Origin of the sequence: Streptomyces mirabilis (genome assembly GCF_039503195.1) — a bacterium.
GTDB classification, from domain to species: Bacteria; Actinomycetota; Actinomycetes; order Streptomycetales; family Streptomycetaceae; genus Streptomyces; species Streptomyces mirabilis_D.
The window spans coordinates 9,727,804-9,783,364 of record NZ_JBCJKP010000001.1 but is presented as its reverse complement, the minus strand read 5'-3'; the positions used below and the strand labels follow the sequence as shown (position 1 = coordinate 9,783,364).

At 69.6% G+C, this 55,561-nt stretch carries 50 protein-coding genes and 14 pseudogenes (2 of these 64 running past the window's edge); 31 read left to right on the top strand and 33 right to left on the bottom strand.

The features are described 5' to 3' along the window. Together AAFF41_RS44510 and AAFF41_RS44505 are read left to right on the top strand one after the other, a co-directional pair. Positions 1-163 carry the final stretch of a trypsin-like serine peptidase gene (locus AAFF41_RS44510; protein WP_319750804.1) on the top strand. The gene continues 692 nt to the left of window position 1, outside the view, so 163 of the gene's 855 nt are visible here — the last part of the coding sequence; its start codon lies off the left edge, out of view; its stop codon occupies positions 161-163. A gap of 67 nt (positions 164-230) precedes the next feature. Next, complete coding sequence (locus AAFF41_RS44505) at positions 231-407, top strand: hypothetical protein (protein ID WP_319750805.1); 177 nt, start codon at positions 231-233, stop codon at positions 405-407. Between the two features lie 143 nt (positions 408-550). Here AAFF41_RS44505 and AAFF41_RS44500 read toward each other — a convergent pair whose 3' ends face one another. Beyond that, entirely contained in the window at positions 551-955 is a 405-nt protein-coding gene (locus AAFF41_RS44500) for a hypothetical protein (protein WP_319750806.1), read from the bottom strand. Positions 956-1,637: 682 nt separating this feature from the next. Continuing rightward, positions 1,638-2,072: an Rrf2 family transcriptional regulator gene (locus AAFF41_RS44495; RefSeq protein ID WP_319750807.1), complete on the bottom strand. Its 435-nt coding sequence runs from the start codon at positions 2,070-2,072 to the stop codon at positions 1,638-1,640. A gap of 127 nt (positions 2,073-2,199) precedes the next feature. Here AAFF41_RS44495 and AAFF41_RS44490 point away from each other — a divergent pair, with 127 nt between their 5' ends. Then, positions 2,200-2,955, top strand: a complete 756-nt coding sequence (locus AAFF41_RS44490; protein ID WP_319750808.1) for an SDR family NAD(P)-dependent oxidoreductase — start codon at positions 2,200-2,202, stop codon at positions 2,953-2,955. A 498-nt stretch (positions 2,956-3,453) separates the two neighbouring features. Here AAFF41_RS44490 and AAFF41_RS44480 read toward each other — a convergent pair. Then, a pseudogene (locus tag AAFF41_RS44480) lies at positions 3,454-3,567 on the bottom strand (transposase); the annotation flags it as partial. A gap of 471 nt (positions 3,568-4,038) precedes the next feature. Between AAFF41_RS44480 and AAFF41_RS44475 the strand changes: the two are divergent. From AAFF41_RS44475 to AAFF41_RS44450, 6 genes and pseudogenes are all read left to right on the top strand, one after another. Continuing rightward, complete coding sequence (locus AAFF41_RS44475) at positions 4,039-4,467, top strand: hypothetical protein (RefSeq protein ID WP_319750809.1); 429 nt, start codon at positions 4,039-4,041, stop codon at positions 4,465-4,467. 32 nt (positions 4,468-4,499) lie between these two features. After that, positions 4,500-4,694 (top strand): helix-turn-helix transcriptional regulator, encoded by a 195-nt coding sequence (locus tag AAFF41_RS44470; RefSeq protein ID WP_319750810.1) that lies wholly within the window; start codon positions 4,500-4,502, stop codon positions 4,692-4,694. After that, positions 4,691-5,665 (top strand): NAD(P)-dependent alcohol dehydrogenase, encoded by a 975-nt coding sequence (locus AAFF41_RS44465; RefSeq protein WP_319750811.1) that lies wholly within the window; start codon positions 4,691-4,693, stop codon positions 5,663-5,665. Before AAFF41_RS44470 ends, AAFF41_RS44465 begins: the two co-directional genes overlap by 4 nt. 37 nt (positions 5,666-5,702) lie before the next feature. Beyond that, positions 5,703-5,985, top strand: a pseudogene (locus AAFF41_RS51950) (IS5/IS1182 family transposase); the annotation flags it as partial. Beyond that, positions 5,961-6,185 (top strand): hypothetical protein, encoded by a 225-nt coding sequence (locus AAFF41_RS44455; protein WP_343326503.1) that lies wholly within the window; start codon positions 5,961-5,963, stop codon positions 6,183-6,185. The pseudogene AAFF41_RS51950 and the gene AAFF41_RS44455, both read left to right, overlap by 25 nt. Positions 6,186-6,433: 248 nt before the next feature. Continuing rightward, positions 6,434-6,595, top strand: coding sequence for a hypothetical protein (locus tag AAFF41_RS44450; protein ID WP_319750812.1), 162 nt, complete (start codon positions 6,434-6,436; stop codon positions 6,593-6,595). Between the two features lie 107 nt (positions 6,596-6,702). Here AAFF41_RS44450 and AAFF41_RS44445 read toward each other — a convergent pair whose 3' ends face one another. After that, positions 6,703-6,906 carry a hypothetical protein gene (locus AAFF41_RS44445; protein ID WP_319750813.1) on the bottom strand — a complete coding sequence of 68 codons (204 nt, stop codon included), beginning with the start codon at positions 6,904-6,906 and terminating at the stop codon, positions 6,703-6,705. Positions 6,907-7,393: 487 nt separating this feature from the next. Further along, positions 7,394-8,353, bottom strand: coding sequence for a hypothetical protein (locus AAFF41_RS44440; protein ID WP_343325861.1), 960 nt, complete (start codon positions 8,351-8,353; stop codon positions 7,394-7,396). Positions 8,354-9,318: 965 nt separating this feature from the next. On the opposite strand from AAFF41_RS44440, the gene AAFF41_RS44435 reads away from it, so the two are divergent. Next, positions 9,319-9,924: a dihydrofolate reductase family protein gene (locus tag AAFF41_RS44435; protein ID WP_319750817.1), complete on the top strand. Its 606-nt coding sequence runs from the start codon at positions 9,319-9,321 to the stop codon at positions 9,922-9,924. A gap of 187 nt (positions 9,925-10,111) precedes the next feature. Here AAFF41_RS44435 and AAFF41_RS44430 read toward each other — a convergent pair. Both AAFF41_RS44430 and AAFF41_RS44425 read right to left on the bottom strand, forming a co-directional pair. Beyond that, positions 10,112-10,959, bottom strand: a pseudogene (locus AAFF41_RS44430) (GNAT family N-acetyltransferase). Positions 10,960-11,134: 175 nt separating this feature from the next. Beyond that, positions 11,135-11,716 carry a replication-relaxation family protein gene (locus AAFF41_RS44425; RefSeq protein ID WP_343325860.1) on the bottom strand — a complete coding sequence of 194 codons (582 nt, stop codon included), beginning with the start codon at positions 11,714-11,716 and terminating at the stop codon, positions 11,135-11,137. 501 nt (positions 11,717-12,217) lie between these two features. Between AAFF41_RS44425 and AAFF41_RS44420 the strand changes: the two genes are divergently transcribed. From AAFF41_RS44420 to AAFF41_RS44395, 6 genes and pseudogenes are all read left to right on the top strand, one after another. After that, on the top strand, positions 12,218-13,420 hold the full coding sequence (locus tag AAFF41_RS44420) for a PP2C family protein-serine/threonine phosphatase (RefSeq protein ID WP_319750907.1): 1,203 nt from the start codon (positions 12,218-12,220) through the stop codon (positions 13,418-13,420). Between the two features lie 57 nt (positions 13,421-13,477). Then, positions 13,478-13,571: pseudogene (locus AAFF41_RS51945) on the top strand (hypothetical protein); the annotation flags it as partial. Between the two features lie 203 nt (positions 13,572-13,774). Continuing rightward, positions 13,775-14,080 (top strand): annotated as a pseudogene (locus tag AAFF41_RS44410) (DUF6153 family protein); the annotation flags it as partial. Positions 14,081-14,103: 23 nt separating this feature from the next. Beyond that, the gene (locus tag AAFF41_RS44405) at positions 14,104-14,181 is read left to right on the top strand and encodes a DUF6153 family protein (protein ID WP_343326451.1); all 78 of its coding nucleotides are present in this window, start codon (positions 14,104-14,106) and stop codon (positions 14,179-14,181) included. Positions 14,182-14,266: 85 nt separating this feature from the next. Beyond that, a complete protein-coding gene (locus AAFF41_RS44400; protein ID WP_319750823.1) occupies positions 14,267-14,920 on the top strand; it encodes a DUF305 domain-containing protein in 654 nt (217 codons plus the stop codon). Positions 14,921-14,985: 65 nt separating this feature from the next. Next, entirely contained in the window at positions 14,986-15,660 is a 675-nt protein-coding gene (locus tag AAFF41_RS44395; protein WP_319750824.1) for a class I SAM-dependent methyltransferase, read from the top strand. Between the two features lie 25 nt (positions 15,661-15,685). Here AAFF41_RS44395 and AAFF41_RS44390 read toward each other — a convergent pair whose 3' ends face one another. From AAFF41_RS44390 to AAFF41_RS51940, 3 genes and pseudogenes are all read right to left on the bottom strand, one after another. After that, positions 15,686-16,582, bottom strand: a complete 897-nt coding sequence (locus tag AAFF41_RS44390; protein WP_319750825.1) for an MFS transporter — start codon at positions 16,580-16,582, stop codon at positions 15,686-15,688. 1,510 nt (positions 16,583-18,092) lie between these two features. Further along, positions 18,093-18,557: a DUF4360 domain-containing protein gene (locus AAFF41_RS44385; RefSeq protein WP_425526209.1), complete on the bottom strand. Its 465-nt coding sequence runs from the start codon at positions 18,555-18,557 to the stop codon at positions 18,093-18,095. A 58-nt stretch (positions 18,558-18,615) separates the two neighbouring features. Next, a pseudogene (locus AAFF41_RS51940) lies at positions 18,616-18,795 on the bottom strand (DUF4360 domain-containing protein); the annotation flags it as partial. Positions 18,796-19,049: 254 nt separating this feature from the next. Between AAFF41_RS51940 and AAFF41_RS44380 the strand changes: the two are divergent. The 3 genes and pseudogenes from AAFF41_RS44380 (at position 19,050) to AAFF41_RS44370 (ending at position 19,992) form a co-directional block, all read left to right on the top strand. Continuing rightward, on the top strand, positions 19,050-19,310 hold the full coding sequence (locus AAFF41_RS44380; RefSeq protein ID WP_343325859.1) for a hypothetical protein: 261 nt from the start codon (positions 19,050-19,052) through the stop codon (positions 19,308-19,310). After that, positions 19,301-19,429: pseudogene (locus AAFF41_RS44375) on the top strand (cupin domain-containing protein); the annotation flags it as partial. The gene AAFF41_RS44380 and the pseudogene AAFF41_RS44375, both read left to right, overlap by 10 nt. Before the next feature lie 362 nt (positions 19,430-19,791). Next, positions 19,792-19,992 (top strand): hypothetical protein, encoded by a 201-nt coding sequence (locus tag AAFF41_RS44370; protein WP_319750911.1) that lies wholly within the window; start codon positions 19,792-19,794, stop codon positions 19,990-19,992. Positions 19,993-20,191: 199 nt separating this feature from the next. On the opposite strand, the gene AAFF41_RS44365 is transcribed toward AAFF41_RS44370, so the two are convergent. Beyond that, positions 20,192-20,830 carry a response regulator transcription factor gene (locus tag AAFF41_RS44365; RefSeq protein ID WP_319750828.1) on the bottom strand — a complete coding sequence of 213 codons (639 nt, stop codon included), beginning with the start codon at positions 20,828-20,830 and terminating at the stop codon, positions 20,192-20,194. Further along, positions 20,827-22,047, bottom strand: coding sequence for a sensor histidine kinase (locus tag AAFF41_RS44360; protein WP_343325858.1), 1,221 nt, complete (start codon positions 22,045-22,047; stop codon positions 20,827-20,829). Before AAFF41_RS44360 ends, AAFF41_RS44365 begins: the two co-directional genes overlap by 4 nt. 172 nt (positions 22,048-22,219) lie before the next feature. On the opposite strand from AAFF41_RS44360, the gene AAFF41_RS44355 reads away from it, so the two are divergent. Next, positions 22,220-23,308 (top strand): ABC transporter permease, encoded by a 1,089-nt coding sequence (locus tag AAFF41_RS44355; RefSeq protein ID WP_319750830.1) that lies wholly within the window; start codon positions 22,220-22,222, stop codon positions 23,306-23,308. Then, the gene (locus tag AAFF41_RS44350) at positions 23,305-23,988 is read left to right on the top strand and encodes an ABC transporter ATP-binding protein (RefSeq protein WP_319750831.1); all 684 of its coding nucleotides are present in this window, start codon (positions 23,305-23,307) and stop codon (positions 23,986-23,988) included. The genes AAFF41_RS44355 and AAFF41_RS44350 overlap by 4 nt, the downstream gene beginning before the upstream one ends. A gap of 734 nt (positions 23,989-24,722) precedes the next feature. Here AAFF41_RS44350 and AAFF41_RS44345 read toward each other — a convergent pair. Both AAFF41_RS44345 and AAFF41_RS44340 read right to left on the bottom strand, forming a co-directional pair. Next, positions 24,723-25,121 (bottom strand): nuclear transport factor 2 family protein, encoded by a 399-nt coding sequence (locus AAFF41_RS44345; protein ID WP_319750832.1) that lies wholly within the window; start codon positions 25,119-25,121, stop codon positions 24,723-24,725. 157 nt (positions 25,122-25,278) lie between these two features. Then, entirely contained in the window at positions 25,279-25,776 is a 498-nt protein-coding gene (locus tag AAFF41_RS44340) for a cupin domain-containing protein (protein ID WP_319750833.1), read from the bottom strand. Between the two features lie 137 nt (positions 25,777-25,913). On the opposite strand from AAFF41_RS44340, the gene AAFF41_RS44335 reads away from it, so the two are divergent. Next, the gene (locus tag AAFF41_RS44335) at positions 25,914-26,558 is read left to right on the top strand and encodes a TetR/AcrR family transcriptional regulator (protein WP_319750834.1); all 645 of its coding nucleotides are present in this window, start codon (positions 25,914-25,916) and stop codon (positions 26,556-26,558) included. Positions 26,559-26,838: 280 nt separating this feature from the next. Here the strand turns inward: AAFF41_RS44335 and AAFF41_RS44330 are convergent, their stop codons facing one another. Together AAFF41_RS44330 and AAFF41_RS44325 are read right to left on the bottom strand one after the other, a co-directional pair. Next, complete coding sequence (locus AAFF41_RS44330; protein ID WP_319750835.1) at positions 26,839-28,578, bottom strand: MOSC and FAD-binding oxidoreductase domain-containing protein; 1,740 nt, start codon at positions 28,576-28,578, stop codon at positions 26,839-26,841. A gap of 130 nt (positions 28,579-28,708) precedes the next feature. After that, the gene (locus AAFF41_RS44325) at positions 28,709-29,575 is read right to left on the bottom strand and encodes an alpha/beta fold hydrolase (protein WP_319750836.1); all 867 of its coding nucleotides are present in this window, start codon (positions 29,573-29,575) and stop codon (positions 28,709-28,711) included. 659 nt (positions 29,576-30,234) lie between these two features. Here AAFF41_RS44325 and AAFF41_RS44320 point away from each other — a divergent pair. Further along, positions 30,235-30,412: pseudogene (locus AAFF41_RS44320) on the top strand (transposase); the annotation flags it as partial. A 58-nt stretch (positions 30,413-30,470) separates the two neighbouring features. After that, positions 30,471-31,715 carry a SpoIIE family protein phosphatase gene (locus AAFF41_RS44315; protein ID WP_343325857.1) on the top strand — a complete coding sequence of 415 codons (1,245 nt, stop codon included), beginning with the start codon at positions 30,471-30,473 and terminating at the stop codon, positions 31,713-31,715. 716 nt (positions 31,716-32,431) lie between these two features. Here the strand turns inward: AAFF41_RS44315 and AAFF41_RS44310 are convergent. After that, the gene (locus tag AAFF41_RS44310) at positions 32,432-33,400 is read right to left on the bottom strand and encodes a DNA polymerase Y family protein (RefSeq protein WP_319750908.1); all 969 of its coding nucleotides are present in this window, start codon (positions 33,398-33,400) and stop codon (positions 32,432-32,434) included. Between the two features lie 129 nt (positions 33,401-33,529). On the opposite strand from AAFF41_RS44310, the gene AAFF41_RS44305 reads away from it, so the two are divergent. Next, entirely contained in the window at positions 33,530-33,868 is a 339-nt protein-coding gene (locus AAFF41_RS44305) for a DUF6233 domain-containing protein (protein WP_319750837.1), read from the top strand. Between the two features lie 415 nt (positions 33,869-34,283). Here AAFF41_RS44305 and AAFF41_RS44300 read toward each other — a convergent pair. The 5 genes and pseudogenes from AAFF41_RS44300 to AAFF41_RS44280 form a co-directional block, all read right to left on the bottom strand. After that, positions 34,284-35,129, bottom strand: a pseudogene (locus tag AAFF41_RS44300) (aminoglycoside phosphotransferase family protein). 953 nt (positions 35,130-36,082) lie between these two features. Then, positions 36,083-36,673, bottom strand: a complete 591-nt coding sequence (locus tag AAFF41_RS44295; RefSeq protein ID WP_319750840.1) for a TetR/AcrR family transcriptional regulator — start codon at positions 36,671-36,673, stop codon at positions 36,083-36,085. Positions 36,674-36,782: 109 nt separating this feature from the next. Next, positions 36,783-37,796 (bottom strand): NADP-dependent oxidoreductase, encoded by a 1,014-nt coding sequence (locus AAFF41_RS44290; RefSeq protein ID WP_319750841.1) that lies wholly within the window; start codon positions 37,794-37,796, stop codon positions 36,783-36,785. Between the two features lie 73 nt (positions 37,797-37,869). Then, positions 37,870-38,781 carry an alpha/beta hydrolase gene (locus AAFF41_RS44285; protein ID WP_343325856.1) on the bottom strand — a complete coding sequence of 304 codons (912 nt, stop codon included), beginning with the start codon at positions 38,779-38,781 and terminating at the stop codon, positions 37,870-37,872. A 74-nt stretch (positions 38,782-38,855) separates the two neighbouring features. Continuing rightward, positions 38,856-39,671, bottom strand: a complete 816-nt coding sequence (locus AAFF41_RS44280) for an oxidoreductase (RefSeq protein ID WP_343325855.1) — start codon at positions 39,669-39,671, stop codon at positions 38,856-38,858. Between the two features lie 752 nt (positions 39,672-40,423). Between AAFF41_RS44280 and AAFF41_RS44275 the strand changes: the two genes are divergently transcribed. The 3 genes from AAFF41_RS44275 to AAFF41_RS44265 all read left to right on the top strand — a co-directional run bounded on the left by AAFF41_RS44275 (position 40,424) and on the right by AAFF41_RS44265 (position 41,982). After that, a complete protein-coding gene (locus tag AAFF41_RS44275) occupies positions 40,424-41,056 on the top strand; it encodes a DUF2461 family protein (protein ID WP_319750844.1) in 633 nt (210 codons plus the stop codon). A 363-nt stretch (positions 41,057-41,419) separates the two neighbouring features. Then, positions 41,420-41,638 (top strand): peptidase inhibitor family I36 protein, encoded by a 219-nt coding sequence (locus AAFF41_RS51935; RefSeq protein ID WP_319750845.1) that lies wholly within the window; start codon positions 41,420-41,422, stop codon positions 41,636-41,638. Positions 41,639-41,727: 89 nt separating this feature from the next. Then, entirely contained in the window at positions 41,728-41,982 is a 255-nt protein-coding gene (locus AAFF41_RS44265; protein WP_319750912.1) for a hypothetical protein, read from the top strand. A gap of 61 nt (positions 41,983-42,043) precedes the next feature. Here the strand turns inward: AAFF41_RS44265 and AAFF41_RS44260 are convergent, their stop codons facing one another. Continuing rightward, positions 42,044-43,000: an expansin EXLX1 family cellulose-binding protein gene (locus AAFF41_RS44260; RefSeq protein WP_343325853.1), complete on the bottom strand. Its 957-nt coding sequence runs from the start codon at positions 42,998-43,000 to the stop codon at positions 42,044-42,046. A 155-nt stretch (positions 43,001-43,155) separates the two neighbouring features. Here AAFF41_RS44260 and AAFF41_RS44255 point away from each other — a divergent pair, with 155 nt between their 5' ends. Then, positions 43,156-43,719, top strand: coding sequence for a GNAT family N-acetyltransferase (locus AAFF41_RS44255; protein WP_343325852.1), 564 nt, complete (start codon positions 43,156-43,158; stop codon positions 43,717-43,719). Here the strand turns inward: AAFF41_RS44255 and AAFF41_RS44250 are convergent. From AAFF41_RS44250 to AAFF41_RS44230, 5 genes and pseudogenes are all read right to left on the bottom strand, one after another. After that, positions 43,678-44,660, bottom strand: a pseudogene (locus AAFF41_RS44250) (RNA-guided endonuclease InsQ/TnpB family protein); the annotation flags it as partial. The gene AAFF41_RS44255 and the pseudogene AAFF41_RS44250 sit on opposite strands and share 42 nt — an antisense overlap. A gap of 17 nt (positions 44,661-44,677) precedes the next feature. Next, on the bottom strand, positions 44,678-46,216 hold the full coding sequence (locus AAFF41_RS44245; protein ID WP_343325851.1) for a sensor histidine kinase: 1,539 nt from the start codon (positions 46,214-46,216) through the stop codon (positions 44,678-44,680). Continuing rightward, positions 46,213-46,956 carry a response regulator transcription factor gene (locus AAFF41_RS44240; RefSeq protein WP_319750849.1) on the bottom strand — a complete coding sequence of 248 codons (744 nt, stop codon included), beginning with the start codon at positions 46,954-46,956 and terminating at the stop codon, positions 46,213-46,215. The genes AAFF41_RS44245 and AAFF41_RS44240 overlap by 4 nt, the downstream gene beginning before the upstream one ends. Positions 46,957-47,005: 49 nt before the next feature. Next, the gene (locus AAFF41_RS44235) at positions 47,006-49,249 is read right to left on the bottom strand and encodes an ArnT family glycosyltransferase (RefSeq protein WP_343325850.1); all 2,244 of its coding nucleotides are present in this window, start codon (positions 49,247-49,249) and stop codon (positions 47,006-47,008) included. A gap of 17 nt (positions 49,250-49,266) precedes the next feature. Beyond that, positions 49,267-50,556, bottom strand: coding sequence for a bifunctional glycosyltransferase family 2/GtrA family protein (locus AAFF41_RS44230; RefSeq protein WP_319750851.1), 1,290 nt, complete (start codon positions 50,554-50,556; stop codon positions 49,267-49,269). A gap of 407 nt (positions 50,557-50,963) precedes the next feature. Between AAFF41_RS44230 and AAFF41_RS44225 the strand changes: the two are divergent. Further along, positions 50,964-51,179: pseudogene (locus AAFF41_RS44225) on the top strand (IS1380 family transposase); the annotation flags it as partial. On the opposite strand, the gene AAFF41_RS44220 reads toward AAFF41_RS44225, so the two are convergent. From AAFF41_RS44220 to AAFF41_RS44210, 3 genes and pseudogenes are all read right to left on the bottom strand, one after another. Then, positions 51,125-51,457: an alpha-L-rhamnosidase C-terminal domain-containing protein gene (locus tag AAFF41_RS44220; protein ID WP_343325849.1), complete on the bottom strand. Its 333-nt coding sequence runs from the start codon at positions 51,455-51,457 to the stop codon at positions 51,125-51,127. The pseudogene AAFF41_RS44225 and the gene AAFF41_RS44220 overlap by 55 nt on opposite strands. Before the next feature lie 97 nt (positions 51,458-51,554). After that, positions 51,555-51,749: pseudogene (locus AAFF41_RS44215) on the bottom strand (hypothetical protein); the annotation flags it as partial. Positions 51,750-51,807: 58 nt separating this feature from the next. Next, positions 51,808-51,969 (bottom strand): annotated as a pseudogene (locus AAFF41_RS44210) (integrase); the annotation flags it as partial. A 131-nt stretch (positions 51,970-52,100) separates the two neighbouring features. Here AAFF41_RS44210 and AAFF41_RS44205 point away from each other — a divergent pair. Then, positions 52,101-52,283, top strand: a pseudogene (locus AAFF41_RS44205) (transposase); the annotation flags it as partial. A 322-nt stretch (positions 52,284-52,605) separates the two neighbouring features. Here the strand turns inward: AAFF41_RS44205 and AAFF41_RS44200 are convergent. Together AAFF41_RS44200 and AAFF41_RS44195 are read right to left on the bottom strand one after the other, a co-directional pair. Continuing rightward, entirely contained in the window at positions 52,606-54,273 is a 1,668-nt protein-coding gene (locus AAFF41_RS44200; RefSeq protein WP_343325848.1) for a protease-associated domain-containing protein, read from the bottom strand. Further along, positions 54,255-55,561 carry the 3' portion of a S8 family serine peptidase gene (locus tag AAFF41_RS44195; RefSeq protein ID WP_343325847.1) on the bottom strand. The gene runs 427 nt beyond the window's last position, so 1,307 of the gene's 1,734 nt are visible here — the last part of the coding sequence; its start codon lies off the right edge, out of view; the stop codon is at positions 54,255-54,257. The genes AAFF41_RS44200 and AAFF41_RS44195 overlap by 19 nt, the downstream gene beginning before the upstream one ends.

The window sequence follows — 55,561 nt, the reverse complement described above, 5'->3', positions numbered from 1 at the left end:
CTGGCTCGCCGACTACGACCCCAAGAGCCACACCGGCACCGTCATCGGCGTCCTGGGCGGCCATGAAGGCGGCGGCGACGAGAACGACGTCTCCTACGCCGCGTACTTCGACAACGACATCGCCAAGCTCTACCAACACGCCCAGCACAACGACGGAAACTGACCCCGGCCTCCCGCGCCCTCGCACGGCCGCCGAGAGCCTGACTGCGGCTGACGAGATGCGCAAGGCCATGGACACGACCCGGCGGCAGGGACTGCAGAAGGACCTGCGCACCCTCGCAGCCAACATCCGTGCCGACGCCGAAGGCCGGTACAGCGGCGCGGAGCCCGGATGGCAGGCCGGAGTCGAGTGGACTCTGCTGTGGATCGAGAACAGCGCCAGCCAGCTGACCGAGGGCAGGCCGTAGCAAGCCGGTCGTGGTCGGCAGGCCAGCCGGACGCTGACCTGCCGTGGTCGGGCGCCGGACCGGGCGGCGGATATCCAGATCAACCGACCTCTCTCGTCGATCAGAGCGAGAAAGTGCAGGCCGTGACGGTGGTATTTGCCGGACTAGTTTCGCCGGTCGGCCTTTCCGGTGCGGCGCTGGGTGGGGACGAGGGTGCCGTCGATCAAGACCACCTCCCCGCCCTGCCTGGCGACCTTCTTCAGGGCGCGGTCCAGGCGCGGCGCCTGGGCTGCGAGCAGGGTGATCAGCTCGTCGCGCCAGCGGCGGACGGTGGACTCGGACACGTTGTTTCCGTCGGCCATGTCGGCCAGGCGTTGATCGTGGCGCAGCACGGCCAGGACGATCACCGCGATCTTCCCGGTCGGCAGGATCCGCCACCTGGACCGGATCACTTTCAGGTGACGTCGCGGCAGATCGGCGAGGTGGTTGACGGTGCGCGAGGGCAGCGGCAGACGGCACTGGTAGACAAGCGGGCAGGTGTCCTCGGCGTGCTTTTTGGTTTTCGTCACACCATTCCAACGGCCCCCGGGGGCACCCCGGTTACGCCCACGCCGCGCTGCGGCAGGCTCAGGTCACAGACGGGTGGTGAACCGGCCGTCGGGCAGCTTGCGCAGCCAGCCGCGATCGACGAGTCTGACCAGCTTCCCCCGCAGCGGCTCCAGCTTGGCCCGCACGCTGACGTCGATTCCCAGCGCGTCGCCGACCTGCCGGGGCCTTGACCGGACCGGCGGCCTGCCGCACGGCGGCGAGGATGCGCTGGTAGTCCGGCGGAAGGGTGGTCTCCTCCACGCCGGAGGTGCGATGCGGGATCAGCATCACCGCGCGTGCGCCCACCTGCCCGGGCGCCGGCGCGACAGAGGCGCGCTCGTCGGCGAGCCGTTCACTCATCCGCTCAAGGACCCGCTCCGCGACGGTGAGCTCGTCCCGCCCGGCCCGCACCTCCGCCAGATGCTTGGCCGGCTGTTCTTCGTTCGTCCAGCTCCGCGCGCCCCGCGGTGATCCGTTCCAGCAGCTCGGGGTCCAGCATGCACCGGATCGTAGAAGGGTGCCTGGTCACGGGTGAGTGCGAACCGACAACCTGGCCCTGGGGCGAGAGAGGGCGCAACCGTCTTTGGCATGAGTGGTTGCCAGGCTATTCACTGGCTTGGGCATCGATGGGGATCTTGGTGATGTCCGGGCGCAACGGGGAGGCTAGCGAGGTGCCGCGAGTACGTCCCGGAGTACGTTCTCGAGCGTGACGCGAGCCAGCTCGTGTCTCAGGGTCTCCTCGATGCCCTCGTAGATGCCCTGCATCGCCGGCTGGATGCCGTGACCCACCACGCATCCCTGGTCCGGGGTGGTGCGGTGCATTGCGAACAGCGGGCCGGGTTCCACTGCCTCGTACACGTCGAGCAGGGTCATCGACTCCAGCTCGCGTGCCAGCGACCAGCCCGCGCCCACGCCCCGCCGGGACTCCACGAGCCCGGCCCTGCGCAGCTCGCCGAGCATCCGCCTGATCACCACGGGGTTGGTGTTCGCGCTGGTCGCGATCTGCTCGGAGGTGGCGACCTCATGGCCCTGGCGCTGATAGAGACCGATCCAGGCCAGCGCGTGGGCGGCGATGGTCAGCCTGCTGTTGGCACTCACGAACCTCTCCTCTCGGCCGCAACGCTTCATGTTACGACAGCGCAGTCGTAACAGTAAATGTTGCAACAGTCTGTCGTAACAATTAGTGTTGCGACTGCCGGAAGGATCAATCAACACGGAGAGAAGAATGAGCAAGCCACTCACGGGCAAGGTCGCCCTGGTCACCGGGGGGTCCCGCGGACTGGGAGCCGCGACCGTGCGACTGCTGGCCGAGCAGGGCGCCGACGTCGCCTTCACCTACGTCAGCTCCGAGAAGCAGGCGCGGGCCGTAGTCGACGAGGTGCACGGCAAGGGAGCCAAGGCCGTCGCCTTCCAGTCCGACCAGGCGGACACGAGCCGGGCGCCGGCGCTGATCGACGACGTGGTCGCACACTTCGGCGGCCTGGACATCCTCGTCAACAACGCGGCGATCTCGGTGGAGCAGGGCCGCACGGTGGACGACCCGGACGCCGACACCGCCGCACTGGACCGGATGCACGCCACCAACTACCTCGGCGTCATCGCCGTCATCCGAGCCGCCTCCCGAGTGCTGCGCACGGGCGGCCGCGTCATCACGGTGAGTTCCGGACTGGGCTCCCGGGTCGGCGTCCCCGGCCTTGCCGACTACTCGGCGACCAAGTCCGGGGTCGAGAGGTACACCATGGGCGTCGCACGCGACCTCGGGCCCCGGAACATCACGGCCAACGTCGTGGAGGCCGGACTGATGGAGGGCGGCATGGAAGGGCCGGACCCCGAGACCGTCAAGGCCCTGGTCAGCTCGCTGTCCCTGCAACGCATAGGGCACCCCGACGAAATCGCCGCGGCGATCGCCTTCCTGGCGAGCCCCGCCGCGTCGTACGTCACGGGCGCGGTGCTGGACGCCCACGGCGGCTACAACGCCTGAACCGGAACCCCTGCCGCGCGCCCCGAAGGACATTGCCCCTTCGGGGCGCGCACCGCCGACGACCCGCGCGTGCGTGGACGGCTCCCACGTGCGCGCGAAAGAGGGGGAGCCGCGACCGGTCCGTCGCCGGTCGACCGGCGGAAGACGGGCAGCAAGCACCAGCTGATCTACGACGGCAAGAGCACCACCGTGCACGTCATCACGACCGAGCACCCAATCCCTCGACCTCGTCGACGACATCCCGCCCGCCGCCGGACGACCCGGCCGGCCTTGGCGGCAGCCGGAGTGCCTCCTGGGCGACAAGGCGTACGACTCGAAGGCTGTGCGCGGTGAGCTGCGACGCCGCTGCATCCAGGCGGTGATCTCGCGCAAGGGCTCCCCGACCATCAAGGGCCTGGGCAAGCTCCGCTACGTCGTCGAGCAGACCTTCGCCGCCTGCTCCACCAGCTCAAACGCAGCGGTCCGCATGGAACGACGTATCGAACTCCACGACGCCTTCCTTATGCCGGTGTACAGCACGAACAGGATGCCCGACAGCACCTCGCGGTCGTCCAGACGCTTGCGCCCCGGGTGATCGGTGCGGCGCGGCACCACCGGCAGCAACGGCTCGATCCGCGTACATCCGTCTGACCATCTGGCAGGGCTTTGGCGACAACGATCCTGGTCGATGGATGCTCCCAGAATCGAACATGTGAACGATAACTTGCCGTCCCGACTCGAGGCCGGTCCGAAACGCTTTCGCCCTCACCGGTGCGTCACGCCCCTTGTCCGTAGTCAGGCCGCGCGGGTCACGTACTGGCAGGAGAACAGCGGGCCCAAAGGCGCCGCGCGGGTGCATCTAGGGAACAGATCACCTGACCCGATCACTCGCGGCTTCCGCGATCAGGCCCTCCAGCAGGGCCTCGAAGACGCCCACGTCACGCCACTGCCGGAAGCGGTCATCCGTCAGTTGCACTCGCGTCACGCAGGCGATCCACCGGAGGCGCTCGGTAGCCACACCATCGATGTACAGAATTCTTGACATCATGTCGCGACTGCTTGACACTCCCTGGTGTCAGGTTCTATTCACATGGGGAGCCGGTAGTGGCATTCGAAGAGAAACGGGCCTGGATCCTGGCCCTGGTCACGATCACGTCGTACGCGGCGTACCTGGCGGTCGTCCTCGGGCGGGGCGGACATGCGCCCCTCGCGCACGCGCCTTATGCAGCAGCGCTGTTGTGGTCGGTCGGCGCCGCAATCGCCGCGTCCATCGCGCTGCACGTCATCGTGTCGACCGTGTCGCCCGAGGGTGCGAACCTCAAGGACCAGCGCGACGGGGAGATCCACCGCTTCGGCTCGTACATAGGCCAGTCGTTCCTGGTCATCGGCGGCGTGGCCGGGCTCGTCCTGGCGATGGCCCGCGTCGACCAGTTCTGGATCGCCAACGCGATCTACCTGGCGTTCGTCCTGTCCGCGCTGCTCGCATCCGGGGCGAAGATCGTCGCCTACCGGTTCGGCCTCCACCCGTGGTGAGGCCGACCAGGGTCACCAACACAATCCGGGCCTTGCGGTTCGCCCACGGCGAGATGACCCAGGCCGAACTCGGCCGTCGCATCGGCGTGACCCGCCAGACCGTCATCGCCATCGAGCAGGGCCGCTACTCGCCCTCGCTGGAGATGGCCTTCCAGATCGCCCGGGTGTTCGCCGTTCCTCTCGAAAACGTCTTCCAGTACCCCAAATCCGAGGGAGAGGCTCCATGAAGGCCATCGTCCACAACAACTACGGACCGCCCGACGTCCTTCGCCTCGAGGAGGTCGCCAAGCCGGCGACGCCCGGCAGCGGCGAGGTGCTGCTGCGCGTCCACGCGTCCTCAGTCGATCCGGGCGTGTGGCACGTCACAGCCGGGCTGCCGTACCTGATCCGCGCCACGCCCTACGGCCTGCGCGGGTCGAAGCCCCGCGTGCGGGGCATGGACGCGGCGGGTGTCGTCGAGGCCGTCGGCCCGGAGGTGAGCCGCTTTCGGCCCGGCGACGAGGTGTACGGCACCTGCGACGGAGCCTTCGCCGAGTATGCGTGCGCCAAGCAGGACCGGCTCGCGCCGAAGCCGTCCGGCCTGGACTTCGCGGCGGTGGCTGCGATACCCGTGTCCGGGTGTGCCGCCCTGCAGGCCCTGCGGGACGCCGGACGCGTGCGGGCCGAGCAGCGCGTCCTGGTCATCGGCGCGTCCGGCGGGGTGGGCAGCTTCGCCGTCCAGCTCGCCAAGGCCTTCGGCACGCACGTCACCGGCGTCTGCAGCACGGCCGGTACGGACATGGTCCGCTCCCTCGGCGCGGACGAGGTCATCGACTACACCCGCGAGGACCCGACGGACGGCACCCGCCGCTACGACCTCGTCCTCGATATCGCCGGAAACCGGCCGCTGCACCGGCTCCGCCGCGCCCTCACCCCGCGCGGAACCCTCGTCATCGTCGGCGGCGAAGGCGGAGGCAAGTGGACTGGCGGCATCGGGCGCATACCGCGGGCGCTGATGCTGTCGCCGTTCGTAGGCCAACGGCTGCTGGGGCTCGTCTCCACACAGAAGCACGACGATCTTCGGCTCCTCGCGGACCTGGTCGAGGCCGGCTCCGTGAAACCCGTCGTCCACCGGACGTATCCGCTGGCCGACGTCCCCGAGGCCATCCGGTATCTGAAGGACGGTCAAGCCCGCGGCAAGATCACCATCCGCGTGTGAGGAACGCCTGCAGCGGGCCCGGCTACCCAGACCCTGACCCCTGGTCCGCGGGATCCCACCGATCCGCGCCCGCCTCGGCCCACGCCGACGCAAGCCTGCCAAGCTGCACGCCGAGGAGGATTACGACGTCGATCGCTGCGCGCAAGCGCGGCGTCACCCACCGCATCGCACGCAAGGGCATCGAATCTTCCACCCGAATGGGCCGCCACCGCTGGACGATCCAGCGCACCATGGCCTGGCTCGCCGGCTGCCGTCGGCTCCACCGCCGTTACGAGCGCAAGGCTGAATACTGGCAGTGCACGTGGACGCGACGCCCGTAAGCTTCGAGACCACGATCCCCGGCAATCTTCTGGCGGGGCTTACCTGGCGTAACCGCCGAGGCCAGACCCGCGGTCCGAAATACGTGGTGGACGGCCGTCTCGAACGCTCGGTCAGTCTCCAGGGGTTCTACCGTCTGACCCCCGAGTCCGCCGACGAGTTGGCGAAGGTCGTCGGCAACGCCCTGCGAACGGTCGCGTGACATGGCGGCACAGCGACTGTCAGGGAGGGGAAGGCGGATAACCCGGTCAACGTGGTCGGTGAGACCGCGGTGCTGCGGGCGACGTTGTGGCAGTACCTGCGCGAGCAGACCGACGCCGGACAGAGGTCACCCGAACGGCTTACACGCCCTCGCCTCGCGCATGCGGCCCTCACCCATTCAGCGCACACTGACACTGGACTTTCTGCCGTCGCGCCGTTCCCGTGATCACCGCTTCGTCGGGAGGCATCGTGGTCGTACTGGCTCTGCTCGTGCCGGTAATGCTCCTGCTCCTGATGCTGGCGCTGGACCTCTTCGAAGACCTCCTGTTCCCCTCACCGCCACCGCCCCCTCCAGAGGACAAGCCCACGAAGCACGTCGACAGCCACGATCACGGACAGCGAGACCCCTAGCGGTCAACGCTCCCGGGTTTCTGAACCTCGAATCCGCAGATCACGGTGCGGGTGGTAAACACTTTCGCACACCTGCGGGATGCGCTGAGCGGCGGATGCGGTCAGGGTCAAGCCGCCCGGGACTGCTGTTCGTGCTGTCGGCGTGCCGCATGGTGAGCGGTGTGCTGGTGGCCGCCGGGAATCAACCGCAGACGGCGGCCGCCGGCATGACGCGGCTCTGAGGGCCTGGCGGTGAGACGGTCCTCGACGCGGTCCATGCCGTACAGCAAAAGCCCCAGCAGGGGCAGCAGCAAAAAAGCAACGACGATCACGACACACGTCCTTCCCGGCTGACTGCACCGCCCCGGGTACCCACCACGAACACGGTCAGTCGGCGGGGATACGCGCAGGCCTGGTGACCGCGGCGGCAGGGAATCCAAAGCTCCCACGCGTCCTCGGCCGGACAGCCGAAGGTGGCCATCAGCGCCCCTCGGGCCAAATCGATCACCGGGCGCTCTCGATCGCATGCCTGAGCTGCTCGTTCTCGTGCTCAAGCCGCTCTATCCGCTCAGACATGTCAGGGACCGTACGGGAGCCCACCGGTTCGTCGCAGGCCGGCCAGACGGTCGTCGGCACGCCATACGGACGCCAGGAGGTACGACGCTGGGGAAGTCGCATTGAAAAGCGCCTGCCCCACTCCCCCACAAGCACACAGCGGTGTCACCCGAAGGCTGGTAACCGCCAGGTTCTCTCACCGAAGGTCCAGTGATCGTTTAGGGCTGACCGGCCGGCGCGTGAGTACGCCCTCGACGGTGCCGGTCAGAGTCCGAACGGACCGTGGCCGCGCAGGTGAGGATCACCGAACCCCGAGGTGTCGGTGCGCGGCTCGACCGCCGCGGTCCCTCGCTCGTACTCGTCCATGGAAGGCAGCTCGTCCAGGGGCGCGCCTTCGGCCACGGGTTCACCCTCGTCCGCGATGCCGGCCGATTCCGGGGCGGAGGAGGTCACTTGCTCGTGGTGCACCGTTTCCTGCCGTTCCGACAGCCCCTTCAACACCTCCAACACCTCCAACTGAGCGGGGTCGAGCACGGTCCCGGGATCCAGGTCACAGTCCCCGAAGTCGCCTCCCGTGAGACCCCCGTCCACGACCGGGCACCCTTGACCGGCGCCCGCGCAGTCCCGCAGCGCCTGGGTCAGCTCCTTCAGACGGCGCACATTGAGCCCGTGCCGGCCCTCGCCGATGACGCGAGTCGCGTCATCGGCGAGGGCCAGGAGGGTGGGGTGCAGGATGCCCAGCTTGACCGCCGCCTCCAGCGTCGTGTCGCCGCGGGCCAGGTCGGTAACGAGGGTGGCGGTCCAGCCCTCGGGCGAGGAGTGCGGAAGCATCAGCCGCCCAAGGACGTCGAAGGCGTCGGCCGTCCCGCGCTCCCCGAGGTGCGGTACATCGTCCTTGCCCAGCACACCCGCCGCGCCGAGATCAACCTCCGCCCAGCGGTGCGCCCGCACGTGCACGGCGAGAGCGAGAGAGGTACGTACGAATTCCTCCTGCGCTGCCACCCCAAACCGGCGGGCCGTCCGGCAGGTCGGGGCCCAGCATTGCCTGCGTCTGCCCGCCAGCACGCCGAGGGTCCACGTTCGCCGAGTCGGGTCCGGAGGATCCCGCCGCAGCTCCCGGGCCGCGTCACGGGCGGCCCCCAGCACCCCGCGAGCCAGCTGGTCGACATGCTCAGGCGACGTGGTGGACCACTCACGCGGTCCCGTACGGTCGTCGGCGTCCACGGTTCCCCCTCCCCGGCCGGTCCGACGGTGCGAGCCGGAAAGACCGGTAAGCCCAGAATGCACCGCCTGATGCCGTTGTCCCAGACCGCGTATCGAACGCGGCGCGACTGGACCGCTGGGGACAACTCCGCCAGTGGTTCGGCGGCCCGGGTGGCACTGAAGGAGCTCGCCCGGACGAAGGCGCAGTCGTGACGCGCGGCACCGGCTGACAGCCTGCCGTGCGCGCCCACCACGGGCGGAGCGCCGCGTACGGGGAAGGAACCAGGAGCGCCAATCACCCCGGCCGGCCCCGGCCTTGCCGATCCGCAGCGCAGTGGAAGGGGCCGTAACCACCTGCCGGACGGCGCGTTGCCCGAGTGAGCCTGGCGACGTGCCCACCGTACGGCGCCAGGCTCCCCACTGTCCTCCGGCCAAGGGCCGCCCCTACGATGATCACCGTGACCACCCGCCGCACTCTTGGCGCCGGCCCCGAGGCTCCCGCGCAGAACATCCGCGCCGCCCAGGCCGACCTTCTCGACGCACTGCCCGGCGTCCGTCTGCCAGACCTCGGCGAGTTGCGAGCCCGAGGAGTCCTCGGCCCCCACCCCGCAGCGCCACCGAGCCCGCGCCGAGCCCTCAGCGCAGGCCGCACAAACGACGCCATGCCGGAACCTCCCGACCCGCTCCGCGCGAGGTAGACGACGGCAGACCGCCTCTCCCCGCCGTGTTCGCGCTAGCTTGTGCCCTCTCATGAACTACTAACAGCCCCAGCGGTGCCTCAGGGCCCCGGACGGCCACCCGTCCGGGGCCTGCTGCGTCTTGTGGTGCCCTTACGCCCTCAGGGCGTGCTGCGCCGACACCTGCGCGAGCAGGCCAACGCCGGGCCAATGTCACCCGTACGGCTTGCACGCCCTCGCCTCCGCGGAATTTCCGCCGATGAGTTTCCGGCGGTTGTGCCGTCTACCCGTCGACGAAGGGAGCGCACCATGCGCAAGATCATCGTTTGCACGTTCCTCACGCTGGACGGCGTCATGCAGGCGCCGGGCGGTTCGGACGAGGACGCTGAGAGCGGCTTCGAGCACGGCGGCTGGCAGAAACCGGTGGCCGACGACGAGGTCGGCACGGCCATCGCCGGCTGGTACGAGCACTCCGACGCGATGCTGCTCGGCCGCAAGACGTACGAGATCTTCGCGTCGTACTGGCCGACCGCCGATCCCGACAACCCGTTCACCCATCGGATGAACAGCATGCACAAGTACGTGGCGTCTCGGACCCTGACGTCCGTCGCGTGGCAGAACTCCACGCTGTTGGAGGGTGGCACCGTCGATGCCGTACGCAAGCTGAAGGCCTCCGACGGCGGCGACATCAACGTCGTCGGCAGCGGCGACCTCGCCCAGACCCTCATGCAGCACGGCCTCGTCGACGAGTACCGGCTGACCATCCATCCCGTGATCATCGGCACCGGCAAGCGGCTGTTCGCCGACGGAGCGATCCCCACTGCGCTGGAGCCCGTCAGCGTCTCGACGACGAAGGGCGGCACCATCGTCGGCGTCTACCGGCCGAACGGTAAGCCCAGCTACGACAGCTACTAGCGGTCAACGCTCCCGGGTTCCTGAACCTCGAATCCACCGTTCATGCGGATTGTCCCGTCTCATCCGATCTTGCCGCCGAGCGGTGCCCTGACCTGCGAAGGAAGAGCGTCCAGAGTTGCAGCCGGTGCGGCAGCCCGCTGCCCCGGCAGCCAACGTGCCTGTGCCTGAAGCGGAGACTGTCCCGAGCCTACGACCGTGCGGGTTGGTTGGCGATCAGAAGGGTGATATCGGCAGTGCGGAAGCCCAGGCGGGCGTAGATACGGGCGATGGCGTCCTCCGCGTAGGCGAGGAAGACGGTGTGCATCCCGTGGTCGCGGGCGTGGGTGGCCAGGGCCGCCGTGACGGCGGCGGCAAGACCCTGGCGGCGAGCGGTGGGCAGGGTGCCGACACCGCCGATCTCGGTCGTGCCGTTCGCCGGGTGGTAGTGGCCGGCGGCGAGCGGGGTGCCGTCCGGGGCGAGGGCAGCGACGAGTGTCTTGTGCCCGGCGCGGATGGCGGGGCGGATCGTTCGACCGTGCCGTCCGCGGTCAGTTCCTCGGCCGCCGCCGACAGTTCCGCGCGACCCGCCGAGCCCACCGCAGTGCCCGCCTCGGCGAAAGCCAGGCGGGGAAGGGCGAGGGCTGCGGGCAGCACCGGGTCCTCGGCCGACAGCGCGCGGATCGTGACGCCGTCCGGCAGAGGCTGCGGGAGCACCGGGCGGTGCGGGTCGAGGGCCATCAGCGGGCGCTCTTCCACCGGGAGCCCGACGGCCTCGATACGGGCGCGCAGCATCGGCGCCGCCTCAGCGAGCCACTCGAAGGCTTCCGGCACGCCGAGTTCGCGCTGCCGGGCACGCACCCGGGCGATGTCGGCGGCGGTGACGACCGCGGAGCCCTCTGCCGTGGGCTGCGCGTGACTCGGACCGCCGTAGTACGGGGTTCCTGGCGCCTTTCGTACAAACAGCCGCAATGGACCGAACGTTTCGGCGTCGGCGAACAGCAGCGGCACAGTGGCGTAGTACTGCTCGATACGGGCGCGCAGCGATAGGTCGCTCATGCGGCGCATCCCACCACGCAGCGGCGGCGTGCCGCATCCGAAAATTGCCGTCCGGAACCGACGCAACCTCCGCCAACGCGTCCGCACAGAGACACGGCAGCAGTGACAGAGAAACGAGGTGTGCCGCACTGCCGCACCCAGGCCTATCGCCAGAGGCAATCGCGTTCAGAAAGCGTCACGCCGTGACGCCTTCATGTGAGGCTATGGGGCTCAGAGACCGGCACTGCCCATCCCCGTTGTGGTCCGGGCCGCTCCACGTCCGGGGGCCGCTGGTCTGGAGGCGGTCGAGGGTGGTGAAGAGGAGGGGGGTGGCGTCGGCGTAGTAGCCGTCCCGTTCTTCGAAGCCGGAGCCGCCGTCGGCGAGGTGGTAGCTGCCGGACCAGACGAGGCGGGTGAGCTCCATGACGGTGTTCATGCGGTTCTTCAGGGCCTGCGGGCCGGTTCGGGTGCCGGGGTTGAAGACGGCCATGACCGGCGGGGGTCCCTCCCGCCCGGTCGACGGGTACTGGGTGCGCCACACCGGCCTCTCGCTGCCGAGCGGGTTCTTGGACTTCAGCCGGGAGTGGCGCAGGTACTTCTCGAACTTGGCCGCCTGGGTGACGGCGGACTCGGCGCAGTTGTCGACCTCCACGAACAACACCGGCAACCCGGCCTCCGGCGCCTGGAGCACCGCGTCCGCGCGGACCCCGGCCCGGTTGCCCCTACTGGTGGGGAGAGTGAGCGCGATCTCCGTCGGCCAGGAACCGACCCAGCCCATCCCGTGCGGCTCCAGCACGAGCCCCGGAGCCGGCGCCTGCTCCGCGGCGGGCGCGCCATCGGGGCGGGCTGCCGGCGCGGCACGGGCCGGGTCGCCGTGGCGGGCGTGCGGGTGATGGCGATGACCGTCTCGTTGACCGCGACCGCGTGCGGGGCACCCGAGCGGGCCGCGCCACGCGCGGTCCCGCCCCTCTCCCCGGGCGGCCGGTCCAGGACTTCGGCGGGGGCGTCCAGTCCGAGCGGCGTCAAGTTCCAGAGCTCGTTGCCGTCCCGGGTGCTGCCCTCGGAGACGGCGAGACCGTGCCGGGCCAGATCCAGGGCCGCGTTCCGGAACGCCCTTGTTGTCCTTGCGGCCCGGCGCCATCAGCCGGTGCATCTGATCGGCGGTCGCGAGCTTCAGCACGCCCAGCGCGGCCAGTACATGAGCGCGCACCGCGCTCGTGGAGCAGCCGTGATGCCTGTCGTGTCGGGGAAGGAGAATCGGTAACCAGGGAGGCTGATGGTGGTGCGGGATCGGATGGGACTGGCCGAGGTGCTCGCAGCGGCGGAGGACGGCGCGCCGGTGGACTCCCTCGAGATCGTGGCGCGCAATCTGCGCGACCGGTTCGGCGCGCAATACGTGTCGTTCCTTTTCCTCGACGTCGTCGGCCGGCGCATGCTGCGGGTCAGCGAGAAGACGTCGGCGCAACAGCAGGGCTGCGCCGAACAGGTCCCCCTCGTCGGCAGCAGCGTCTACGACGAGGTCCTGCGCACCCAGAAACTGGTGCAGGCCCCGGAGGGCGAGCAGGGCCAGCGGGTGTTCGCCCCTGTCACCAACCGCGGTGACACCATCGGTGTCCTGGAGCTGTTCCTTACCCGGGTCACACAAGACGTTCTGGAGCAGGTCGAAGAGACTGCGCACGCGCTGGCGTACATCATCGTCACCGACCGCCGGTTCACCGACCTCTACCACTGGGGCAACCGCACCACCTCGGTCAGCCTGGCCGCGGAAATCCAGCGCCAGCTCCTGCCCGCGGCCCCTTCCTGCGAAGCCGCCGAGTTCGCCCTCGCCGGTGCCCTGGTCCCGGCCTCCGACATCGCCGGTGACACCTACGACTACAGCCTCGACCAGGACACCCTGCACCTGTCCATCACCGACGCCATGGGCCACGACGTGCACGCCTCGCTCGTCGCCACCCTCCTGGTCAACGCCTCCCGCGGTGCCCGCCGCTCCGGGACGGACCTTGCCGAACAGGCCCAACAGATCCACCAGGCCCTCCTCGACCACGGCCGACGAAGCTTCGCCACCGGCCAGCTGCTGCGCATCGCCCTGGACGGGGCCAGCGCCCAGCTCGTCAACGCGGGCCACCCCTGGCCGCTACGGCTACGCGACGGCACGGTCGAGGAAGTGCACCTGGCCGTGGACCTGCCCTTCGGCGTCGCCGCGCATGACGCGTACCAGGTGCAGGACTTCGACCTGCGCCCCGGTGACCGCCTCGTGCTCTACACCGACGGCATGCAAGAACGCCACGCGGAAACGGTCGACCTGCCCGGCCTCATCCGTGCTACGGCCGGCGAGCACCCGCGCGAGGTCGTACGCACGCTGGTCGCCGCGGTCAGCGACGCCTGCAACGGCCACGTGAGAGACGACGCCACCGTCCTGTGCCTGGACTGGCGCGGCCCCCATTCCGGAGGCCGCCACGCGCACGCCGGAGCCGACACCTGACCTGGCCGAGCAACCCAACCGCTCCCCCTTCCCCACGTTCTTCTACAGGATCGGGCGAGTCCTTCGTCCGTGCCCCTCGCGCGTTCCCTCTTCCGCAAGGGCGCCGACTTCACCGCGGCCATGGCCTTCGAGATCGCCTCCACCAACATAGGGATCACCTGGAACTACACGACTTGGCTCACCATCGCGTTCCCACTGCTGGCCGCGGGTCTGCTCGTACGGTTCTGGCGCACCGGCGGCCCAGCGATGGTGCAGATGATGGACGGCTCACCCGATCACGCTGAACACGAGCACGGCGGCGACCGTATGTACAACGGACACCATCACTGAACCGACCTCTCACGCCTATCTGGGATGAGCCCGATGACGAGCCCGCAGCAGCACCCTCCGCGACCGCCTGTCGGGCGGTGGCGGGCGCTGCTCGTGCTCGGACTGTTGGCAGGGCTGCTCGGCATGCACGCCCTGGCTCCCGGCGGTGGCCTCCACGAACACGAACGCGCCGAGCGACAGCACCTGGCGGCGGCGGTCAGCGCCCCTCATGACTGCTCCGGAGACGGCCACTGCGGCGGAGGCCACCTCCAGCACGCCGACTCGACCTGCCTGTCAGGTGCAGTGACCGACGGGCCGGCATTGTCTGCCCTCGTTCCCGACCCGGTAGCCGTACCGGTACGTGCCGACACCGTGTGCTCGTACGCGGCTCCGGCCCGGACGGCGCCCGCGCCCCACCGTCCCTGGCGGAACTCCAACTCCTGCGGATCTAGACATCGCGCGCCACCGCGCCCACTGCTCAGCGACGCGGTGCGCCTCGGCACATCCAGATCCCTTTCCCACAGCAGGAGTTCCCACATGCGCAACATCCGTACCCTCACCCGCCGCGCCACTCTCGCGGCTACGGCTGTCACCGCCACTCTCGTCCTCGCCGCCTGCGGCAACGACAGCGACAGCGCGAGCAGCGGGCACGAGGGCCACAGCTCCGCGTCCTCCTCCGCGAGCGCCGGCACCACCACCGCAGCGCACAACGCCCAGGACGTCTCCTTCGCGCAGGGCATGATCCCGCACCACCAGCAGGCCCTGGAAATGGCGAAGCTCGCCGCCGACCGAGCCTCCTCCGCCGAGGTGAAGGACCTCGCCGCGCGCATCGAGAAGGCCCAGGACCCGGAGATCCAGACCATGAGCGGCTGGCTCAAGTCCTGGGGCAAGGACGTAACGGCGTCCGACAGCTCGATGGAGTCGATGCCCGGCATGGACCACTCAGCGCACTCCGACATGCCCGGAATGATGGACAGCAAGGACATGGCCAAGCTGGAGAAGGCGTCCGGCGCGGACTTCGACACCATGTTCCTGACCATGATGATCGAACACCACAAGGGCGCCATAGAGATGGCCACCACCGAGAAGGACAAGGGCGAATACGGACCCGCCACGTCCATGTCCGACGGCATCAGCACCGCGCAGACCGCCGAGATCACCGAGATGAACAAGCTCCTCGGCAAGAACTGACACTCTCCGGGGAGGGTGCCGGTGCGGACACCGGCACCCTCCCCCACTGCACCGACGAGGCGAACATGGGCGATCAGAAGAACCCGAACGACAAGCGCGTGGCCGATGCCCAGCGCGCCCACTGGCAGGCGACCTACACCCAGCACCCGCAGATGTACGGCACGGAGCCATCCGAACCCGCACGTCATGCCGCCGAGGCCTTCCGTGCGGCCGGCGCAAGCACGGTGGTCGAACTCGGCGCGGGGCACGGCCGGGACGCCCTGTTCTTTGCCCGCGAGGGTTTCACCGTGCACGCCACCGACTTCAGTGCCACCGCCCTGGAACAACTCACCGCAGCCGCCCGGGAATCCGGCCTCACCGACCGGATCACGACCACCGTCCACGACGTACACGACCCGCTGCCGGTGCCCGACGCCTCCGTGGACGCCGTGTTCGCCCACATGCTGTTGTGCATGGCCCTGTCCACCAAGGAGATCCGGGCCGCCATGGACGAGATCGCCCGGGTCCTACGCTCGGGCGGCCTCCTCGTCTACACCGTCCGCCACACCGACGACGCCCACTACGGGAAAGGCATCGACCACGGCGACGGCATCTACGAACACGGCGGCTTCGCCGTCCACTTCTTCGACGAGGCCCTCTTGAAGAGCCTCGCCCAGGGCTGGAAGATGCACCGCGTCGACGCCTTCGAGGAGGGCGAACTTCCGCGTCGGCTGTGGCGGATCACCCAGGCCAAGCGTTAGCCGCGACGCTGGTTCGGCAGTCACCTCAGTGCGCGTGCGGACCGCCGGTCGTCTGCGGCTTTCTGTGCGGTACGAGGACGAGGGTGATCAGCGCACTCGCCGTGGCGGTGATCGCGCTGACGGTGAAGGCGCTGGTGAAACCGTCGGCCACCCCGTGTTCGATGCCGGACGCGGCGACGGGGGACAGCACGGCGACGCCCATCGAACCGCCCACTTCGTGGGAGGTGTTGACGACCCCGGAAGCAAGTCCCGCCTCCTCCGGGGCCACCAGGGCGAGCGCGGCGGTGATGGCGGTGACGAAGGCGACCCCGATGCCGAACGAGGCGATGACCAGGCCGGGCATCAGCCGCGCGTACACGCTGCCGTCCACGGTGAGCCAGACCAGCGGCATCGTTCCGGCCGCCGTAGCCACCAGGCCGGCCACCGCGGCCGTAAGGCTGCCGGTCCGGCCGACGAGCTGCGATCCCAGGCGGGCGCCGATACCCGTGGCCACCGCGACCGGCAGGAAGACGAGACCGGTGGCGAGCGGACTGTAGCCGCGCTGCTGCTGTAGGTAGACCGAGCCGAGGAAGGAGAACCCGATGAGCAGCGCGGTGGCCACGAGCATCAGGAACGCTCCGGCCGGCACCGGGCGCCGGGTGAACATGCGCAGGTCCATCAACGCGGCCCGGCTCACGCGCTCGACGGCGGCGAACACCGCGTACAGGACGAGGGCGCCGACCACCGGCAGGACGGCCGTCGTGCTGACCCGTCCCGCGTCACCCGCCCGTACCAGGCCGTAGATGAGTGAGGCGGTGCCCGCGGCGACCAGCACGGCGCCGGGCAGGTCGAGCCGGGCAGGCTGCGGAAGTTGGCGCGGGAGCAGTACGGGCAGGGCCGCCAGCGCGACGAGGCCGACGGGGACGTTGACGCAAACCCCCACTGCCGGCCGGGCCCGTCGGTCAGGGCGCCGCCGAGCAGGACGCCTGCGGCCGATCCCGTGCCGCCGAACGAGAGGCGCCTGTGGCAAGGCCGGTGACGAGCGAGGCGGCCGTGAACAACGCCCGTCCGGCGAGCACGGTGCTGCGGGCCGTACGCCGCGCGGATCGCGAGGGTCGGGCACCTCGGCCAGCCGGGCTCACCACCTCGATCAACGATGCCGGATGGGAGGTGTTCCTGACGATCCTGCATGCCAGCGGGGGTCCACGGCGATCACTTCCCGTCCGGCGCTTTATTCCACTGCGTCGCCCGCGGCCACCACGCCCACGCCGACACCGTGGCAGCCACCAACGTTCTACGGGCCGGGCTGGCCCGTCGCCACGCCAACCCGGCATAGCGAGAAGCCCCCAGCTCCAGCCGGAGGAGGAGTCACGAGGCCTTGATGATGTGGCGGCACCGCTTCACCCTTGGCGGCACTCAACGCTGGTCCACCTCGGCGAGGCCGACGCGCGCCTGATCGCCCTCGTTGGATAGCACACGGCCTGCCTCATGAGACCGGCCGAAGCCTGGGGAGCGACGGATGGCGCTGCCGGTTCCTCGCCGGCGCGGGCAGGTTGCGGAGCTGGCACGGTACCCACTTGAGCACCTCGTTCGCGGATAGCGCCGAGGCTTCGCGCGCGGGACTGTCTGCGGTCAACGGCCTCGGGTGGCTCCGCGCCGCTTTTGTGCGGGCGGGGGCGGGGAGAAGGTGTCTTCCTCCTCGTCCAGCGGCGGCAGGTCGACGGTGTAGCGCGGCTGGAGAAAGAGATCGTTGTGCTGCGGCGCAGGTCGCGAGTCTGCCGTGTCCTGTGCGGGCTGGGCAGGATCGAGATGAGGGGAGGCAGAAGTCATGTACAACCATCCAGGTTCGAGGGCCGCGCGGATCCAAGACGGAGCTGTCGACCGGTGATGATCAGTATTCGTCTGCTCCGCGTGCGCCTGCCCATTAGATCCTACTGGCGTCGACGCGTGGTCAGCGCGGGGAGCAATGCAGTGGGATCGGGTTGTCCGCGCCGATCTGGACGCCCAGTCGCCGGAGTGAGCGCGTCGCATGCCGCTGGGCTGCGCTGGTCTGCCATCTTCCTGGTTGTCCTACTGCCCGCGACGGGGTCGTCCGCGTGGTCGTCCTTTGGCTCCTGTCGGCATGCCGAAGGCGGTCGAGAAGAAGCGCCGCATCGAGGTCACCGACGCTCGCACGGAGACCTCGACCACCTACGTGAACCCGGACGGTACTGGCAGCAACCGGAGTCCGACGTGCCGACAATCGTTTCCCTTATCGGCAGCGAGGACGAACTCGGGGTCGACACCGATGTGTCGCCGGAGCTGGACGACCCGGTTCCGCGGCCAGCGCGAGCACCTGCGGGTGCACGCCATCCGCTGGAGGACCGGGTTCTGCCGCCTGCGGCCGACCGCATCATCGACCGCCTCGGGCCGTCGCTTGACTGCGCCTGTTTCTTCGTCGGTGACTTCGGGAGTCACTCAGCCTGGACGCACCCGCCGATCGCAGCGCCAGGAGATCGCCGACACCGCTTCCAGGCCATCTGGTACACGGTTTTGATCCTGCCGTCCGTTGAGTCCATCTCCATGAAGCTGGTGGCACTCGGGCTCGAGGTGCCGCGCTCGACCCGCAGTTCAGTGTTGATGTTGAGGTCGCGCTCCTCCCCGCAGGGGGCGAAGACCCGGGCGGCGACGTCCACGGTGCCGGTCCTCTGCCAGTTGCCGTTGAACCCGCCCTTGAAGTGGTGGGTCGAGTTGGTGGTGTGGGCGTTGCCCTGGAAGGGGTGGCTGGCCCCCTGGGTCCCGGACGCACCCGGCGCCAGTGACGCGAAGCCGCGGTAGCCGGCGGACACGATCGCGTAGGTGTAGCCACCGGGGACGTGCACTCGCAGGTCGAGCTGACAGTCCTTCTTCCGGTCGGTCGGCGCCGGCCCGGGCCCCATCCCGGGCGAGGTAGTTGCTGTAGGTGACGGTGAAGGCGGTGTTGTCAGGGGACACGGTCACGGCGGCCGTCCCCGCCGGGCAGCCGGAACCATTGACCGCCGCCGTGTCGATGACGACCCGGTCCCGCGGCGTGGGCGGGTTGCCGCCGAAGGCCGACGAGCCGAACAATGATGCGGCAGCACCAGCCGCGGCCAGCGCGCGGGCGCTGAGACTCTGGTCCTCCGCCAGCCGCTCCATGTCCGCGGCACTTCCCAGAGCCTCCTCGGCCTCCGGGTGGTTCCTGCCAATCTTCATCGTGAAGGTGGCGCTCGGCCTGGTCGCGTTCGCGTTCAAGCCCGTGCTCGGCCCGCTGTTCTTCGCCGGCAACGCCGTCTACTTCTGGCGGGAGATCCGCGGTGGCGACGACGAGGAGGGTCCGGAGCTGGAGCCGCTGAAGTTTCCAGCCCAGGGCCGCCTCCCCGGCCACCTGGGCGGTAGTCGCGCAGACCCACGTGACCCTGGTGGTGATCTTCTTCGCCTCGCAGCTGTTCGTGAAGCAGCTGGACGCGATCGGCCCGATGCTGGGCCTGTCGGCCGCGGTCACCGCGCTGCTGCTGTCCCCGATCGCCACCGAGCTGCCGGAGATCATGAACGCGGTGATCTGGGTCCGTCAGGGCAGCGACCCGCCGCTGCCCGCCCGTCGGCCGGATGGTGCCGAGCCTGCCGTACATCGACGGCATCCCCCCTCGACGGCGGTCTGCGGGTGCGGCTGACCACCGCTCGCGTCGTGCTGGAGGTCGGCGAGGACGTGGCGACGCTGTCCGCCGCCGGGGGCACGTTCGCGCCCGCGGCGGAGGCGGTGCTGCGCCCGCTGGTCGACGGCCGCACCGTGGACCTGGCCACGCTCGCCGATACAGCCGGCCTCGCCCTGGAGGACGTCGTCGGGCTGGTCCAGGGGGCTCGTTGCCGGGCAGGCCGCCGTCTTGGGGAGCCTGCTGTGACAGCGGCTCTCGCCCTCGGTACCTACCGGTGCCAGGTGATCCCGGAGGCGGCTGCCCGTGCAGCCGCCTCCGGCGCGCAGTGGGTCGACGCTGCCCCCACCTACGTGCGCCGGCAGACCCGCCGCAACCGCGCCCAGCTCGGGCGCGAGCGGCTGGACCTGCTCCTGCTGCACAACCTCGAGCGGACCCCGGCGACCGCCCCGCCCTGCACCAGGCGATCAGGGACGCGTTCGAGGTCCTGCACGACCTTCCGTTGCCGGACTCCTGGTGGACCGACCTCACCAGGACGCTGGAGAAGGTGGTGGCCGTCAGCCCCGACCGCGTGGGCAGCCCGGCCGGCCTCGCCGCCGAAGCGACCGTGTGCGCCCAGCTGCTCCAGACCGTGGCCCGCGGCGACAACCTCACCCTCGCCGACCCGCTGCGGGACTGGTCCGAGGAACTGCGCCGCCGCTGATCTACGGAGGCGTCTGGACGTCCACGCAGTTGCGCAGGTACTGGTGAACACCGGCCCGGAGCTTGGCCAGGTAGGCGTCCACGCCGCTCTTGACGTAGCCGTAGATCGCGTTGCTGTCCGGTCATGGGCAGGGACAGTCCTGCTCGCTCGGCATGACGGGCTGGTGGCCGGATAGAGGGCCGGTCGAGGAAGTGCCCGGTCAGCGGCGGATGAGGCCGAGGTCGGTTGCGGCGGCGACGGCGGCGGTGCGTGAGTCGACGCTGAGTTTGGCGTAGCTGCGGGCGAGGTGGGATTTGACGGTGCCTTCGGTCAGGTGGAGGCGGTGGCCGATGGCCTGGTTGGACAAGCCGTCGGCGACCAGGGCGAGGACTTCGGTCTCGCGTCGGGTCAGGGAGGTGCCAGGCGTGCGCAGCCGGTTCATGAGCCTCTCGGCGACCGTGGGGGCGAGGGTGGTGCGGCCGGTGGCGGCGGTGCGGACGGCGGCGGCCAGGTCTTCGGGTGGGGCGTCCTTGAGGAGGTAGCCGGTGGCGCCGGCCTCGATGGCGGGCAGGGTGTCGGCGTCGGAGTCGTAGGTGGTGACGATCAGCACGCGGGGGGCGCCCGGTCGGGCGGTGATCTGGGCGGTGGCCTCGGCGCCACCCATGCCCCTGCCGAACTGCAGGTCCATGAGCACGACGTCTATGTCGCCCTCGGCGGTGCGGGTGATGGCGTCCTCGGCGGTAGCGGCCTCGGCCACGACTACGAGGCCGGGCTCGGTTTCCAGCACGGCGCGCAGTCCGGCCCGGACCACGGGGTGGTCGTCGGCCAGGAGGAGGCGGATGGGGGTGTCGTCGGTCATGGGCGGCCCTCGGGTGCGGTCTCAGCGGGCGGGGTGAGGGGGAGCTGTGCGGCCAGGGCGGTGCCGTGGCCGGGGGCGGATTCGATGGCCAGGGTGCCGCCGAGGGCGTGTATGCGGGCGCGCATGGCGGCCAGGCCGAAGCCGCCGTTTTCGGGGTCGGGCGCGGGCAGCCAGCCGGGGTCGAAGCCGGTGCCGTCGTCGACGGCATGGAGGGCGATGTGGTCGCCGAGGTAGCTGAGGGTGATCTCGGCCGTGCTGGCGTGGGCGTGGCGGACGGTGTTGGCGAGGGCGGACTGGGCGATACGCAGGAGGGCGACTTCGTGCGCGGTGGCCAGCGGAACAGGGCCGCCGGCGAGGTGGAAATGGGCGGTGATCCGATGGCGGGCGCTGGTGGTGGTGCACAGGCGTTCCAGGGCGCCGGCCAGGGTGGTGCCTTCCAGGGCGGGCGGGCTGAGGGCGGCGACGAAGCGGCGGGCCTCGACCAGGTTGTCCACCGCGGCTTGGCGGGCCGCCTCCACGTGGCGGGCGGCGGCATCGGGCCGGTCGGGCAGGGCGCGTTCGGCGGCACGCAGCAGCAGCTGGATACTGGAGAGCCCCTGCGCGAGGGTGTCGTGGATCTCGCGGGCCAGCCGCTCGCGTTCGGCCAGTACCCCGGCGGTGTGCTGGACCTGAGCCAAGTCGGCGCGGGTGGCGGTGAGCTCCTCGATCAGTCGCCTGCGCTGTTCGCTCTCCCGGTACAGGGCCTGGTATCCCCGCACCACCGCGACGGCGACGGCGGCGCCGAGCGCGGGGCCGATGGCCATGGCGGGGGTGAAGGAGTGCTGATGAGCGGCGAAGCCGGTGATGGCCGCCGCCGCGGTGGCGGCCACGGCGGCAAGCCCGGCGCGGCGTGGCAGCAGGTGGAGCTGGAGGAAGTACAGCGGGAACGCCACCCACACCCCGTCGGAGGACAGGGCCAGCAGGGCCAGCCACACGGTGCCCACAGCGGCCAGCCACAGGGCGGCGGCCCGCCGCGAACGGCGGACGCTGGGCAGGAGCGGCCCGACCGTGTACGCCGCAGCGCACGCTGCAGCCACGGCGACGATCAACCCGGCGCGAGGTTGGCTGTCGGCTGTGGCCCGACCGGCGGCCAGGGCGAGCAGGCCGATGATCAGCAGGTGCAGGCACCAGGCCAGGGTCCGGGTGGTGGAGGTCAGGGTGGGGACAGAGGTGTTCACAGTGCCACCCAGGGTACGAAGCCAGGCTCCCGCGACACCTCCATCGAAAGTTAGAACCCGCGTGCCGTCGTTCGGGCCGTGAAGTGCCCTCCTGTGTCAGACGTGTGCACGGGGGGCCGGCGGCGATGGTGGAGTCACACCGCTTCCACCACCGAAGGGACAGATCAAGGCCGTGTTCGTCGCCTGGAGAGATCTGAAGTTCGCCCAGGGGCGCTTCGCCCTGATGGGGACCGTCATCGTGCTGATCACCTTGCTGGTCGGGCTGCTGTCCGGGCTGACCGCCGGATTGGGCCGGCAGAACATCTCCGCGATCACGGGATTGCCCGCCGACAAGATCGCCTTCCAGGCGCCAGGCGGCGGGCAGGATCTGTCGTACGCCAACTCCACCGTCACCGAGCAGCAGTGGCAGCAGTGGTCCAGGGCCCCTGGCGTCGAGAGTGCCGAACCGCTGGGGATCACCACCACCAAGGTCACCACCGGAGGCAAGAGCACCGGGGTCACCGCCTTCGGAGTCGAGCCCGGCTCCAGCCTCGCCCCGGCAAGCAGCAAGATCGACAACGTGTCGGTGGTGCTGTCCACCGCGGCGTCCGACGACCTCGGAGTCAAGGCCGGCGACTCCCTTGCCTTGGCGGGGCAGGAGCTGAAGGTGGCCGCCGTACGGGGAGATGCCTTCTTCAGCCACACCCCGGTCATCTGGACCAGCCTGGACACCTGGCAGAAGACCGCGCCGCCCACCGGCAGCGGCGACAGCCCGACCGCCACCGTCATCGCCCTGAGCACCACCTCCGGGGCCGATACGGCGGCCACTGACAAGCAGGTCGGCACCAAGACCGTCACCACCAACAACTCGCTGTCCGCGATCGGCTCCTACACCTCCGAGAACGGCTCCCTGCAGATGATGCGCGGTTTCCTGTTCGCCATCTCCGCCCTCGTCATCGGCACCTTCTTCACCGTGTGGACCATCCAGCGCAACGGCGACGTCGCCGTCCTCAAGGCACTTGGCGCCTCCACCCCCAACCTTCTCAAGGACGCCCTCGGCCAAGCCGTCGCCCTGCTGGCCGGCGGCACCCTGATCGGCACCGGCATCGCCGCAGCCCTGGGAGCCCTCGTCGTCGGCTCCACCGTGCCGTTCCTCCTCACTCCCGCCACCGTCCTTCTTCCAGCCGTTGTGATGATCCTCCTCGGCGCGCTCGGGGCCGCCCTGTCCATCCGCCGCATCACCTCCGTCGACCCGCTGACCGCCCTGGGGAGCGCCCGATGAGCCTCAACCTGACCGACATCACCCTCACCTACCCCGACGGCGACACCCGCCTGACCGCCCTCGACAACGTGAGCCTGGAAGTTCCCAAGGGCAGCCTGACCGCTGTGGTCGGCCCCTCCGGCTCCGGCAAGTCCAGCCTCCTGGCTGTCGCCGCCACCCTCATCACGCCCGACGCCGGCACCGTCACCGTCGACGGCACCTCCACCACCGGCCTGAGCCGCGGCGAACTCACCGACCTGCGCCGCCACAAGATCGGCATCGTCTTCCAGCAGCCCAACCTGCTGCCCTCCCTCACAGCCGCGGAACAACTCCAGGTCATGGCTCAGATCGACGGCCGCAAGCCCCGCACCGCCCGAAACCGGGCCATGGAACTCCTCGACGCGGTCGGCCTGGCCGACCAGGCCGGCCGTCGGCCCCACCAGCTTTCCGGCGGCCAGCGCCAGCGAATCAACATTGCCCGCGCCCTGATGAACGACCCCACCGTCCTCCTGGTCGACGAACCCACCAGCGCCCTCGACCACGAACGCGGCACTGCCGTCATTGCCCTGATCACCCGCCTCACCCACCAGCAGGCCACCGCAACCGTCCTGGTCACCCACGACCGCACCCACCTCACCGCCGTAGGTCAGATCGCCGAAGTCCACGACGGAAGGCTCACCCTTCCGACAGTGGCGCACTGACCTTGGAGAAGGACACCAGCACGCATCTTCGGCACGGCGGACATCAGGATGGTCCGTACGCTGCCCATCCCGTTGTCCCAGTCGATCTCCTGGACACCGCCAGACTGCCCTGGTCTGTTCCGGCCTGGTGGGGCTTCTAGCGGAGGCACCGGCCGCCTCACGCCGGTAGGGCGCGGCGTGCGGTCGGGCGGTGGTCGCCGGCGGGGCCGTCGCGGTCAACCCGGCCGATTCCAAAGAGCGTCATCAGGGCGAGCCGGTGTTCGACTTCGCGCCGATGTTGTCCATGGTGTCTTCCTCGCGCAGGCGGGGGTGAGCCGCCGCCGCGCCGTTGAAGGGTCACGCGGCGGCCGAACTCCAACCGGATTGTCGGCAAGGCATCTTCCCTACGTACTGCGCACCCGCTTGGACATCACCGCACATCCGGGGCAGGCGACCTCAGCCACCCGAGTTCTCGCCGTCCGGCGAATCACTCCGCACTCGAAGAACACACGCTGCGGCAGTAACGCGCTTTAGGTGCGGAATCAGATCACCGACGAGCTCATCACACCGCACCACGGCCCCGGATGACGCCACGTCACCGAGACCGAACCCCGTTGATCCTCCTCGCTGAGTAGGCCCGGAGCGCGGTGCCGGGATTGCTCCCGCCGAGGTGACGGTGAGTGTCCGCGGCTGCTCTCCGACGTGGCCCGCCGCATGGCGACATCGGCTGAATGCCCCCTGCGCTGCAGGGTCGGTCATTCGGCGTAGGCCTCGGACACCTTGAGTGTGTCCTCGTAGAGGTACATCTTGACGATCTTGTCGCCGGCCACCTGGAGGTGCATGGCGATGGGCATATCGAACGTCCGGCCGGTGCTCTTCGCGACCCGGGTGAACCGTCCCAGCATGACGGCATGGTCACCTTGGACGAGTAGCGCCTCGACATCGTCGATGTTCTTCTCGGGCACGATGTTCGCCCCCAGCGTCCTGAGGTAGTCGGCCACCTCGCTGCCCTTGGTGCGCGGCCCCGTCCAGGGCAGCGACGCCGACCCGGGCACGTACCAGTCGATGTCGTCTGCGAAGACCTCTGCGACCTTGTCCGGGTCCCCGCCTGCCAGCAGGCAGAAAAACTTCTCGACAACGTCTCGGGTAGTCATGATCAAGACACCTTTCACAGTGGCACCCTGAAAGCCATTCCAGAGTGCGCCGACACCCCGCGTGGCGCTCGCCCGCTCACGGGTGGGGGAAGTAGGGGAGCCCGCGATGGCGTCTGTGCCGATCCTGTGGGTCCGTGGACGCAGCTGGCAGCGGTACCTACTGTCCGAGGCGGTCCAGGTCGGCGGGGATCATGCCGGGTGGGCCGAGGGTGACGTCCCCGAGTTCCTCGGTCACTGCCATGAAAAGCTCCACGTCCAGCTCGGTCTCGGGCGTGGCAAGGTGAACGGGAGTACCCGCTCGGGCGATCAGCTCGGCGAATCCGGCCGGGGATGTGATGTTGAGGGCGCGGGCTCCGTCGGTGCCGGACTTGATGGCGTGGGGCAGGTGCTTGGGAATGGTGTAGAAGTCACCGGAACGCAGAGTAAGGGTTTCCGGCCCTGCCCACACGGTCAGCGAACCCGACACCACCCAGAGCCGCTCCTCGTACTGCGTGTGCATGTGGAGCGGCGTTGCCGAGCCCGGGGCGAGGACGGAGTCGGTGACGTCATGCCGCCCTTCGGTTTCCGGTCCGGATGTGAGGATGGTGACGCGAAGCTCCTGGCCCAGGACGTACTGGCGGGCAGAACCGCCCGTCGCGGGGGTGAAGAGACTCATGGTGCGCGGCTCCTGTGAGGGAAGGTGGACCCGGAGTCCGTATCGGTATGCGGGCCCAAAGGATCAGGTGTCAAGAGGCCCTATATTGAAGATAGGTGCCATATATTGAAAGTAGCACATTGATTGAAGGTGAAACTATGAGCGTCGGGGCTCACGGTCCACGGCGCCCCTACCGAGCCGGCAGACGTGCCAAGGCGGCCGCGGAGACGCGGGCGGCCATCCTTGACGCCGCCCTGCGTCTGTTCGTGGAGAACGGGTACGGAAGCGTCACCGTCGGCGACATCGCGCGGGAGTCCGACACAGCCGTTCCCACGGTGTATGCGAGCACCGGAGGCAAGTCCTCGATCCTGGCCAGCCTCATCAGCGAGGGCATCGCGGACCCGATCGTCGATGAGACGCTCGCAGCCGTCGGCATGTCTTCCGATCCTCGGGAAGCGGTCGCTGTCGCCACGCACGGGGTGCGGATCGACAATGAGCGGCATTTCGACCTCGTCCGGGTGCTTGTCACGGCGGCCACACTGGACGAGACCGCGAAGGAAACTCTCACCCGCGCCAATCGCAGCTACCGCGAGGCTCTGGGTGTTGTGGCCAGGCGGCTGGAGGATCTGGACGCCCTGGGACAGGGCATGCTCGTCGACCGCGCAGCCGACATCCTGTGGTTCTTCCTCGGCCACCACTCCTGGCGTGTGTACGTGACGGACTCCGGCTGGTCCTGGAACGACACGGAGAAGTGGCTGGCAGAGCAAGTGTCGGCCGCCCTACTCAGTGACCGGGTCGACTGATCAGGGCGGCAGGGCATTGCCAGGCGCCCTCCCTGGTGCCACGGACCGGAAATCCCGGCCGGCCCCGCGAGGGTGCTGCGTCCGCGTCGGTGGTGAAGCGTCAAGCGCCGCACCGGTGGCAGCCGCCGTTCCCGGGCGCTTGTCGGGCGCTTCCCGGGCGCTTGCCGGGCCCGCTGTGGAGTGGCCCCACCTCACCAAGCGCATAACGGACGAGATCACACCCGCCTGGCGAGAACCTACTGAGACGTAAAGGGTAATCCGCCTCGAATCAGCCGCTCTCTCACAGGTCCACGACAACGCCTCCAGCGGGCTTGGAGCAGCAGATGAGGATGTTGCCCTCGGCCGGAGGCTCGACGGGGTCGGGTGAGTAGTCGACGGCGCCGGACATCAGGGCGAGTTCACAGGTGTGGCAGACACCGGTGCGGCAGGACCACTGGACGGGGACGTCGCAGGCTTCGGCGAGTTCCAGCAAGGACTCCTGCGCGTCGTTCCAGGGGACGGTGAGTCCGCTGCGGGCGAAGGAGACCTCGGGTCCGGTGCCGGGTGGTCCCGCGGGTGGGTGGGGCGCGGGCGCGGTCGACGCGCCCTTGATCCCGGGGGTGATGGCGGGTCCCGCGCCGAAGATCTCGGTGTGGATGCGGGAGGGGTCGAGCCCGTAGTCCACGAGGGCGGCGGTGAGGCTGTCCATGAAGGCGACCGGCCCGCACAGGTACGCGTCGGCGTCGGTCGGCAGGCCCAGCCGGCGGACGGGCTCGGCGGACAGGCGGCTCGCTTCCAGGTAGTCGACGCCCTGGCGGTCGGTGTCGGTGGGTCTGCTGTAGTAGACGGTCGACTTTGCGTTGGGGAGTGCCGCGATCAGGTCGCGGCTTTCCTTGGCGAAGGGGTGTTCGGTGCCGTCGCGGGCGCCGTGCAGCCACCACACCTGGCGGGTGGAACGGTCACGCGCGAGGGCGTGCAGCATGGCCAGGACGGGGGTCGCGCCGACCCCGGCCGACAGCAGCACCACCGGGTTGTCCCCGCCGGTCAGGCAGAAGGTGCCGCGGGGCGCGGCGGCCTCCAGGTGGTCGCCGACATGGATGTGGGCGCGCAGCTCGTTGCTGGCGGCGCCGTGCGGTTCGACCTTCACGCTGATGCGGTACCTGCCGGTGCCTGGCTCGCCGGACAGGGAGTAGCTGCGGATCAGGGGTGGAACGTCTCCCTCGGGCTGGACTTTGACGGTGATGAACTGGCCCGGCAGCGCGGCCGGGAGCGCGGAGCCGTCCATGGTGGCCAGGTGCAGGGAGAACACGGTGCGGCTCTCGGGCTGGATGCGCGTGACGGTCAGCGGGCGGAAGCCCGGCCAGGCAGGCGGCGGTGCAGTGGCCGCCGCATTCAGCCCTGCGCTGCCCGACCCGCCGCCGTCGCCGTCGGACTGGTCCAGAAGGATCTTCATGGAGCCTTGCCAGCCGGGGCTGAGCGCGGGGATCCGAAGCGCCCGTTCGACCTGTTCGCGGGTGTGGCCGGGCAGGTAGAGCACCCGGTCGATCTCCTCGACGGTCATCGCCTCCGGCCCGGTGGAGACCTTGACGATCTCCTGTCCGGCCTCGACCTCGCCCTCCTCGACGACGCGGAGGTAGAAGCCGGGGCGGTGGTGAGCCACCAGCAGTGCCGCCATCTGCGGTTCACCCATGCGCAGCCCCACCCGGTAGCAGGTCACCCGGGGCTGGGTCACCTCGAACAGCGCGTCCCCGATGCGGTAGCGGTCCCCGATGCAGACCTCGTCGTCGGGCAGTCCCTCCACGGTGAAGTTCTCGCCGAAGTTCCCGGGGGTCAGGTCATCGCGCCCCAGCTCGTTCGCCCAGAAGCGGTAGGAGTCGAGCTGGTAGACCAGCACCGCCCGCTGCTCACCGCCGTGCCCGCCCAGATCTCCCTGGCCGTCCCCGTCGATGTTCAGCCGCCGCACCATCCGCGGACCGGCCACGGTCTGCTTGTAGACGCCGGTGTACACGGTCTTCCCGTGCCAGGGAACGCCCTTAGGCATCCCGACATTCACTGCTGTCAATGTGGCCACCACGCCGCCTCTCTTGGGGGCGCTTCCCATGCCGCTCCGGCCGGGAAGCACGTCGCATCAGCCGCCGCATCCGCTGAGGGGGCGTGGGTCTCGCTGAGCTTCATGTGAGGACGCGTCCGAGGAATCCGTGGATGTATCCGCTGATGGCGTCCAGATGCGTCTCCAGGGCGAAGTGCCCGGCGGGCAGCAGGTGGACTTCCGCCTCCGGCAGGTCACGGGAGAACGCCTTCGCGCCGTCCGGCCCGAAGATCTCATCCCGCTCGCCCCAGACCGCGAGCAGGGGCACTTGGCTGGTACGGAAGTACTCGTGCAGTTTCGGGTATCCGTCGATGTTCGTCGGGTAGTCGCGGAACAGCGCCAGCTGGATCTCGTCGTTGCCGGGCCGTTCCAGCAAGAGCTGATCGAGGGTCCAGGTGTCGGGGCTGACCAGGTTGGTGTCGGTGGCGCCGTTCTCGTACTGCCAACGGGTCGTACTGGGACTGAACTTGGCCCGCGCGCCCGGTTCCGTGTCGCGGCCGGGGTTGGTGGCGTACGCGAACAGGTCGTCCCAGAAAGGCTTGGCGAAGCCTTCCATGTAGGCGTTGCCGCTCTGCGAGATGATCGCGGTGACGTCGAAGGACGGGTCGAGCGCGAGGCGCCAGCCGATCGGTGCCCCGTAGTCGTGCACGTAGACGGCGAAACGTTCGATGCCCAGATGCTCCAGGAGTCCGGCGGTGATGCCCGCGAGGTTGTCGAAGGTGTAGTCGAATGCGTCCACCTTGGGCATGGCGGAGTGGCCATATCCGATGTGGTCGGTGGCGATCACGTGATAGTCATCGGCCAGTGCGGGCACGAGATGACGGAACATGTGCGAGCTGCTCGGGAATCCATGCAGCAACAGCACGACCGGAGCGTCGCTGGGGCCGGCCTCGCGGTAGAAGACTTCTTGGCCCTTGATGGTTGCTGTCTTGTGTCGCGTGGGAAGCACATCGACCTCCGGGCGCCCGTGGGCGCGGAACTGCGTCAAATCCACCCGCATACAACCCGGTTGAACGCGACCAAGAGTCAGGGCGGTCGCCGCAGAGGCTCGGGAACATTTTTCCCTGGGCGGCCTGATACCTCGCGACAGATGGCGCCGACTGCCACCTTTTCCCACGCTAGACCCGGCCCGCGGTGAGGACAACGCGACAAAACCGCTCATATATGCGGTTCACGAAATGACGGGCGCCGACACACAACAGAACGGAAGAATGACGGAGAGTCGCAGCGATGTCGCAGGTCGCTGGAAAACGCCTGCTCCAAATGCCGGATCAGCCTGTCAGCGTGAACACGGGTGGCGCCGCCCGACATCATTGACACCAGTGAGGAACACCTCAGAGAGCCTGCCAATCGCGGTCGCCGCACCCCGCCCGCTCAAGTACCGCCGCTTACCGGCGACGCCCGCATGAGCGAGCCCCAGGAGCCGGCGCCTGCCCGGTGGGGTGCGGTGTTGTCGGGGTGGGCTGCTGGCGGGGAACGGGCCGTGGGGTGGCCCGCTCGGGTGCCCCGCATGCGAGGGCGGTGAACGAGACGGTCATCGCGATCACGCGCACCCGCCACAGCGACCCGCGCGCCGTGCCGCTCATCTCCCCCGTCGGTCTGCCCAGCCGCATCGACCAGGTCCTGTATGGCGTGATCATGGAGGCCTATGTGCGCGGCGTGTCCACCTGCGCGGTCCACGACCTGGTCAAGGCCCCGGCACGACAGCGGGATCTCCAAGAGCGAGGTCTCCCGGATCTGCGGCGAGTTCGACGAGCCCCTGTGCACCTTCCGGAGCCGGGCGCTGGATCGCGCGTAGATTGGGAGAGCAGACAGTCGCGCTCGCATGCCAGGGAGAGCGCGTGATGACAGCGGACATTGATTTCACAGCGTTCTTCGACGCCACACCAAGCCCGTACCTAATGCTGGACACGGACCTGGTGATCCGCTACGTCAACACGGCATACCTGCAGACCACCGGCCTGACCAGAGACCAGCTGATCGGGAAGTACTTCTTCGACGCCCTGCCGGAAAACCCTTCCCCTTCCGACGACACACAACAGAACCTGAAGGCGTCACTGCACCGGGTACTGGACACCGGGAAACCGGACACCTTGGTACTGCAGCGGTACGACATCCCTGTCGTCCACCAGCCCGGCTGGTTCGAGGAGCGATGGTGGTCCGAGATCCACACCCCGATTCCCGGGCCTGACGGTGAGGTGAAGTGGATCGTCCAACGGGCCGAAGACGTCACCGCCTTCGTCCACTCGCGCCGGGCACGCCAGCTCACCGAGGAGTTCACCGAGCGGGAGAAGGGCATGGGCATGGCAGCCGAGCTGTACGCGCGAGCCCACGAGCTGCACCGGCTGAACCAGGAACTGCGCCAGGCCCACGCCCGCGAACGGCAGGTCGCCGTCGCCCTGCAGGAAGCCATGCTCTCCGCCCCCGACCTCGACCACCACACCGGCAACATCGCCGTGCGCTACCTGCCGGCAACCACATCACTGAACGTGTGCGGCGACTGGTACGACGTCGTCGACCTGCCACCCGACCGCTACGCCGCAGCAGTCGGAGACGTCGTCGGCCACGGCCTGCACGCCGCCGCCGTCATGGGCATGCTCCGCAGCGCCCTGAGCGCAGCCATCCGCGCCCTTCCCAGCCCTGCCCAGGCCCTGGAAGTCCTCGGCCTGTACGCCCGCTCCCTGGACGGCGCGACGGCCGCCACCGCAGTCAAGGTACTCATCGACACCCGCAGCAGACTGATCATCTACAGCAGCGCCGGACACCCACCCCCCGTCCTGCTCCACTCCGACGGGACCTGCGAACTGCTGAACCAAGCGACCGATCCGCCGCTCGGCGCCCGCCCGCACCACGTTCCCCGCCCCCAGGCCGGCCTGTCCTACACCCGAGGAGACACCCTCGTGATGTACACAGACGGCCTCATCGAGCGCCGCGACGAGGACATCGACGCCAGCCTGGCACGGCTGACCACAGCCCTGGCCAAGGACAGCACCGTCGCCCCTGATCAGCTGGCCGACGCACTGTTGGCCCGCCTCGACGTCGCTGGGGGCGCCGCCGACGACATCGCCCTCGTCGTCATCCGCCTATAACCGGGGTGCGGTGGCGTGATCTGCCCTTCGTCGGCCGTCCAACGGCCCGGATCCCGCCGACAAGGACCGGGGTGACCCGGAGCAGCGTCCAGGCGGTACAGTGCCACGTCGGCCCGGCCCCCGCGAACCCGGCGCCCCGCTGCCTGGTCTGGTGACTCTCCCTGGCGAGGACGGTCGCTGGAGGCCGCTTTTGCTCCTGGTCATCTGGGCGAGCCGACTCAGGTCGTGCCGTTCGAGCTGGTCGACGAGGTACCTCCTGCTGGTGGCGTGCTGCCTTGGATCAAGCCACGACCTTGCGGCAAGCCGAAGGCCCGCCCGGTACCCCTCAGGCACCCGGCCGGCCCGGCTCCGGGAACCCGCAGTGCGCGCTGCGCTCCGCGGGCTGGTCCGGCGATGACCGCCCAGCTGGACCGCGATCCGCACTGGGGGCGTCTTCCTCGCTCTCGTGGCTGTGGCCAGCCCTCACTGCGGTGGATCCGGGACCAGCTGGTGGGTGCCGGCCGTGGCGCCGGACTCGCCGCCACGGAGGGATGTACGGACGTCCCCCACGGGGCGGGCGAGGACGTCCGAACAGCAGGTCAACGCCCCGCCAGACCGCTCACGCCCAGGACCGAGATCTTTTGTGCACCGTCCGGCTGGTGGTGGGGGTTACGCGGCTAACGGGCCGGGGGTGTAGCGGCAGCACGGCTCTCGCCTCCACGGCGGGGTCGGACGGGTCAGGAGACGCGCAGGAGTGTGGTGGCGGGGCGGATCGCACCGGGCCCGAACTTGGCGCGGATGCGGTCGCTGACCTCCTCGGCGACCAGCCGGGCCTCGCGCACGCCGTCGAAGCTGATCTGCTCGGCCACCTGGTCGGTGGCGATCAGGTCTTCGCCTTTCAGCGTGATTCCGGTGAGGCGGCCGCGCTGGAGTCCTGCCGCGTCGATCAGCCGGTAGGCCGGCGTGCGCAGGTCGTCGTCGTGGGCGGAGGCCTCCGGGAGCCGGCGGGTCTTCTCCCACGTGGCGCCTGTGGCGAAGCGCAGGGTCAGGGTCAGGCCGCGCGCCGCCTGGCCCCGACCACGGAGCTGGTGGGCGAGGGTGACGACCAGGTCGAGCAGGGCCGCTCGGACGGCGGCGCCGTCCAGGGTGTGCCGGGGGAAGGCGCGGCTCACGCTCGCGGAGGCAGGCAGGGCGCGCGGGGCCACGGGGCGGGGGTCGATGCCGCGGGCCCGGTCGGCCGCCTGGCGTCCGGCCCGGCCGCCCAGGAGACGCTGCACCGTCGCCGGCGGAACGGCGGCGAGCAGGCCGACGCAGTGCACGCCGTAGTCGCGCAGGGTCTGGGCCTGGCGGGGGCCGATGCCGTGGAGAGCTTCGACCGGCAGCGATCCGAGCCAGTCGGCCACCTGGCCGGGGCCGACGGCGAGGACGCCGCCCGGCTCAGTGATCTGACCGGAGGCGGTGGCCGCGATCGTGATGGACGGACCGATCCCGACCCGCACGTCGACACCCAGCCGGGAAATGGTCCGCACCCGCAGCACCTCCCCCAGCCGACGCCCGTCCACGCCGTGGTAGCGCAGCGAGCCCTTCAGTTCCACCAGGGCCGCCGTCGGGGGCAGCGCCTGGACGACCGGGGACAGCTCCGCCAGCTGCTCGAGGACCTGCCGGTAGACGTCCTCCGGCAGCCGGTCCGGGCAGCGCACATGCATCACACTCGCCACCCGCCGCGCCTCTGTCCCTGCCTCCACAGCACCCACCTCCTCCACCCACATTATCGAACTAAAATTCGAACACGCGAGACGGCGAACCCTATCGCTCGCGGATCCAGAATCGGAAACATGTTCGATGACCTGCCGCCTGACCTGGCACGACTGCTCACCCTGCGGGTGTGGCACGCCATGTGGCTGCAGCGCATCGACACCAAGATCGCCGCCCTCCAGGAGACGGAAGCCGAACAGGAACAGGGCCGGAAGAACCGGCCCCAGGAGCCGGACTGGATCGTCGAACTCGGCATCGGCAACGGACGCCCGCCCACCGAGGTGCACGTGGGCGGCTGCTACGCCGCGGGCAAACGACGGCGCCCCGTCCCGCGCGACGAAGCACGCCGGCTCCTCACCTCGGGCGTGCGCGCCTGCACCCACTGCAAACCCGACGCCCAGCTCCGCATCCTCGACTGACCCGCCGCAGCCGACGCCGCGCCCCATCCCGCGCGGGAGTGCGGCCTAGGCTCCCCGCTGCTGTCGGGCCGCCTTCTTCGCCGCCGCGGACTTCTTCGCGGTCTCCTTCGCGGACTTCTCGGCAGGCGCCTTCCCCCGTCTTCCGGGCCGTCTTCTTCTTGGCCGCCGGCATCTCGTGGACCTCGGCATCCCCCGCGTCCTCGCCGCGCGCGGCCCGCGCCTTGCGGACACTCTCCTGCAGGGCGGCCCATCAGGTCGACGACCTGGCCGCCCGGCTCCTTGTCCTCGGTGCTCGGCTTGGGCGGCTGCCGACCCTCGACCTCGCCTCGATCACCGCTAAATCGAGAACAAGTTCAAAGGAGCGCGCATCAAGCCCCTTCAGAACACGATCAGGTGCCGTCCGGCCTAAAGGTCCTCAGTTGGGCTTGCCGCCGGGAAGACCCCTATCTCCGTTCTGCCCCATGAGCATCAGGAAGAGACTCTTCATCGCGGCCAGCCCGCGGGCGCGCCGGATCGCCGCCTCGTCTGCATGCGCGTGCATGTCGAAGAACCGTGAGGCCGTGCCCGCGGGTAGCAGTACCCATGCGGCGGCGAGGTCCCACGCCGGATCGCCGGCGAACATGTCACCGAAGTCGACGATACCCGAGAGCGTTCCGTCCCAGACGACGACGTTCGCGGGATGGAGGTCGCCGTGCACCCACACCGGCGGGCCCTCCCACGCGTGGCCGCAACGGCATCGTCCCAGACGGCCCGGACGTCGGCAGCGATGTCGTCGGGGCCAACGGCCTGGAAGAAGTCCTCGAAGCCGTCCGTGCAGTTCCGGGGATGGGCACCGCGGTCCGTAGCGATCGACGCCTCGGCGGGCGCCTCCACATGGAGCACCCGGAGGAAGCCCGCCAGCCTGTCGGCCGCGTGGGCGCCGCGGCAGATCGAGCCGTGGTCCAGCGGCTCGCCGGGAACCCACGTCATCACGGTCCAGTGCTTGGGGAAGCGCTCGGACGGTTCGCCGAACCGCACCGGAGTCGGCACCGGGGGGGGAGGCGCGGAGCCGGCACGGGTAGCCACCGCCGCTCCTTGAGCTGGAGCTCCGGGGTGGGCTCCATGCGCTGCATGCGCACGGCCAACTCGTCCCCGAGACGCCACATTTGGTTGCCCCACCGCCCGCTGCTTCGCGGATGGCCAGCCCTGCAAGGTCTGGATGTCGCTCCTGCAGCAGGTCGCGAACCAGGTCTGCGGTGATCTCGAACTCGGTGTCGGTCATGCGAAGTCACCGTACTGAGGCGGCAGGCGGGGCGGCTCTCGCTCTCCGGAACATCTCTCGCTGTGATGCCTCTGGCATCGCCGATTCGGTTTCAGAGAGCTACAGATCAGAGGCTTCGAGACGGACCGGCCCCAAAGTTCAGAGAAGCCTGCATCCGCTGCTCCATGCTCCGCCCCGACCCCGCCCAGCGCCCCGCCTGACCGAAATCCGCGACAACCTCCTGGCCCGGATCCTCGAAGCCGAACGCGAGGGCTGGCTAGGCGAGAGGGAGGGACTCGAAGTCAGCCTCGCCGGAGCCCAGGACAAGCTCGCCCAGCTCGACGCGGAGGAAACTCGTCTACGCACCATCGACCTTGGCATGCCCACGTTCTCCAACCTGGCAGGACGCACATCCACGGCCAATCTCACTCGACGATCCGCAACGCACCAGCGTCTGCGAGGCTGCGGCGGGCACCGCCGCATGATCACGGCCGAGAGCGTGGGGGTCCGCTGCCACCGACGAAGTCTGCGGCAGAAGGCGAGCTGGCAACCGGGTTTCGTCGGGATGCATCCGTGCGGGGGTTGCGGGCGAGGACGCGCAACCCCCGCTGCAACAACGCGAGTCCGGCCATTACCGGCTTCGACGTGGCCGTGACGACCTCCGTGATCCGCCCGCCGTCCGTCGTCTCCTCCCCGCTGACCGAACACCACCTCGACGGCCTCCAGCCGGGCCGCCTGGGCGATGGGCTGGCCGCCGGAGGACGAGCGGAGAGCTTCGGCAACCAAGCGGCGAAGAAGCCGTTCATCCCGAACGGTGTGGGACAGACGCAGGGGGTGTGTGCAGGCCGGCGCATTCTTGCGGTGGCGGCGCAGGGCGCGGCGGAGGGCAAGAAGGCCCCGCCGAAGCGGCAGACGCTCGGCCGGGGCGTGGTGTGGAGCGGCTCGTCGAGGCTGCCGGGTGGTGTGGCGACGCGTCAGCGGGACTCCTGTACGCCGAGCAGAGTGAGGGCGTTGCGGATGCCCTCGTCGAGGAGTTCGTCGGAGAGTCGCCGGTCGGCCAGGGCGCGGGAGAGCTGCAGCGTTCCGACCATCATGGCGTAGACGCTGAGGGTCTTCGTGTGCACCGAGCGCGGATCGGCGGGCGCCAGGCGAGCGGCGATCCCGTCGATGACGGCGAGCACGCCGTCGGTGTACGCCTGCTTGGTCTCGTCCGCGCAGCGCCCGATCTCATTGAGGAGTGCCGCGGAGGGGCAGCCGTCGTCGGGACTGTCGCGGTGCTGGGGCGACAGATACCACCGTACGATCTGCTCGACTCCGGCGATGCCGGGGGCCGCCTGCTCGATGACGTTCGCGTACTGGGCGCGCAACTGGTCCGCGACCGCGGTGGCCACGAGGTCGTCCTTGGATGCGAAGTGGGCGTAGAAGGCGCCGTTGGTCAGTCCGGCGTCCGCCATCAGCGTCGAGATGCCCGAGCCGTCGATACCGTCCCGCTTGAACCGGCGGCCGGCGGTCTCGATGATCCGCTGCCTCGTCGCCTGCTTGTGCTCTTTCCCGTACCGCGCCACGCGCTTGCTCCTTTGTGCGCCGGAAGGGTCACCCGCGCTTCGCCATCGTATTGGATTGCGAACGTACTCCAATGGTGTGCCGACGGTGTATTGGAGTACCGACACACCTTCAGTCGTTGTCGGGCGCCATCGAGATCACGACCTTTCCGGCCGCGGTGCGGCCCTGCTCGACGTGCGCCATCGCTTCGAGCGTCTGGTCGAAGGCGAACGTTCGGTCGATGACCGGGCGGAGCTGTCCGTTGTCGTAGAGGGCGGCGAGCTCGCGCAGCTGGGTGCCGTTCGCCTCCATGAAGAAGAACTGGTAGCGCACGCCCAGGGCCTTGGCCTGCTTGCGGATCTTGCGACTGAGCACGTTCATGACCAGGCCCAGAAAGGATGGGGCGCCGAGCTGCTTGGCGAACGCGGCGTCCGGGGGGCCGACGACACTGATGGCCAGGCCACCGGGCTTCAGCACGGTCAGCGACTTCTCGAGGTTGACTCCACCCAGCGAGTCCAGCACCAGGTCGTAGCCGGACAGCACCTGCGAGAAGTCCTCCTTGGTGTAGTCGACGACGATGTCGGCGCCGAGGCTCCTGACCAGCTTCTCGGAAGCAGTGTTCGCGGTCGTCGCCACTGTGGCGCCGAGGTGCTTGGCGAGCTGGATGGCCGTCGATCCGAGGCCGCCGGCACCGGCATGGATGAGCACCTTCTGGCCCGGCTTCACGTGGGCGCGGTCGACGAGGGTCTGCCAGGCGGCCAGGGCCACCAGCGGCACCGCGGCCGCCTCGCGGAGGGTGAGTGACTCCGGCTTGGGTGAGACGTCGTCCTGGTCGATCGCAATGAACTCGGCGAAGCCTCCGATCCGCAGGTCGCGGGGACGTGCGTAGACCTCGTCGCCGACGGCCACCTCGCGCACGGCGGACCCGACCTTCGTCACGATGCCGGCGACGTCGTGGCCGAGCACGAAGGGCAGCTTGTACTTCAGGAGTCGTTTGAACTCCCCGTTGCGGACCATTTTGTCCAGCGGGTTGATGCTGGTGGCGCTCACTCGGACCAGGACGTCGCCGTCGCCGACGGTGGGCTCGGGAACGTCTGCGGCGCGTAGGCCGTCCTTGCCGTACTTCTCGACGATGAATGCCTTCATGTCAGCCATCCCTTTGCGTGATCTTCTCGATTGCCTTTCGGCGGACGATGCGCATGTCAGGTCAGCTTCCACATCAGCTGCCGAGGTGCCGTCGAAGCCACTGACCCATCTGCTCGACCGCCCGGTCCACCTCGGGCACGCGCCCCGCGCCCAAGATGAACGAGTGCTGCCCCTCGGGCAGCGGACGGACCTCGGAGAGGATCTTGAAGTCGGCGAGTCGGCGGCCGAAGTCGGCGCCGTCGCCGGCAAGCGCCTCGTACTCTCCGTAGTGGAGGGCCGTGGGCGGCAGGCCGGTCAGGTCGGCGTTCAGGATGCTGATGGCGGGGTCGGTGAGGTCCACGCCGGGGTCCTGCAGCCAAGCCGCGCGGAACTGCTCGAGGATGTCCCGGCTGAGCATCTTGTCGAGTTCCTCGTTCTCGTCCACCTTCGGGTTACTGATGGTGAGGTCGGTCCACGGCGAGATGCTGATGATCGCCCCGGGGGCTGCCTCGCCCTTGGCGAGCAGGCGCAGCGGCAGCGCGACCGCGAGGGTGCCTCCGATGGAGTGGCCGGTGCTGCCGATGTTCCGCGGCTCGTAGCCCTGTGCGAGCAGCCACCGGTAGGCGGTCTCGGCGTCGTCGATCTGCGCCGGGTGGGGGTGCTCGGGCGCCAGGCGGAAGCCCACGACGAGCGAGCGGGCTCCGGCCGCCTTGGCGATGTGGCCGGCGGCCTTGCGGTCCGATGTGATCGAGGCGGCGACCGATCCGCCGAAATGGAAGTGGAGCAGCGCCTTGTTGGGGTCGGCGCCCTCAGGGACGGCCCACAGGGCGGGGACGCCGTCCGCGTCCACGTCGGCGTAGGTGACGCCTTCCGGCTCGGTCGATGCCGAAGCGTGTGTGTCGACGATGTCGCGGACGACGGCCAGGTCGAGGCCCGGTGTCGACGCCTTCGCGCGCACGCTTTCGAGGAACTGCGCGAACTGCTGTGCTTCCGTGCTGATTCCCATGGTGATGCTCCTTGTCAGGGCAGAGCCGAACGCGCCTCTCGCGCGCACTGCAGGTCGATGGGCCGGGTGCGACGTCAGCCGGGCATCCGGTTGAATCTGCGGATCTGCTTGTCGAAGATCCCGGCGGGGACGAGGCGTCGCGCGGTGGTGATGCGTGAGGCGAGCGGTCCGGCGGTGTAGCGCAGCTTCGGCTTCGGGGCGGTGGCTGCCGTGACGATCTCCTTGGCGACGACGGCAGGGTCGTCGCCGGTCTTCATTGCCGCAGCGACCACTTCGTCGAAGACACGCCGCCGCTCCGCATACAGCGGCAGCGGGGTGTCGGGCTGCGCGGCATTGGCGTCGAAGGCGGTCCGGGTGTAGCCGGGCTCGACGAGCAGGACGCGGACGCCGTGCTCGCGCACCTCGTGGTCCAGGGACTCGGAGTAGCCCTCGATGGCGTGCTTCGCGGCGACGTAGAGGGCCATGTAGGGCTGCGGGATGACGCCGAGGACGGACGAGAGGTTGACGATGCGTCCATGGCCCTGGGCGCGCATGCGCGGCAGGACGGCCTTCGTCATGCGGACGAGACCGAAGAAGTTGAGGTTGAAGAGGCTCTGGGCCTGGGCGACGGAGTTCTCCTCGACGGCGCCGGCCGAGCCGAGACCGGCGTTGTTGACGAGGACGTCGATCCGTCCGAACCGTTCGATCACTTCCTGGACGGCGGCGGTGACGGATTCGTCACTGGTCACGTCGAGATCGAGGAAGGTCACACCGGCGGGCGGAGTGAGTCCCGAGGTGTTCCGTCCGGTTCCGATCACCTCGAACCCGGCCGTGACGAAGGCGCGAGTGGTTGTGCTACCGATCCCCGACGACGCCCCCGTTACGAGTGCTACCGGCCGATGTGTCGCCATCACAGACTCCCTCATCATTGAATTACGATCGTTTAGCTTACGATCGTAAGACTATAGAGGGGCGGCGCGGATGACAAGGAGCGGCTTCGGTGATCGCCGGGAACCTGCGGATCGGTGCGGGAGGAGAGACCAGGGGGGCGACGAATGCGGCAGGTCACTGATGCGGCCCGGTACTCCCTGTCCGGGCACGCGGAGAAGGTGCGTGCGGCACCGGGCCGGCATGCCGCACCGACGACGGGCGGCACGAGAGGCGAGACGGGTCACCGGCGTGCCGCGCACAGCTTCACGTGCTGACGCCGTCACTCCGTGTGCGACGAAGGGTCGACGCCGGCGGACGAGTGGTTCGGCGACTTGCGGGCGGTCCGTGGCGTCGAAGAACGCCTGCAACTCGTCCCGGGCCGTGGCACGTTTTCCGTGAAGCCGGGAACCGGCGCGAATCGCATCTGAGGCGAACTGGTCGAGGTGGGCCAGTAACAGCCCGGCGACGGGTTTTGGTTCACAGAAGTGACCAGACCGCAGCTGATGGCTCCTGACCAGATGGTTCGGGGCATGGCAGACCTCCGCGACGTGCCCCGAGAAGGCCGGTGTGGGATCTCAAGTTCGGCGGCACCATCCCACCGCCCGCTTCATATCGACTGCACTCTCGACTGGCCGACGAACCCCGTCGCAGCGCCTCCCACCTTGTCTGGGGTCACGGCTCCCTACCCGTCTCACTCTCCGCGTGCGAACCATGGGTGAGCTAACCTGCCCGCATGCGCGGACAGTTCACCGGCTGGCCGGAGCAGGCCATGGATGTGTTGTGGCAGCTCCAGGGCGAACCGACCCACGCGACCCGCGAGCGCTATCGCGCGGACCGCGAACGCCTGGTCCGGCAGCCGATGATCGCCCTGCTCAACGAGGTCGCGGACACCGACCCTCGATACGAGGACTTCTCCGTCTGGCACTACCGCACCGACTCCTGGTGGTGGCAGCACCAGAGCGCGGTGATCCGGCTCGGCCGCAAGATCGAGATCGGTCTCCGGTTCGCCCTGGACGGCCTGCGGGTCCAGGGCGCCTGGTGGTACCCCGATCCCGGCCAGGTGGACATGTTCCGCAAAGCCGTGGCCTCCGAGGGGAGCGGCCGCGAACTGGCCGCCATCGTCGAGGACGTGCGGAAGAAGGGCTACGACATCTCTGGGGACCTGATGAAACGCCCCCCACGCGGCTATCCGACGAACCACACCCGTACGAACCTGCTGCGCCACCGTTCGCTGATAGCCGCCCGTCCCCTCGGCTGCGAGGCATGGCTGCACACCCCCGAGGCGGTCGACCGGGTCCTCTCGGCCGCCGCCGACCTGGACGCCCTGCTGATGTGGCTGGTCCGCCACGTGAAGCGCGCCGCCTGACATCACGAGGGCGCCGCGCGGCACGGGAGGAACCGCACCCGTGTCGCCAAACCTGGCGGGGATGCACCGAGAGCCGAGACAACCGCAGATGAAGCAGCGTGAGGCACCGCGAGAAGCCGCAGGTCACAGCCTTGGTGTATGCAGCGAAGCGCGAGGTCCCACCACCAGCCTGTGAGCCCCCAGCACGGCCCGCTTCCCGACGGTACCGACGGGCGCCGCGGCCACGGCCGACGCGCTGCAGGCCCGCTCCGGACGCCACGTCACCGCCGCATGGGGCGACCTCACCCTCGCCTGCCACCACCTGCCGGCCGGGACCGTTACCCCGAGATCAACTTTGAGGGCCAGCCGTGGGTGCGGCGTGCCGTGGACGGAAGCGTGAAGGACCTGCCGTCCGCGATCCGTGACCGCGGTAGCTCCATCCGCAACAACTCCGACCGCACCGCCCGCGTCTACGAGAAGCGGAACTACAGCGGGCGGTGGGTATGCATCACCCGCAGCGGCGGCTCCATCCACGACCTGCGCGGTTACAACCTCAACGACCAGACCCGCTCCCTGAAGACCAACCGCAACGACTGCGGGTAAGCACGGGTGAATCCTGCCCGCCGACGTGCACTGACCACGGCCCATGTAGTGCGGTGCGGGACACAGTTGATGCTCGTCGCCCGTACCTGGTGCGCGTTGCCCAGTTCGTCACGCTCATCGAGCCGGAGCTCGTGGTGGAGATCCGCGTCGCCATCGCTCACGACCGCCCCGGCGATGCGTCACCCCGTGCGCTGGCACCGCACCCGGACCGACCTCCAGCCATCGACGACGACCAGCACCAGTGGGGTTGGATCGGTGAGGCCATCACCGGGGACCCCCGGGCCCACGGCCACGTGTGCCTGGCCACCGACGGTCGCGGTATCCAGTTCGGGCAACCGGCCTGACACACCGACATCGGGTCCCTCCGAGCGTTGCGTTCGGAGAGGCCCGGTGTCGGCGGCGGAGTCAGTGCCGGGCGAACTGGACTCCCGTCGACTGCACGACGTCCGGCCGCAAGGCGATGCCGTTGATGGTCAGTTGTTCTCCGTAGATGTCGGTGAGCCTGATCGCCTTGCCGCATCCACTGCCGTCGGGAGAGAGGAAGTAGTTGTAGTCGGTGCGGGTCAGTTGGCGCCAGCCGCCGCCGGTGCTGACCTCCAGCCGGGCGAGCGGGTTGCGGTGCCCGATGGCCTGGACGCCGCACCAGTAGGGGCTGGATCCGGTCTTGTAGCGGATAGAGACCGTGCCCGACGAGCTGGGGCTCACCAGACTCCAGGTGATGGCGATCCGGCCGGTCGAGACAGGTGCCAGTTTGGCGAAGGCCTGTTCGCTGAGGTCGAGTTGACCCGGCGCGCAGGGCAGAGGGCATTCGTTGGTGATCCGGACGGTGACGGAGGCACCGTCCGCCGCGCGCACGAGTATGTATGCCCCGCAGGCCTTGGACGTCTCGTAGTCGGTGGTGTTCATCGCCGCGATCATCATGTCGCCGCTCGGGCCATACGAGCAGGCGCCGTCCCCGACCCCGGCCTTGTAGACGGTGGCTACTCCCGGGTAGGTGACTTTGCCTCGGATCCGTCCGGCCAAGGAGGACGTGGTGAACGTCTTCCCCGGTGACGTCGATGACGGCGTCCCCGACGGGGACGCGGAGGCCTTCGGTTTCTTGGCCCCGGCCGACGGGGACGCGGAGACTTTGGACGGGGAAGGTGTGGGGGACTTCTTCTTCTCGGGCAATGCCGGTGGGTCAGTCTTTTGGGAGTTGGCGACGGTCGTGGCTGGAGCCCGCCCGGCATCCTTCTTGCGGTCCGGCTGCATCGCCATGGCCAGGCAGACGAGGAGACCTGTGACGACCAGCCCCGTGGTAGTACCCACCATCAGCCGGCGTCTGCGCCTGCGCTGCCGCGCGGCCTGGCGTGTTTCTTCCATGTCCATCCGTTCGAAGAGCGTGTCGCTTGCACTACTCAGTGGCCACGGATGGCGAAAAGGTTGCCGCCGAATTTTCGGTCGGGCCAGGTCCCGGGTCGACGCAGCATGGACTTCGGCCCGGACGAGTGGATCCGAAGTCGGGGATGATCAGTGGCATGCGGACGGTCCTGCGCGGAGCCCTGGTGACGCCTCGCCCGTCGACGGTGGGCGATATCCCGGCTCTGGCCGCGATCCGGACCGCGCCTGAGGTGTACACGCGCCGGCGGGGCGGCGACGACCTGACGGCCGCCGTGACCGGGGACCTCGAAGATCCCGGGGCCCGGACCTTCGCGGTCGAGCACGGCGGCAGGGTGGTCGGCGCTATCCAGTGGGGCGCCGAGGACGAGCCCGACTACCGGCATGCCAACATCGACATCTATCTCGACCCGGCGGTGCACGGGCGCGGCCTTGGCACTGACGCGGTCCGCGCCCTGGCACGCCACCCGATCGATGATCACGGATACCGCCGACTGGTGATCGACCCGGCCGCGGACAATGCCGCCGCCATCCGGTGCTACCGCAAGGTCGGCTTCCGCCCGGTGGGCATCATGCGACGGTACGAGCGTGGCCCGGACGGCAGCTGGCACGACGGGCTGCTGCTGGTGACTCCTCTCCCTCGTAAACGAGGGGGCTTGTCGCTATGCCGGGTTGGCGTCGCGAGGGACCAGCCCGGCCCGTAGAACGTTTTGGGCGCCCACCGTGTCCGCGTGCGCGGTGTGGCCGCACGAGACGCAGTGGAACTTTTCCTGGGTGGGCCGGTTCTCCGCTGCGCCGTGCCCGCATGCGGGGCAGGTCCGAGAGGCGTTGCGGGGGTCCACGGCGATCACTTCCCGTCCGGCATCCGAGATCGAGTGGTTCAGCCCGGCCTTCGCGGCGGAACCATTGGGCAGGAAGCTGCCCGGCTGGTCAGGATCGGCCTTCGGCGCGGGGGCCTTGACCATATTGCGGATCTTGAGGTCTTCGTGCGCGATGACGTCGTGCTGCCGCACGAGGTCGACAGCGACCCTGTGGGCGTGGTCGAGCCGCTGGCGGCGGACTTTGCGGTGCAGCTTGGCAACATTGTCCACGGCCCGCTGGTGGTTGGCGGCGCGCTTGGCGCGGCGCACACGCGGGAAACGGGGCAGGGCCTGCTGCGCTGCTTCGAGCTTCGCAGCAGCCTTGCGGCCGTGGCGGGGATTGGCGACGTGCTCACCGTTGGAGGTGGTGAGGAATGAGGCTATCCCCATGTCGATGCCGACCGCGCTGCCCGTCTTGGGCAGCGGCTCGGGCTGCTCCTGCTCGGCGGTGAGGACGACGTACCAGCGCTTGCCCTCGCGCTTGACGGACACGGTCTTGACCTTGCCGACCACGGGCCGGTGCTGGTTGACCCTGACATGCCCGACACCCTGGAAACGGACGCGCCCCACCGGACTTGACACGGCGGAAGAACGCGGCGAACGCCTTGTTCAGCCGGCGCGGGGTGGCCTGCTGGGAGGAGAAAGACCAGCGTCCCTGACGCTCCGGGTCAAAGCCGCGTATCTCCTTGAGCTGTGCGGACTGCTGCCCATACGTGACGCTCGTCTTCGACACGTGCCGGTAGGCGTCCCGGCGTTCCTGTCAATGCGCCGTTGTAAAGGCCGCACACCCGTACGCGCGGGATCAGCGGGGTTCCTGGCCGAAGTCGGTTGCGGGCAGAACCAGGCGGAAGGTGCAGCCGCGGCCGGGGGTCGTGTCGAGTTCGAGGCGGCCGCCGTGGCCCTCGGCGATGGTCGCGGCGATGGCCAGGCCGAGGCCGCTGCCGCCGTGGATGCGGGAGCGGGCGGGGTCGGCTCGGTAGAAGCGCTCGAAGACGAGCTCGGCGTCGACGGGTTCGAGGCCCGGCCCTTCGTCCGACACCTCGATCACGCTGATCGGCAGGCCCTCCGACAGAGGCGGTGAAGCGGTGGTGCGTCCGGGTCGGTCCGTGCCTCCGGTTCCGGGACCCGCCTCGGTCGTGCCGACGCGGACGTGGACGCGGGTGCCCGGCGGGGTGTGGGTGCGGGCGTTGGAGAGCAGGTTCTCCACGATCTGACGCAATCGGTGCGGATCACCGACGGTCTCCGCGACGTCGAGCTCCTCGGCCCCGGTGGGATCGGACGGGGCGTGCAGCGGGCCGAGGTCGACGGGGTGGGACTCGCTGTGGACGGCGGCGGCGCTGACGGCGTCCGCCGCGAGGGACAGCAGGTCGACCCGCTCCCTGCGGTAGGAAGGTTCTTTGTCCAGGGTCGCGAGCAACTGGAGGTCGTCCACGAGCAGACTCATGCGTTCCGCGTTCTGTGCGATGAACCGGTTGGCCTCGTGTCGTTCGAGGGCCGAGCGCGGTTCGGGGCGCAGGGCGAGTTGGGCATAGCCCTGGATGGCGGTGAGCGGAGTGCGCAATTCGTGCCCGGCGTCGGCGACGAACCGGCGAAGGCGGGCCTCCGAGGCCTCCCGGGCCAGCAGCGCCTTCTGCAGGCGGTCGAGCATGGAGTTCAGGACCCGGCCGAGTCGTCCGACCTCGGTACGCGCATCGGTGTCTGCCAAACGCAGATCGAGCCGGCCTGCGGTGATGTCCTGAGCCGTCCGTTCCATTCTGGTCAGAGGCAGCAGCCCCAGGCGAACCACCCACCGGCCCAGGGCGATCAGGGCGACGATCGTGACGGCGAGCAGCACGGCGTTCAGCCATAGGAGCTTCGATGTGGCACCGTCGACGGTGTCGAGCGGAAGGGTGACCACCGCGCTCATGCCGTCCGGACCGGGGTTCAGCAGTACCCGCCAGCGGCCGTCACCACTGATGGCGGGCACGGTTTCGGGGTGCCCGTCCTGCAGCCCGAGGTCCTCCGCGTGATCGGCCAACCGAGGTCCTGGCTTGGTCTCGGAGCCCAGGGAGTTGTTCAGACGGCGCCCGGAGGAGTCGTAGAAGTAGATGTGGAAGTCCGAGGGAAGCACGTCCGGGCGTTCTCCCGAGTGCGGGAGCCTGCCTTGGAGCGCGTCGTCATAGGCGGGAGCCGGTGGATGGAACTCGACGAGCTGCTCGTCGACCCGGTCCAGCAGCCAGGAGCGAAGCACCACGTATCCGATCGCCTGGGAGGTCAGGACTGCCGCGGTGGCGAGCAGAGTGGCGCCGAGGATGAGGCGCCGTCGCACCGACTTGGGCGGCCGGGGCAGGAACCGGGTCACTGGCCCGACGTCCCTGCGTGGTCGCGAGGAAGCCGCAGGCAGTAGCCGACGCCGCGCACGGTGTGGATCAGTGGCGGCTCGAAGCAATCGATCTTCCTGCGCAGGTACCTGACGTACGTTTCGATGATCCGGGAGTCGCCAGCGAAGTCGTAGCTCCAGACGTGGTCGAGGATCTGAACCTTGCTCACCACCTGGCCCGCGTTCGACAGGAGATAGGCCAGGAGCTTGAACTCGGTGGGAGACAGGGCGATGTACTGCCCTGCGCGGTGCACCTCGTGGGCGCCCTCGTCGAGTTCGAGGTCGGCGTAGCGCAGAACGCTCTGCACCGCCTGCCATTCGGCGGCCGGCGCCGTGCGACGCAGAATGGCCTCGATGCGCAGCAACACCTCCTCGATGCTGAAGGGTTTGGCAACGTAGTCGTCCCCGCCGGCACTGAGACCGGTGATGCGATCGTCGGTGCCGGTGCGGGCGGTCAGGAACAGAATCGGACAGTCGTTGCCTGCCGCCCGCAGCCTGCGGGTCACCTCGAAGCCATCCAGGTCGGGCAGCATCACGTCCAGCAGCACCAGATGCGGTTTTAGGCGTTCGACCTCCAGGAGGGCCGCCTGTCCGGTGTCGGTGCTGCTCACCTCGTATCCGGTCAGGCGAAGCGTTGCCTCCAGCAGGGTGCGAATGCTGGGCTCGTCCTCGACCACGAGGAGCCGATGTCGCGGCCGCGCGGCTGCGGGCTGCTCGGTCATGCGTCTGCTGGTCCGTTCTGCCGTGTCGCGACCGTCGCTTGGGCGTCGGCTACTTCGCGGCGCAGTCGTAGAGCACGTTGCCTCCCCCGGATCCCATCGCACCGCCGCCGTCTTGCTGTGACGACGTGCCGGAGGTGCCGCCGTATGCCGACGCCGGAACCTTGGTGCAATGGTCGGCGATCCAGTCGGAGCGCTGCTTGGTGTATCCGCCGGACAGGCCCGGCACGCCGCCGCCGTTCGTGTCGGAACCCAGGATGTAGCGTAGTTCGCCGTCCTTGGTCCACTTCTCCAACTGCGCCACCGACGGCGCGTTGTCGCTGTTGGTGAAGCCGCCCATACCGATCACGGTCTCGTCGGTGCCCAGGATGAAAGCGCTGGCGTTGAGGGCTCCGCCCTCGACGGCGAGCTTGATGCGTGCGTCGGGTGCGTGCTCGACGGCGTACTGGACGATCTTGCGCTGGTCGGCGGTGAGCTCCCCACTACCGAAGCCGCCGCGCCCACCAGGGGTCCCTCCCGAGCCGACGCCCGGGAACGAGGGTGTGCCGCGGGGGTTCGAGCCCGTTTCCCCGGGTGCACCGGGCATACCGCTTGCTCCCCCTGTGGGCATGCTGGAAGACACTCCGCCGGTCGGGGGCTCACCAGTCTGTCCCGAAGAGGCGTCACCGCCGGGGAAGCCCGGCATGTTCGACGGCATCCCGGACGGCATGCCCGAGGGAAGGTCTCCACCGTTCGGACCCTGCCGGGGCATGCCACCGCCTCCGCCGAATCCGAACGTCAGTGGACCTGCCGTCGGGTTGGAGCCCCCCGTGTTGGTCGAGCCGGGCACGGTCACCGCCCAGGCTCCCGGCGCCAGCAGAACCGATGCGACCGCGACGCAACCGGCAACCGTCAGCAGACGGCCACGGCGACGTGACAGCACCAGCAGGACGACCGCGGCGCAACCGACCAGCAGCACGGGCCACACCAGCCAGCCGTTCCAGTCGGGCTCACGGCGAACCAGCGCCACGGCCCAGGCGACGCTCACCACGACCGCGGCTACGCCGACCAGAGGCGCCCAGCGCAGGCCGGCGCGGTGGATGCGGACGAGGGCAGCCATCAGTCCGCCGCACAGGGCGGCGATCGCCGGGGCGAGCTGAGTGGTGTAGTACGGGTGGAAGATGCCCTTCTGGGTCGAGAACACGGCCCCGCAGACCACCAGCCAGGTTCCCCACAGCAGCCAGCCGGAGGTCGGCAGTACGGCGGAGTCGGGCAGTCCGCCGCGTCGGCGCAGTACCGCCCCGGCGACGGCGACGACCAGGGCCAGCGCGCAGACCGGCAGCAGCCAGCTGATCTGACCGCCCACCTGTGCGCCGAACAGCCGGCCCAGACCGGACTGACCGCCGAATCCCCCGGCGAATCCGCCCATCGTCTGGGGCGTTCCGTCGCTGGAGCCGAAGACCCTCCCCAGTCCGTTGTAGCCGATCACGAGGTCCCAGGCCGAGCCGTCCTTGCTGCCGCCGATGTAGGGGCGGTCGCCCGGCCACAGGGCGACCATGGCGACCCACCACAGGGAGGACGCCGCCAGGACGGCTCCCGCGCCCAGCAGACGCCGCACTCGCGGTATCCAGGGGCCGCTTCCTCCCACGAGCCAGGCGACGGCGAACGCGGGGATGACCATCCAGGCGGCGAGCATTTTGGTGAGGAATCCGCACCCGATCAGGAAGCCGCTCGCGCACAGCCACCAGGTCGCGGCCCGGCCCTCGGCCTGCAGCGCACGGGTGAGCGCGTACGCCGCCGACACCAGCAGCAGGACCAGCAGCGTGTCCGGGTTGTTGTCCCGGTTGATGGCCACGGTGATGGGCGTCAGGGTGAGCACCAGAGCCGCGATCAGCGCCGCTCCCTCCCCCGCCCAGCGGCGCACGGTGCGGTGCAGCACCAGCACCCCGGCCACACCTTCGAACACCTGCGGCAGGATCAGCGCCCAGCCGTGCATCCCGAAGATCTTGCTGCTGATCACCTGCGGCCACAGCGCGGCCGGGGGCTTGTCGACCGTGATCACGCCGGCCGGGTCGAAGGAGCCGAAGAGGAAGTTGGTCCAGCTCTTCCCCATCGACTTCACGGCCGCCGAGTAGTAGCTGTTGCCCCACCCCAGGGAGCCCAGTGCCCAGCCGTACAGGACGGCCGCGAGCACGAGGACGGTTCCGAGCGCCGCGGGTGCCGCCCAGGCGGGCAGCGAGCGGGCGGACGTACTCGTACCCCTCCCGTCGTGTGCCGATGCCGCCGGCGCGGGCCTGATGTGCGCATAGTTGCTCATGTCGGGATTCGCTCTCATCAACGGGTACGGCTACGGGGGGCGGTGAAGACGGCCAGCCGCAGCACGGCGAAGCGCACGCAGGTGACCGCGACGGACGCCGTGGCGAGGACCGCGGTCTCCGCGGCCGGTGAGGCACCGGGATCGAGCCACTTGAACCACAGCACCGCAGCGGAGGTGACCAGATAGCCGAGGACGAACAGCCCCCCGGCACCGAGGTGCGCGCGTGCGGGCGGGGTGGTGGAGTACCGGAAGGTGAGGCGGCGGTTCGCCTCGGTATTGAGGACGGTGAGGCCGAACAGCGAGATCAGGTTGGCGACGGCCGGAGACCACCAACCGCGCAACAGCCAGTACAGCAGGGCCTGTCCGACCGTGGAGACGACACCGATCGCGAGGAAACAGCCGACCTCCCACGACAGCACACCGCGTCGTGTGGAGGGTGCGAGGACGGCGTCGGGGTGTTCGGCGGCCGGCTCTGGGCGCGTCCGCACCTCGACCCGGGCGTCACCAGACGCCTTGAGCCGCGCCATGCGCCACAGGCCCCGCAGGTCTTCCCTGGCGGTGCTCACCACATCCACCCGGGTGTCGACGTCCTCGACCCAGTCGACCGGGACCTCGTGGATACGCAGTCTGTTGTGCTCGGCGAGCAGGAGCAGCTCGGTGTCGAAGAACCACGCGTCGTCGCGGGTCACTTCCAGCAGCGGCCGGAGCACGTCTGTGCGGGCCGCCTTGAATCCGCACTGGGCGTCGGTGAAGCGGACTCCATGGGTGAGCCTGATGATGCCGTTGTAGCAGCGGGAGATGAACTCGCGGCGCGGGCCGCGGACCGTGCGTGCGCCGGAAGCCAGCCGGGAGCCGATCGCGAGGTCCGAGTGACCGCTGGCCAGGGGCGCGACCAGCGGAAGCAGTCCGTCGAGGCCGGTGGAGAGGTCCACGTCCATGTACGCCACGATGTCCGCGTTGCTGGCGCCCCAGACGGTGCGCAGCGCGAGTCCGCGCCCCTTGCGGTTCAGGTGGACGACGCCGACGCCGGGCAGCTCGTCCGCGAGGCGGCGGGCGGTGGCGAGGGTTTCGTCGGTGCTGGCGTTGTCGGCGACGGTGATCCGCCAGGGGAAGGGGAAGCCCTGGGACAGGCGGGCGTGGAGCGTGCGCAGGCAGCCGGGCAGTGCTCGTTCCTCGTTGTAGACCGGAACGACGATGTCCACCGTCGCGGTACCGGCGTGTGGGAGAAGCGAACGTTCCACGGGCTGGAAGGGGGCGGGGCGCTCCACGCGGGCGTCGAGTTCGGTGAGGTGGGGGGTGGGAGTCATTGGCTTCCTCAGGCATGAGGGGACGGCAGACTGCGGCTCACAGGCCCTGGTCCAAGGCCGCGGCCTCACTGTTGCCGCCCCGCCTGTGGGGGCAACGGGAGAATAGCGAGAACTGACAGGGAGTCAGATCAATTGCCGAAAGCGCTCTCCCGATTCACCGTGCACACGCAGCCCTCCGCCCCAGCTTCAGCCACTCACCCCCGCCCGACTCGAACGACAGACCTCGGCCCGGATCGCCCCCGTAACGAAGCGGGGGGAGGGTGTGCTGTCGACACCCCGTCCGCTCGGCGGGACTGGCACCGGAGTCTCAGGGCCCCGGGAGTCCCCCACCCCGATCGTGACTGAGCGCTTCACCTGGCGAGTGAGCGCTTGAGTTGGCGGGGGATGCCGTCTTGATGTCCGGGCTGGCCGGCTATCCGGCTGGCACCCGCATCATCGTGCGCCGCGAACGCCCGCACCCCGGAGCCCAGCTGTCCCTGTTCGACCAGGACCAGGGCCTTCGCCATCAGGTGTTCCTCACCGACACTCCCTACTCCGGTGGCGGCTCCGCCCAGTTCCTGGAGGTCCGTCACCGCGGCCATGCCACCGTCGAGGACCACATCCGGTGCGGCAAGACCACCGGTGAGGTGATCGAGCGGAAGTTCCAATGGCCCGAGCCGACTTCGTACACCGCCTCGGTCCCGCCGTCGCGCACCAGCCGTGCTCCGGCCGGTGCCTCGGCGCGTCCGTCGAACAGGGGGACACGCACCTCCGCCGTGCTGCCCGCGGGCACGTCCACGGTGAGACGGAACAGCCCGGCGTCGCGCGTCCAGTCGGTCCGTGCGACGCCGTACGGCGTGCGGTAGGAGCCCGACGCCGAGGTCATGTCTCCCTCGACGGCCGGCGCCGTCTCGGTGCGCATCACCCGTTGCTGCCGGGAACATCGGACACACCGCCCGGCCAGGATGATCCGAACAGGAACGGCGGGCATGACGTCCCTCTGCACGGCGAGCGTGTCTCGTGGTGCCGCCCCGGAGGTCGGCGATGTCGCCGCGCGGGGCTTCCTGCCAGTACGTCCGAGCCTCGGTGCGCCGGGCCCGAGCCAGGACCCAACCGTGAACCCGGCCGCTGAGGGTGGAACCGTGGCTGACGCGGTGAAGGTAGTGGTCGACGGCGCGCCGCCAGATGCCGTCGCCGAGCGTATGGCCCGACCGTGCGGGTGCCGATGCATCATCCGGCCTGCTCAGGCGGCATGTCGGTACTCGGGCAGGGTTCCGCCATCCACTCCGCCGTCGGGTGTGCGCCGGCGCCCAGGATCCGCACCCGCCGCGTGGCGTGCTCGATCACCGCGAAGACGTACAGGCGCGCCCCGGTCAGGGTGGGCACCTCGAACAGGTCGCGGGCGAGCAGCGCTTCTGCCTGGCTGCGCAGGAAGATCTAGATTGCTACGACATCTATTTGACACCGATGAGATCACCGGCAGGCCAAGCAGGGCCTTGCGCTGCCTCCCGCCGTCCGCGGCCGATGAGGCTGATCCTTTGGCGTGGACACCCTGACGATGGATCTTGAGGGTCCAGGTCAAGGTAGGACGTCAGTCTCCGTACCCGGAGGAGTTCCGGAAGGACTCCATCGCGTTGTACCGGGCCGGCGGTGGCAGGTGCGCGTACGCGGCGTTGGCCGCGGAGCTCGGGATCACCGGGGAGACGCTGCGGATGTGGGTCCGTGTGGACACCGCCCAGCACATGGCCGTCCTGACCGTGCTCCTGGCCACCCGACGCGGCATCTCGCGCTCCACCTGCCGCTCCCTCCCCGTCCTGAGCAGCCGGACGTTCTCCGCCCGCAGCCGAGCCGGCTCCTCAGCCGGACTCTGTCCGGCTCCGCCCACTCGGACGTTTCTCACGAGCACCCTGTGCGGCATCGCCGGACAGGGGCGCGTCGGCATGCGTGGCCTGACCGCGCGGATGCGGGGTGGCGGTACGTAAACTCCGCCCAGCGGATCGAGGGCGGGCGCGGACGGGTGCTGCCCAGCGGTCATGCCGGGACCGCCGGGCGGCTTGGGTCACGCCGAGGTCATCCGGCGATTCCCGCGGCGCGTACGACGGTCTGCGTCACGGTGTTGCCGCGGCTGTCACCGGCCTGGACGCGCAGCGTGAGGTACTGCGCCGAGGCGGGCGCGTGCAGAGGCAGGCTGACCTTGCCGTTGCCCCTGCCGCTGAGGCGTGCCGTCGTCCAGGTGGCGCCGTCGTCGTAGGACAGTTCGACCTTGCGGGTGTTGAGCGCCGCGTTGGAGCCGCCTTGCAGGTGCAGTGGAGTGACGAGCAGGGAGGCGTCGGCTACTGCCTTGCCGTCGTCGGACGTCGGCAGGGTGTAGTCCAGCTGGACGAGTGGGAGTTGCTCGCTGTCGTCGCCGTTCCTGGGAGCCGCGGAGGTGAACGTCCACTCGGTGCGCGTGTCGGTCGAGTAGGGGAAGGCGGCCGTGGCGGTGCGGGTCGCCGTGTGCACCAGGCGGTAGACGCCCTTCTTCGCCGGCACGGTCGCGCTCACCCCGGCGCCGCCCTTGGCGAGCAGGGTGTCGCCGCGGTACAGCGAGGTCTCCTGGGCGCCGGTGCTGCCGAAGGCGACGTCGTTGGCGTGGCTGCCGCCGGAGTCGCCCCAGGACGGGATGATGACGTCCACCTCGTCGCCGGTCCGCACGGGCGGTTGGACGCTGCCGTTGATGCGTGGCCGCACCACGGGTCCGAACCACTCCACGTCCGTGGTGCTGCCCGCCGGATAGGTGACGGATCCGGACGCGCTGTAGGACAGGGACTGAAGCTCGCCCTCCTCGGTCCACGAGAACGTGCTGTCGGTGCTGACGTAGTCGGTGCGGTGCGCGCCGGCCGTGCTCAGCCGGTTGGTGCCGACCTGGTAGGTGGTCCAGGGGTGGATGTCGTAGCGGTTCTCGTAGACCTCACGGCCGGTGGGGTTGCGGAAGGTGGTCTCGACCCGGGCCAGTTGCCCGGTCGTGGGCGCGTAGACGGGGTTGGCGGGGATGCGGCCCTTCCAGGTGCGGACCAGGTCGTACAGGTAGTCCGTGTCGGGTCGGGAGACGGCCCGTAGCGGCAGGCTGCCGGTCGTGCTCGCGTCCACGCTCGCTATGAGCTTGTCGCCCTCCGTGCGGGACAGGCCCGCCACCTCGATGGAGGACTTGATGATGGGCTCGCGCAGTCGCCCGTCGAGGTCGTTGACGAACAGCAGCAGTTTCACGCCCGCGGCCTGCGCGGCCCTGATCTGGTCGTCCGCCGTGTCCTCATCGTCGGAGTCCCAGCGCACCACTGCGGCCTTGCCGACGGCGTCGATGCCTTTGTAGTCCTCCGCGAGACCGTCGCCCGGGTGGATCACGTCGAGGGTGTAGTCGTCCTCGGACAGCTTCGCCGAGCCGGGCATGATCCACAGGTCGTCGAACTCCTGCCCGCCGGCGGCCACCGACAGCAGCGGCTCCTGGTTGCGCCAGCGGGCGGTGAGGTACTGCTCGCCGTCACTGGGCGCGGTCGTGGGCGCCGTCCAGATGCTGTCGTAGCCGTCGCCGATCAACGAGGTGTCGGCGACCGAGGAGCCGTCCTTGAACTCGCGGTAGTAGTCCAGGCGCCGGGAGAAGTTCTCGGTCTTCTTCGGCGTGACCGTCTTGACCTGCTTGAGCTTCGTGCCGTCCAGCACGAGGTCGGTGGTGCCGGTCACCTTCACCTGCGGGATGACCATGCGGGCGAGGCGGCGCCGTGTGTGCCCTCGACCCGGAAGTCCGCGTAGACGGTGTAGAGGCCCGGCGGCAGCAGCTCGTCGGACTGGCCCCCGCCGTAGAGATAGGTGCCCGCGTACTCGTCACCCTTGCGGTAGAAGGTGAGGACGCCGTCCGTGGGCTCGGCGGAGCGGCCGGTGACCTTGGTACGGACGTGGAACAACTGCTGGCGGGTGCTGACGCCGAGCAGAGTGCGGGTCAGCGCGACGCTTTTGGCGGACGCCGTCAGCCGTCCGGTCCAGCGCTGGAGGTCGCCCGCCTTGTCCAGGTCGGTGGTGACCGTGGCGGTCGCGGTGCCGTGCGCGGGGACCTCGACGCGGCTGGGGGAGACGGCGAAAACGCTGTCGGGAACGCCGGGGGCGTCCACAGCGAGGTCCACGGCGACGGCATGGTCGCCGGTGTTGGTCCAGGCCGCGGTGGAGTGGACCGTGCCCTTGTCCGTGCCGGGCGAGTGGATGCCGGCGTCGATCTTGCCGGTGGCGGTGAGCGTCGCCGTGGCCGCGGCGGCGTCCACCCGGCCGTTGCCGCCGTCGTCCGCGCTGATGTCGAGGGTCGGCTCGGCGGTGCTGACCAGAGCGTCCTTGATGCGGCTGCCGGTCCAGTCGGGGTGCGCGGCGGCGACCAGCGCGGCCACACCGGCCACGTGCGGGGTCGCCATGGAGGTGCCGCTGGCGGTCATGTAGTAACCGCTGCCGGTGGCGATGTACTGCGACCGGGCGGCCAGGATGCCGACGCCGGGCGCGGTGATCTCGGGCTTGAGGGCGTCGTCGCCGTAGCGGGGGCCACGGCTGGAGAAGTCGGCGAGGGCGTCGGAGGAGTCGACCGCGCCGACGGTCAGGGCCGCGTCGGCGGTGCCGGGCGAGCGAACCGTCCGGGCACCGGGACCGTCGTTGCCGGCGGCGATGGTGAACAGGGCGCCGGTCTCGGCGCTCAGCTCGTTCACGGCCCGGGCGAGCACGGTGTCGCCGTCGGCGTTCTCGCTGCTGCCCAGGCTCATGCGGGTGGCCTCGGCCCGGCCGTCGAGCCAGACTTTGGCGACGCCGCCGTGGAAGGCCGCGTCGGCGTCCGGCACCTTCGCGGAGTCGGAGTCGGAGTCGGTGCCGGTGAGCGCGCTCCACAAGGCGTCAGTGTCCTCGCGGTCCGCGGCGAGGGCGACCCCGTTGACGCTGGTGAGGGGGTGTACGTCCGTGACGTCGCCCGGCAGGGCGACGGCGCGGCTGCGCAGGGTGGAGGCGGACGCCTCCTTGCCGC

Coding starts and splice junctions, on each gene's coding strand:
- AAFF41_RS44340 (WP_319750833.1), bottom strand. CDS start 25,776: ATGAGTCTCTTCACCCCCGCGACGGGCGGTTCTGCCCGCCAGTACGTC.
- AAFF41_RS44505 (WP_319750805.1), top strand. CDS start 231: ATGGACACGACCCGGCGGCAGGGACTGCAGAAGGACCTGCGCACCCTC.
- AAFF41_RS44465 (WP_319750811.1), top strand. CDS start 4,691: ATGAAGGCCATCGTCCACAACAACTACGGACCGCCCGACGTCCTTCGC.
- AAFF41_RS44290 (WP_319750841.1), bottom strand. CDS start 37,796: ATGAAGGCATTCATCGTCGAGAAGTACGGCAAGGACGGCCTACGCGCC.
- AAFF41_RS44345 (WP_319750832.1), bottom strand. CDS start 25,121: ATGACTACCCGAGACGTTGTCGAGAAGTTTTTCTGCCTGCTGGCAGGC.
- AAFF41_RS44200 (WP_343325848.1), bottom strand. CDS start 54,273: ATGGTCATCCCGCAGGTGAAGGTGACCGGCACCACCGACCTCGTGCTG.
- AAFF41_RS44280 (WP_343325855.1), bottom strand. CDS start 39,671: ATGGCGACACATCGGCCGGTAGCACTCGTAACGGGGGCGTCGTCGGGG.
- AAFF41_RS44385 (WP_425526209.1), bottom strand. CDS start 18,557: ATGGGGCCCGGGCCGGCGCCGACCGACCGGAAGAAGGACTGTCAGCTC.
- AAFF41_RS44275 (WP_319750844.1), top strand. CDS start 40,424: ATGCGCGGACAGTTCACCGGCTGGCCGGAGCAGGCCATGGATGTGTTG.
- AAFF41_RS44435 (WP_319750817.1), top strand. CDS start 9,319: ATGCGCAAGATCATCGTTTGCACGTTCCTCACGCTGGACGGCGTCATG.
- AAFF41_RS44285 (WP_343325856.1), bottom strand. CDS start 38,781: ATGGGAATCAGCACGGAAGCACAGCAGTTCGCGCAGTTCCTCGAAAGC.
- AAFF41_RS44260 (WP_343325853.1), bottom strand. CDS start 43,000: ATGGAAGAAACACGCCAGGCCGCGCGGCAGCGCAGGCGCAGACGCCGG.
- AAFF41_RS44230 (WP_319750851.1), bottom strand. CDS start 50,556: ATGACTCCCACCCCCCACCTCACCGAACTCGACGCCCGCGTGGAGCGC.
- AAFF41_RS44330 (WP_319750835.1), bottom strand. CDS start 28,578: ATGCCTAAGGGCGTTCCCTGGCACGGGAAGACCGTGTACACCGGCGTC.
- AAFF41_RS44315 (WP_343325857.1), top strand. CDS start 30,471: ATGACAGCGGACATTGATTTCACAGCGTTCTTCGACGCCACACCAAGC.
- AAFF41_RS44255 (WP_343325852.1), top strand. CDS start 43,156: ATGCGGACGGTCCTGCGCGGAGCCCTGGTGACGCCTCGCCCGTCGACG.
- AAFF41_RS44235 (WP_343325850.1), bottom strand. CDS start 49,249: ATGAGCAACTATGCGCACATCAGGCCCGCGCCGGCGGCATCGGCACAC.
- AAFF41_RS44350 (WP_319750831.1), top strand. CDS start 23,305: ATGAGCCTCAACCTGACCGACATCACCCTCACCTACCCCGACGGCGAC.
- AAFF41_RS44490 (WP_319750808.1), top strand. CDS start 2,200: ATGAGCAAGCCACTCACGGGCAAGGTCGCCCTGGTCACCGGGGGGTCC.
- AAFF41_RS44400 (WP_319750823.1), top strand. CDS start 14,267: ATGCGCAACATCCGTACCCTCACCCGCCGCGCCACTCTCGCGGCTACG.
- AAFF41_RS44425 (WP_343325860.1), bottom strand. CDS start 11,716: ATGGGCTGGGTCGGTTCCTGGCCGACGGAGATCGCGCTCACTCTCCCC.
- AAFF41_RS44240 (WP_319750849.1), bottom strand. CDS start 46,956: ATGACCGAGCAGCCCGCAGCCGCGCGGCCGCGACATCGGCTCCTCGTG.
- AAFF41_RS44365 (WP_319750828.1), bottom strand. CDS start 20,830: ATGACCGACGACACCCCCATCCGCCTCCTCCTGGCCGACGACCACCCC.
- AAFF41_RS44335 (WP_319750834.1), top strand. CDS start 25,914: ATGAGCGTCGGGGCTCACGGTCCACGGCGCCCCTACCGAGCCGGCAGA.
- AAFF41_RS44220 (WP_343325849.1), bottom strand. CDS start 51,457: ATGCGCACCGAGACGGCGCCGGCCGTCGAGGGAGACATGACCTCGGCG.
- AAFF41_RS44305 (WP_319750837.1), top strand. CDS start 33,530: ATGTTCGATGACCTGCCGCCTGACCTGGCACGACTGCTCACCCTGCGG.
- AAFF41_RS44395 (WP_319750824.1), top strand. CDS start 14,986: ATGGGCGATCAGAAGAACCCGAACGACAAGCGCGTGGCCGATGCCCAG.
- AAFF41_RS44310 (WP_319750908.1), bottom strand. CDS start 33,400: ATGCATGTGCGCTGCCCGGACCGGCTGCCGGAGGACGTCTACCGGCAG.